At 56.7% G+C, this 56,002-nt stretch carries 54 protein-coding genes, 1 other RNA gene, 1 pseudogene and 1 other annotated feature (2 of these 57 cut by a window edge); of the genes and pseudogenes, 26 read left to right on the top strand and 30 right to left on the bottom strand.

Going from position 1 to position 56,002, the window contains the following annotated elements; all coding sequences use genetic code 11:
• The 4 genes and pseudogenes from ACWHWP_RS09515 to ACWHWP_RS09500 all read right to left on the bottom strand — a co-directional run.
• On the bottom strand, positions 1-290 hold the 5' end (the start) of the coding sequence (locus tag ACWHWP_RS09515) for a fimbrial protein (protein WP_063429796.1). 658 nt of this gene lie to the left of the window's left edge; only the first 290 of its 948 coding nucleotides appear in the window; its start codon is at positions 288-290; the stop codon falls past the left edge of the window.
• A gap of 1 nt (position 291) precedes the next feature.
• Positions 292-2,832, bottom strand: a pseudogene (locus ACWHWP_RS09510) (fimbria/pilus outer membrane usher protein).
• 44 nt (positions 2,833-2,876) lie between these two features.
• Positions 2,877-3,554 (bottom strand): fimbrial biogenesis chaperone, encoded by a 678-nt coding sequence (locus tag ACWHWP_RS09505; protein WP_063429802.1) that lies wholly within the window; start codon positions 3,552-3,554, stop codon positions 2,877-2,879.
• A gap of 55 nt (positions 3,555-3,609) precedes the next feature.
• Positions 3,610-4,140, bottom strand: coding sequence for a fimbrial protein (locus ACWHWP_RS09500; RefSeq protein ID WP_023292658.1), 531 nt, complete (start codon positions 4,138-4,140; stop codon positions 3,610-3,612).
• A gap of 444 nt (positions 4,141-4,584) precedes the next feature.
• On the opposite strand from ACWHWP_RS09500, the gene ACWHWP_RS09495 reads away from it, so the two are divergent.
• Both ACWHWP_RS09495 and ACWHWP_RS09490 read left to right on the top strand, forming a co-directional pair.
• Entirely contained in the window at positions 4,585-5,244 is a 660-nt protein-coding gene (locus ACWHWP_RS09495) for a winged helix-turn-helix transcriptional regulator (protein ID WP_023292659.1), read from the top strand.
• 69 nt (positions 5,245-5,313) lie between these two features.
• On the top strand, positions 5,314-5,943 hold the full coding sequence (locus ACWHWP_RS09490) for a helix-turn-helix domain-containing protein (protein ID WP_447855455.1): 630 nt from the start codon (positions 5,314-5,316) through the stop codon (positions 5,941-5,943).
• A 44-nt stretch (positions 5,944-5,987) separates the two neighbouring features.
• Here the strand turns inward: ACWHWP_RS09490 and ACWHWP_RS09485 are convergent, their stop codons facing one another.
• From ACWHWP_RS09485 to ydiJ, 3 genes are all read right to left on the bottom strand, one after another.
• Positions 5,988-6,182, bottom strand: coding sequence for a YdiH family protein (locus ACWHWP_RS09485; protein WP_003857766.1), 195 nt, complete (start codon positions 6,180-6,182; stop codon positions 5,988-5,990).
• A gap of 85 nt (positions 6,183-6,267) precedes the next feature.
• Positions 6,268-6,678 (bottom strand): 1,4-dihydroxy-2-naphthoyl-CoA hydrolase, encoded by a 411-nt coding sequence (gene menI / locus ACWHWP_RS09480; RefSeq protein WP_447855454.1) that lies wholly within the window; start codon positions 6,676-6,678, stop codon positions 6,268-6,270.
• Complete coding sequence (gene ydiJ / locus ACWHWP_RS09475; RefSeq protein WP_447855453.1) at positions 6,675-9,731, bottom strand: D-2-hydroxyglutarate dehydrogenase YdiJ; 3,057 nt, start codon at positions 9,729-9,731, stop codon at positions 6,675-6,677. The genes menI and ydiJ overlap by 4 nt, the downstream gene beginning before the upstream one ends.
• 199 nt (positions 9,732-9,930) lie before the next feature.
• Here ydiJ and ydiK point away from each other — a divergent pair, with 199 nt between their 5' ends.
• Positions 9,931-11,046: an AI-2E family transporter YdiK gene (ydiK, locus tag ACWHWP_RS09470; protein ID WP_047348843.1), complete on the top strand. Its 1,116-nt coding sequence runs from the start codon at positions 9,931-9,933 to the stop codon at positions 11,044-11,046.
• A 208-nt stretch (positions 11,047-11,254) separates the two neighbouring features.
• Positions 11,255-11,362, top strand: an RNA gene (rprA, locus tag ACWHWP_RS09465) — antisense sRNA RprA.
• A gap of 5 nt (positions 11,363-11,367) precedes the next feature.
• Here rprA and ACWHWP_RS09460 read toward each other — a convergent pair.
• The 3 genes from ACWHWP_RS09460 to ppsA all read right to left on the bottom strand — a co-directional run bounded on the left by ACWHWP_RS09460 (position 11,368) and on the right by ppsA (position 17,759).
• Complete coding sequence (locus ACWHWP_RS09460) at positions 11,368-13,743, bottom strand: glycoside hydrolase family 3 N-terminal domain-containing protein (protein ID WP_447855452.1); 2,376 nt, start codon at positions 13,741-13,743, stop codon at positions 11,368-11,370.
• Positions 13,744-13,746: 3 nt separating this feature from the next.
• Complete coding sequence (locus ACWHWP_RS09455) at positions 13,747-15,147, bottom strand: MFS transporter (RefSeq protein WP_059312299.1); 1,401 nt, start codon at positions 15,145-15,147, stop codon at positions 13,747-13,749.
• 233 nt (positions 15,148-15,380) lie between these two features.
• On the bottom strand, positions 15,381-17,759 hold the full coding sequence (gene ppsA / locus ACWHWP_RS09450; RefSeq protein WP_063429787.1) for a phosphoenolpyruvate synthase: 2,379 nt from the start codon (positions 17,757-17,759) through the stop codon (positions 15,381-15,383).
• 335 nt (positions 17,760-18,094) lie between these two features.
• Between ppsA and ppsR the strand changes: the two genes are divergently transcribed.
• The 8 genes from ppsR to ACWHWP_RS09410 all read left to right on the top strand — a co-directional run bounded on the left by ppsR (position 18,095) and on the right by ACWHWP_RS09410 (position 26,185).
• Positions 18,095-18,928, top strand: a complete 834-nt coding sequence (gene ppsR / locus ACWHWP_RS09445; RefSeq protein WP_059312298.1) for a posphoenolpyruvate synthetase regulatory kinase/phosphorylase PpsR — start codon at positions 18,095-18,097, stop codon at positions 18,926-18,928.
• 152 nt (positions 18,929-19,080) lie between these two features.
• Positions 19,081-20,127, top strand: a complete 1,047-nt coding sequence (aroH, locus tag ACWHWP_RS09440; RefSeq protein ID WP_447855451.1) for a 3-deoxy-7-phosphoheptulonate synthase AroH — start codon at positions 19,081-19,083, stop codon at positions 20,125-20,127.
• Between the two features lie 172 nt (positions 20,128-20,299).
• A complete protein-coding gene (gene hemP / locus ACWHWP_RS09435; RefSeq protein ID WP_059312296.1) occupies positions 20,300-20,482 on the top strand; it encodes a hemin uptake protein HemP in 183 nt (60 codons plus the stop codon).
• Positions 20,483-20,555: 73 nt separating this feature from the next.
• Entirely contained in the window at positions 20,556-22,538 is a 1,983-nt protein-coding gene (locus tag ACWHWP_RS09430) for a TonB-dependent hemoglobin/transferrin/lactoferrin family receptor (RefSeq protein WP_063429784.1), read from the top strand.
• A 36-nt stretch (positions 22,539-22,574) separates the two neighbouring features.
• Entirely contained in the window at positions 22,575-23,603 is a 1,029-nt protein-coding gene (gene chuS / locus ACWHWP_RS09425; protein WP_447855450.1) for a hematinate-forming heme oxygenase ChuS, read from the top strand.
• Positions 23,600-24,421 carry a heme/hemin ABC transporter substrate-binding protein gene (locus ACWHWP_RS09420; protein WP_059312293.1) on the top strand — a complete coding sequence of 274 codons (822 nt, stop codon included), beginning with the start codon at positions 23,600-23,602 and terminating at the stop codon, positions 24,419-24,421. Before chuS ends, ACWHWP_RS09420 begins: the two co-directional genes overlap by 4 nt.
• Positions 24,421-25,413, top strand: a complete 993-nt coding sequence (locus tag ACWHWP_RS09415; protein WP_447855448.1) for a FecCD family ABC transporter permease — start codon at positions 24,421-24,423, stop codon at positions 25,411-25,413. Before ACWHWP_RS09420 ends, ACWHWP_RS09415 begins: the two co-directional genes overlap by 1 nt.
• Positions 25,406-26,185 carry a heme ABC transporter ATP-binding protein gene (locus ACWHWP_RS09410; RefSeq protein WP_063955997.1) on the top strand — a complete coding sequence of 260 codons (780 nt, stop codon included), beginning with the start codon at positions 25,406-25,408 and terminating at the stop codon, positions 26,183-26,185. Before ACWHWP_RS09415 ends, ACWHWP_RS09410 begins: the two co-directional genes overlap by 8 nt.
• Here ACWHWP_RS09410 and ACWHWP_RS09405 read toward each other — a convergent pair.
• The gene (locus ACWHWP_RS09405) at positions 26,152-27,075 is read right to left on the bottom strand and encodes a LysR family transcriptional regulator (protein ID WP_063955995.1); all 924 of its coding nucleotides are present in this window, start codon (positions 27,073-27,075) and stop codon (positions 26,152-26,154) included. The two genes, ACWHWP_RS09410 and ACWHWP_RS09405, sit on opposite strands and share 34 nt — an antisense overlap.
• A gap of 140 nt (positions 27,076-27,215) precedes the next feature.
• Here ACWHWP_RS09405 and ACWHWP_RS09400 point away from each other — a divergent pair, with 140 nt between their 5' ends.
• The 5 genes from ACWHWP_RS09400 to ACWHWP_RS09380 are packed head-to-tail and all read left to right on the top strand — an operon-like array spanning position 27,216 to position 31,989.
• Positions 27,216-27,923, top strand: a complete 708-nt coding sequence (locus ACWHWP_RS09400; protein WP_447855447.1) for a CoA transferase subunit A — start codon at positions 27,216-27,218, stop codon at positions 27,921-27,923.
• A 2-nt stretch (positions 27,924-27,925) separates the two neighbouring features.
• Entirely contained in the window at positions 27,926-28,582 is a 657-nt protein-coding gene (locus tag ACWHWP_RS09395; RefSeq protein ID WP_059312288.1) for a CoA transferase subunit B, read from the top strand.
• Positions 28,583-28,591: 9 nt separating this feature from the next.
• On the top strand, positions 28,592-29,773 hold the full coding sequence (locus ACWHWP_RS09390; RefSeq protein WP_447855446.1) for an acetyl-CoA C-acetyltransferase: 1,182 nt from the start codon (positions 28,592-28,594) through the stop codon (positions 29,771-29,773).
• A 43-nt stretch (positions 29,774-29,816) separates the two neighbouring features.
• Positions 29,817-31,208 carry a GntP family permease gene (locus tag ACWHWP_RS09385; protein WP_063955991.1) on the top strand — a complete coding sequence of 464 codons (1,392 nt, stop codon included), beginning with the start codon at positions 29,817-29,819 and terminating at the stop codon, positions 31,206-31,208.
• Between the two features lie 10 nt (positions 31,209-31,218).
• Positions 31,219-31,989, top strand: coding sequence for a 3-hydroxybutyrate dehydrogenase (locus tag ACWHWP_RS09380; protein ID WP_447855445.1), 771 nt, complete (start codon positions 31,219-31,221; stop codon positions 31,987-31,989).
• A 42-nt stretch (positions 31,990-32,031) separates the two neighbouring features.
• On the opposite strand, the gene selO is transcribed toward ACWHWP_RS09380, so the two are convergent.
• From selO to thrS, 14 genes are all read right to left on the bottom strand, one after another.
• Positions 32,032-33,474 (bottom strand): protein adenylyltransferase SelO, encoded by a 1,443-nt coding sequence (gene selO, locus ACWHWP_RS09375; protein WP_447855444.1) that lies wholly within the window; start codon positions 33,472-33,474, stop codon positions 32,032-32,034.
• Between the two features lie 61 nt (positions 33,475-33,535).
• A complete protein-coding gene (locus ACWHWP_RS09370; protein ID WP_447855443.1) occupies positions 33,536-34,252 on the bottom strand; it encodes an EAL domain-containing protein in 717 nt (238 codons plus the stop codon).
• Positions 34,253-34,544: 292 nt separating this feature from the next.
• Positions 34,545-35,009 (bottom strand): NlpC/P60 family protein, encoded by a 465-nt coding sequence (locus tag ACWHWP_RS09365; protein ID WP_028017229.1) that lies wholly within the window; start codon positions 35,007-35,009, stop codon positions 34,545-34,547.
• 73 nt (positions 35,010-35,082) lie between these two features.
• The gene (gene btuD / locus ACWHWP_RS09360) at positions 35,083-35,838 is read right to left on the bottom strand and encodes a vitamin B12 ABC transporter ATP-binding protein BtuD (RefSeq protein WP_063955983.1); all 756 of its coding nucleotides are present in this window, start codon (positions 35,836-35,838) and stop codon (positions 35,083-35,085) included.
• On the bottom strand, positions 35,838-36,389 hold the full coding sequence (locus ACWHWP_RS09355) for a glutathione peroxidase (RefSeq protein ID WP_047348863.1): 552 nt from the start codon (positions 36,387-36,389) through the stop codon (positions 35,838-35,840). The genes btuD and ACWHWP_RS09355 overlap by 1 nt, the downstream gene beginning before the upstream one ends.
• Before the next feature lie 22 nt (positions 36,390-36,411).
• Complete coding sequence (gene btuC / locus ACWHWP_RS09350; RefSeq protein WP_063429769.1) at positions 36,412-37,392, bottom strand: vitamin B12 ABC transporter permease BtuC; 981 nt, start codon at positions 37,390-37,392, stop codon at positions 36,412-36,414.
• A gap of 104 nt (positions 37,393-37,496) precedes the next feature.
• Positions 37,497-37,796, bottom strand: coding sequence for an integration host factor subunit alpha (gene ihfA, locus ACWHWP_RS09345; protein WP_003857805.1), 300 nt, complete (start codon positions 37,794-37,796; stop codon positions 37,497-37,499).
• Between the two features lie 4 nt (positions 37,797-37,800).
• On the bottom strand, positions 37,801-40,188 hold the full coding sequence (pheT, locus tag ACWHWP_RS09340; protein ID WP_059312281.1) for a phenylalanine--tRNA ligase subunit beta: 2,388 nt from the start codon (positions 40,186-40,188) through the stop codon (positions 37,801-37,803).
• A 15-nt stretch (positions 40,189-40,203) separates the two neighbouring features.
• On the bottom strand, positions 40,204-41,187 hold the full coding sequence (gene pheS, locus ACWHWP_RS09335) for a phenylalanine--tRNA ligase subunit alpha (protein WP_010426091.1): 984 nt from the start codon (positions 41,185-41,187) through the stop codon (positions 40,204-40,206).
• Positions 41,188-41,249: 62 nt separating this feature from the next.
• Positions 41,250-41,374: a sequence feature (Phe leader region), on the bottom strand.
• Entirely contained in the window at positions 41,325-41,369 is a 45-nt protein-coding gene (gene pheM, locus ACWHWP_RS09330; RefSeq protein ID WP_001386830.1) for a pheST operon leader peptide PheM, read from the bottom strand. (Overlaps the previous feature by 45 nt.)
• 117 nt (positions 41,375-41,491) lie before the next feature.
• Complete coding sequence (gene rplT / locus ACWHWP_RS09325) at positions 41,492-41,848, bottom strand: 50S ribosomal protein L20 (protein WP_000124850.1); 357 nt, start codon at positions 41,846-41,848, stop codon at positions 41,492-41,494.
• 51 nt (positions 41,849-41,899) lie between these two features.
• On the bottom strand, positions 41,900-42,097 hold the full coding sequence (rpmI, locus tag ACWHWP_RS09320; RefSeq protein WP_003030583.1) for a 50S ribosomal protein L35: 198 nt from the start codon (positions 42,095-42,097) through the stop codon (positions 41,900-41,902).
• A gap of 97 nt (positions 42,098-42,194) precedes the next feature.
• The gene (gene infC / locus ACWHWP_RS09315) at positions 42,195-42,737 is read right to left on the bottom strand and encodes a translation initiation factor IF-3 (protein WP_014069901.1); all 543 of its coding nucleotides are present in this window, start codon (positions 42,735-42,737) and stop codon (positions 42,195-42,197) included.
• A 3-nt stretch (positions 42,738-42,740) separates the two neighbouring features.
• Positions 42,741-44,669 carry a threonine--tRNA ligase gene (thrS, locus tag ACWHWP_RS09310; protein ID WP_025757343.1) on the bottom strand — a complete coding sequence of 643 codons (1,929 nt, stop codon included), beginning with the start codon at positions 44,667-44,669 and terminating at the stop codon, positions 42,741-42,743.
• Positions 44,670-44,883: 214 nt separating this feature from the next.
• Between thrS and yncL the strand changes: the two genes are divergently transcribed.
• On the top strand, positions 44,884-45,084 hold the full coding sequence (gene yncL, locus ACWHWP_RS09305; protein ID WP_080471855.1) for a stress response membrane protein YncL: 201 nt from the start codon (positions 44,884-44,886) through the stop codon (positions 45,082-45,084).
• Between the two features lie 98 nt (positions 45,085-45,182).
• Positions 45,183-45,290 (top strand): small membrane protein YniD, encoded by a 108-nt coding sequence (gene yniD, locus ACWHWP_RS09300; RefSeq protein WP_008500658.1) that lies wholly within the window; start codon positions 45,183-45,185, stop codon positions 45,288-45,290.
• A 76-nt stretch (positions 45,291-45,366) separates the two neighbouring features.
• On the opposite strand, the gene ACWHWP_RS09295 is transcribed toward yniD, so the two are convergent.
• Complete coding sequence (locus ACWHWP_RS09295; RefSeq protein WP_047348868.1) at positions 45,367-46,125, bottom strand: DUF481 domain-containing protein; 759 nt, start codon at positions 46,123-46,125, stop codon at positions 45,367-45,369.
• A 295-nt stretch (positions 46,126-46,420) separates the two neighbouring features.
• Here ACWHWP_RS09295 and pfkB point away from each other — a divergent pair, with 295 nt between their 5' ends.
• The 3 genes from pfkB (at position 46,421) to ACWHWP_RS09280 (ending at position 48,716) form a co-directional block, all read left to right on the top strand.
• On the top strand, positions 46,421-47,353 hold the full coding sequence (gene pfkB, locus ACWHWP_RS09290; protein ID WP_063429764.1) for a 6-phosphofructokinase II: 933 nt from the start codon (positions 46,421-46,423) through the stop codon (positions 47,351-47,353).
• 106 nt (positions 47,354-47,459) lie between these two features.
• Positions 47,460-47,750, top strand: a complete 291-nt coding sequence (gene ghoS / locus ACWHWP_RS09285; RefSeq protein ID WP_059312279.1) for a type V toxin-antitoxin system endoribonuclease antitoxin GhoS — start codon at positions 47,460-47,462, stop codon at positions 47,748-47,750.
• A gap of 105 nt (positions 47,751-47,855) precedes the next feature.
• Positions 47,856-48,716, top strand: coding sequence for a fructosamine kinase family protein (locus ACWHWP_RS09280; protein WP_008500662.1), 861 nt, complete (start codon positions 47,856-47,858; stop codon positions 48,714-48,716).
• A 36-nt stretch (positions 48,717-48,752) separates the two neighbouring features.
• On the opposite strand, the gene ACWHWP_RS09275 is transcribed toward ACWHWP_RS09280, so the two are convergent.
• Positions 48,753-49,289, bottom strand: a complete 537-nt coding sequence (locus tag ACWHWP_RS09275) for a YniB family protein (protein ID WP_059312278.1) — start codon at positions 49,287-49,289, stop codon at positions 48,753-48,755.
• Between the two features lie 148 nt (positions 49,290-49,437).
• Here ACWHWP_RS09275 and hxpB point away from each other — a divergent pair, with 148 nt between their 5' ends.
• The 3 genes from hxpB to ACWHWP_RS09260 all read left to right on the top strand — a co-directional run bounded on the left by hxpB (position 49,438) and on the right by ACWHWP_RS09260 (position 52,320).
• Entirely contained in the window at positions 49,438-50,109 is a 672-nt protein-coding gene (gene hxpB, locus ACWHWP_RS09270) for a hexitol phosphatase HxpB (RefSeq protein ID WP_059312277.1), read from the top strand.
• A gap of 101 nt (positions 50,110-50,210) precedes the next feature.
• Positions 50,211-50,801 carry a metal-dependent hydrolase gene (locus ACWHWP_RS09265; RefSeq protein WP_447855442.1) on the top strand — a complete coding sequence of 197 codons (591 nt, stop codon included), beginning with the start codon at positions 50,211-50,213 and terminating at the stop codon, positions 50,799-50,801.
• A 127-nt stretch (positions 50,802-50,928) separates the two neighbouring features.
• Positions 50,929-52,320 (top strand): L-cystine transporter, encoded by a 1,392-nt coding sequence (locus ACWHWP_RS09260; RefSeq protein WP_059312276.1) that lies wholly within the window; start codon positions 50,929-50,931, stop codon positions 52,318-52,320.
• Positions 52,321-52,368: 48 nt separating this feature from the next.
• Here ACWHWP_RS09260 and cedA read toward each other — a convergent pair whose 3' ends face one another.
• Positions 52,369-52,644 (bottom strand): cell division activator CedA, encoded by a 276-nt coding sequence (gene cedA, locus ACWHWP_RS09255; protein WP_279657047.1) that lies wholly within the window; start codon positions 52,642-52,644, stop codon positions 52,369-52,371.
• Between the two features lie 167 nt (positions 52,645-52,811).
• Between cedA and katE the strand changes: the two genes are divergently transcribed.
• A complete protein-coding gene (gene katE / locus ACWHWP_RS09250) occupies positions 52,812-55,061 on the top strand; it encodes a catalase HPII (protein WP_059312275.1) in 2,250 nt (749 codons plus the stop codon).
• An 89-nt stretch (positions 55,062-55,150) separates the two neighbouring features.
• Here katE and chbG read toward each other — a convergent pair whose 3' ends face one another.
• Complete coding sequence (gene chbG / locus ACWHWP_RS09245; RefSeq protein WP_447855441.1) at positions 55,151-55,900, bottom strand: chitin disaccharide deacetylase; 750 nt, start codon at positions 55,898-55,900, stop codon at positions 55,151-55,153.
• A gap of 11 nt (positions 55,901-55,911) precedes the next feature.
• Positions 55,912-56,002: the 3' end of a 6-phospho-beta-glucosidase gene (locus ACWHWP_RS09240; protein WP_252000695.1), read on the bottom strand. Its footprint extends 1,265 nt past the window's final position; the window shows 91 of its 1,356 coding nt (coding positions 1,266-1,356); its start codon lies beyond the right edge, outside the window; the stop codon is at positions 55,912-55,914.

The raw sequence follows: 56,002 nt of genomic DNA, 5'->3' as shown, positions 1-56,002 counted from the left end.
CCGCTGATGTTGGTGTTATACACATGATTGCCGTAGCTGCTCAGCGTGGCGTTGTTATACCGCATGCTAAAACCCAGCATTAACGGATTGGTACATCCGGTAAGATAGGAGCTCGTATACGTTCCTGCGCCGGAAAAAATCACCGTGCCGACAGGTGCATCACGTTGAACATTAATTGTTCCCACCGACAGCGTCGACAGCTGCGGCACGATCGTCGTGCAGGTCCCGGCCCTGGCCTCTTGCCAGCCACACAGACAACACAGCAGTAAAATAACGTTGATTACCTTCATATTAATGCTCCTGGCGACACGTGGCGCTAATGTCAGCGATGCCACCATATTGAGATCCTTGCGGCAGATTAAAATCCGCCCGACACTGCTGGTGGGATTGCGTCCCCCATGTCGCCAGAACGGTGCCCTGTTCACGCAGGCCGGTTAAATACACCTGACCGCGATCGCCGACGATAAAACTGCTGCTGGCATCGCCCTCCAGCGTGACCACCGCGCCAAACGGCACAAAACGGTTATTGTCCGTTAAGGTCATCAACGCCCGACGCCCCACTTTGGAGAGATAATCCGCTTTCACGACCGCACCGCGTGTCGGCGTGACCGTGCGCGTGTTGATCTCCAGCTCCACATCATCAGGCATATTCTCAGGATCGAGGGCGAGATCGTTTTTCCGGTACACGGAGAGGTTATTTACCACCGTATAGCCCCGGTAATCCGTACGCACGCCAGCCTGATTGCGAATATTGACGCCATGCGCGCCAGGAGCTTTGATTAACGCGTTGGTTTCGCCCAGCGGCTGAGACAGCGTAATGCCGTCAGCATGCGCGAGGATGCCGCCCTGTAAACCATAATTCAGGCGCTCGCTACTGCTGTCGTAGCCTTAGCCCGCCGTGACCTCGCCGTATGTGCCTTTATAGTCGCCGTTCATATTGCCGGTATAACCCACGCCATCTGTGCCGTAACCCTGCTGGATATTCCAGTTCAGGGCGCTGTTTTCGAGAGCAACCCCGTTCATGCCGAGACTGTGCGTTGTGCCATTATTCTGACTGACGTTCAGGCCATAGTTGGCCCACGCCTGCGGCAGAAATGTGCCCAGCGGCACGCTGACGGTAAACGCCAGAAGCTGGTCGCGATCGTAGGCATTTGTACTTCCACCAGGGGAAGACGCCGGGGTACCATTTTTACTGTATGTCCAGGTCACGCCATAGCTGATGTTGTGCCAGTAGTTGTTGTAACCAACGCTCCAGGACGCCATTGATCTGGCAGCATTCCAGTAATCTTCCCGTGCGGCGCTAAGCGTCAGCGCGCCCAGGTCGCCACCCAGCGTCTGGCTCATCGTCAGCTCAACGCGATTGCGCCGTCTTTCCTGAAGCGCGCTGCTGTCCCCGAAAGAATCCAGCACTTCCTGCATCCCGTAATAGCCACGGGTTGAATACCGGTATCCTGCAATCGAAAAATTCGTGCCGGTATTCAGCAGGTTCTTGCTGTAACGCGCGCGCAAGGACTGCCCCTGCGTCTTTGCGGTACCCTCCGGTGACGACCAGGCCTGGGTGATATCTGCGGAAAGCGCACCGAAATCACCCATGTTTTTCCCTACCCCGAGCGCAAGCGACCGATACTTGCCGGAGCCCTGCACGCCGCCATAGAGCGTGATGCCATCCTGCAGGCCATAAATCGCGGCGATCTGCCCGAACGGGGTTTTCTCCACGCTGCTGTTATAAGAGCGATACTGTCCCGCGGAGAGGGCGTATTTCAGTCGCCCTTCGCGCTGCAATACCGGTACCGAGGCATACGGCAGCGTGAAATGCTGCTCGCTGCCATCCGCCTCTTTGATGGTCACGTCTAAGTCGCCCGCACCGCCGGTGGGGTACATATCGGTAATATCAAACGCGCCCGGTGCCACGTAGCTTTGGTAGATCTGGTAGCCATTCTGGCGAATCACCACCTGCGCATTGGTACGGGCAATCCCGCGAACCACAGGCGCATAGCCCTTCAGGGAATCCGGCAGCATGTCATAGTCCGACGCCAGCTGGACGCCGCGAAACGGCATGCTGTCAAAGACATCCGCCGGCGCGGAACTGTCCCCGACGGTCAGCTGCGCTTTCAGCGGGATCACGGCGCGTTGCAGGTAGCTGTAGACCGTGTCCCATCGATCTTTTTCGGAAGCATCCCGCGACCAGGTAGTGTAGTTGCGTAAACGCCATGGCCCGACATTGATCCCCGGACGCAGGTTCGCATATTGGCTATTGCTGCTGGCCCGCTCCCCCGTTTTCGCCCGGCTGGTCGCCCCGCTCAGGCTGTAATTAAGCATGGCTGCGGTTATCCCTTCATCCCACATCTGCGGCGGTACATAGCCTCTCGCCGGCAGATCGATGGCTGCCTGAGGGATGCTGAGCACCAGGCGCAGGGCGCTAAACTGGAAATCCGAACTGGCCTGCGGTATCGCCTGAAGATTGACACATTCGCCCTGTTCCGTGCTGAGTGCGGGAAATAATGCGGTTTTTACCCCCCACCGTTTTAATTGTTCAATACTCAGGCACGGCTGCAATATCTCATCGCCGTTCGCGTTTTTGCCCGCGGAAAAGCGAATATCCCCCGTCTCCACTAATGCGTCGTCAACGATAATATCGACATGGTAGTTTCCCGGCGCCTGAGAGCCTGATTCAAAAGCCGACAAATCGGCTTTATCCATGCCGGGATTGTCCAGCTCAATCAGATCCGTGTTAAATGCAACACTGGCACAGAGCGACGGAGAGGATCCGGCAAACGCCAGGGCGATAAAGGTCGCCAGGCGCGCAGGCCGCATCCTGTTTATTACTTTCATGACGAATTACCTGATGAATACGGGCGTTGCCGTTTGCTAAGACATTACAAACTGGCCTGATGTAAAACGCCGGGACTGCCATAGTCGTTAATGATTTTAAACGTGAGTGAATTTCCCCTGACCTCATTTGGTAATGCAAACCGGGCTGAAGCGCCGGGTAAAACATACGTCACGTCATCCAGTTTTTTTCCCGCCAGCGTAATTTCATTAAAATTAATGACGAATTGCGTAGGGTTTTTAACTTCGAGGTTATCCCCGATTCGTTGCCAGGTTAATTTACTGGCCTGTTCCTCTGGTGTTGACGCCCGGAGACCTTCCGGACGGTAAATCAATTTGATGCGGGTTTTCACTGCAATTTGCAGGGAGTTCGTCTGTTTTGATGCCGATGGGATCGCTTTAATATTCAGCCAGAACAGACTCTCCCGCTCCTGTGGCAGTGCGCCCGTCATCACTATTCGCTCAATGTTTTTTTGCCCGCCATCCAGTCTATATAATGGCGGTGTAATAATAAAAGGCGCTTTATCTGAGCTCCCTTCCTGCATATCTATCCATGACTGAATTAAATAAGGCGCACTGTCAGGGTTATTTATGCTTATTGACGCTTCCTTTTTAGCCCCATCGAATATGAGACGGGTGCCGCCAATAATGACACCGGCGCTGGCTGTGCTCAGCGTGAGCGCAGACATCGCCAGGGCCAATCCTGTTGTTGTGATAAAACGCATGATAAACCTCATACAACAAAGGGGCCGGGTTGGCCCCTTAATGATTCTGAAACTATTAGTTGTAGACCACTGAGAAGTTAGCGACAGAGTTTGCCGGGCCGGCGGTGACTGTCGCTGCGGTGGAAATATACTGGGCATAGAAACTCAGGGTATTATCCGCCGTGCTGCTCAACGCATAGCTATAGCTGTTGCTGCCATGAAGCGGGAGATCCGCTTTATCTGCCGTCATCAGGTTTATAGCCACCCCGATAGCCGCACCCGCCGCAGACGAATCAATCGCCAGCAGGCTGGCATTGGTGGCATCCGGCGTACCATCAAAACGCACTTTGGCGTTGGTAACCGTCACCGGGCAGTTTTTCAACACAATATTAAACTGCGTTGCTGCCGTTCTGGCCCCGGTAGTAGGGAATTCCGTTTTATAATAATCCCCTAATACCACTACCTGATTCTGAGAAGCGACATCCACATCGCAGGCGGAATCCAGAATATTACCGTTAAAATTAACGGTACCGGCGGCGGCAAAAGCGTGCGTTGTTGCCAGAGTGGAGCCGATTGCCAGCATTGCTATCATCATTTTATTTTTCATAAGTAAATCCTGTATCACTTTATTTATTACAGAAATCCAGACAAAGCGGTTTAATGGTGTTCACGCCCGCCTTACCTTGTCATCTATATACTGCCAGGGGCCCATTAAATAACATCGCTTCGCAGCTCAGGTTAAACATTCCGGGTTATGCCTGCTGACGATTAAAATTTATACAACTCTTTTTCAGCGCACAATCTATTTTGAGGTCTAGCTGTAGACTCGCCCTTAACAAAAATAAAACATTTCCCTAAGAAACACCTTATCCCTCCTACTTCAGGTCTATTTTTAGACCAGTAACACAATTACTTAAAATTCAGAAAATTAGGTTATAACAGCTTTCAGGTCTATTATTAGACCTGCCTAAATCATTCCCTGACATGCTGTTTTTTAAGATAATTCTCTATGCCGATCAAAAAATGATCGAATCAGTGAGTGAGGTATCTGATGAACACGCGAATGGCACCGGAATTAAGTAAAGAACGCTCAACCGTGTTGGGTGTAAAACCCTTTGAGCACATTGAAAAATTAATTGATAACATCCTTCCCTTTGCAGAAAGACGGATCGTGTTAAAAGGTGATATCGTCCATTATTATCAAAACGATATTCGCCAGTGTTTTTTACTTACCCAGGGCAGCGTGGCCTTACACCGCCGCGGCGACGGCATTGTGCTAAATTCTGAATCATCCCCCTTTATTCTCGGCGTGAGCAGTCAGTTTTCCTCCGAGCATCTTTATGTCAGGGTTCTGGAAACCGCCGAAATAGCAGCCGTTTCGCTGGAGTGCTTTAACCATGTGGTTGCACAGCAAAACTTATGGGAGCATTTTTCAAAGCTGCTGATTTATACGGCTTCACGCGTGTATGAACATTGCGCGCAAATATCGCAAATGTCGGCCTATGACATCATTCGTTTTCAGCTTGTTGAACTCATGCAGGAGCCGGACGCAATACGGCAAAATATTACTGCGGCGGCGTATATCAAAAGCCGAACGTATCTTTCACGAAGTGGGATCATGCGAATACTGGCGGAATTACGCACCGGGAAGTACATCACCATGGAGCGTGGAGTGCTGCTTGACGTTCACCATCTGCCGCGAAAATATTGATAGCCGGCGAGCCTGCTTCCAGGAGAAGCGCTATAATTAGCCAGGTTATTTTTAAGGTTGTCGGCTACCATGTCCCTTCCAGAAAAGTCTCACCGGGGTTCCCCCTACGCGCAAGAGCTTATTTCTCACCTGTTGCCTGATTGCGCAACGCGACGTACCGATCGCGGCGAGCGCCTGGACCTGCAAATCAATGGTCAGGGGATGTGCTATTTAATTCTTGAGGGGACGGTCGCCGTCTACCGAAGAAGCGATGATATGATGCTGTCTACGGCCCGCAGCCCCGCCGTCTTCGGCCTCGCTAACCTCACCGACATTTATTTTAATGACTACCTGAAGACCGTCAGCCCCTGTCTTATCGGAACGCTCACCACCGAACGGCTGAATGAGATTATCAAAGAAAAGGCGCTATGGGGGTTACTTTCTAAACAGCTCATGTTTGTTTATAGCCGTCTTTATAACAACGTGATGCCGCAGGGTGCGCCGACGGCGTATGAGATGATTCGCCAGCAGCTTATGAAGCTGATGGAGGAAGAAGAAAGCTATCGACTGGGCGTGACGGCGGAAAGGTATATCAGAGAGAAAACCCAGCTTTCCCGCAGCGGCGTGATGCGCATTCTGGCGGATTTAAAAACCGGCGGATTTATCGAAATGGAAGAAGGCAGGCTTATCAGAATCAACAAACTCCCCGCCCGATACTGAATTTCAGACACAAAAAAGGCCGCTGTCGCGGCCCTTTTATTCTCTCAATGGACGTGAACGCCCAACCGCCAGGCAAAGTAGATCTCTTCTTTCAGCTCATTCGAAGAGAGCGCCAGCAAATCTGTAAATTCCAGCTCAAGCTGTTTCAGCTTTTTCAGGTATTGCGCCGGAGACAGGTTGCTTTTATCGCGACGTAAATATTCAATTGCCAGCTGTGTTGGGGTTATTTCAGTATCCATGATGTCCTCGCTTATGTACAAAACCTGACCAGTATATCACAAGAGACTGACTAATTTTTGACCAAAGGCAAAACATCTGAAAACTTTACACAACCGCCGTCGTCAGCCGCGACGAGCAGCACAAGCGATCCTGCTCATCGAGAATATCTATCTGCCACACCTGATGGCGGCTACCGGCATGCAGGGCGCGACAAACGCCGCGCACGCGCCCGCTGCGCACCGAGCGAATATGGTTAGCGTTAACCTCAAGCCCGACAACCTTCTGCTCCCCTTCGGTGCACAGATACCCCGCCACCGAGCCCAGCGTTTCGGCGAGCACGACGGATGCCCCGCCGTGCATTAAACCAAACGGCTGATGGGTGCGATGGTCGACGGGCATGGTGGCCTCAATCTCATCGTCGCCAATGCGGATGAACTGGATATCCAGCAGCCCCACCATATTCCCCTCGCCCATGGCGTTCAGCGCCTGCAGCGTCACGGCACGTTTCCAGATCATCCAATTATCTCCAGTAAAGCCTGCAATGGGTGACGCACGCCGTTACCCTCTACCCGTTTTACCTGGCTACGACAGGAGTAGCCCGTCGCCAGGCAGCGGTTTCGCGGCAAACGCTGCATCGCCTGATGCCAGGACAGCTCATAGATGCCGAGCGAGTTGGCGTGGTTTTTCACTTCATGTCCGTAGGTGCCGGCCATGCCGCAGCAGCCCACGTTGACGCTCTCCAGCTTCGCGCCGAACCGGGCAAAGACGGACGCCCACTGGCCGGGTGCGCCCGGCAGCGCGGTCACTTCCGTGCAGTGGCCGAACAGATACCACGGTTCACCGCTGACATCCTGAACCGCTTTGTCGTCCAGGGCCATCGGCAGCCACTCGTGCACCAGCATCACGTTGAAATCGCCGCGCTTATCGCCCAGCGTCTGCCTGTATTCATCGCGATAGCAAAGCACCAGCGCCGGATCGACGCCGACCATCGGTATCCCCAGCTGCGCCACGCGATTTAAGAAGTCGGCCGTTTTCCGCGCGGTCTTCGCAAAGCGCGTCAGGAAGCCTTTGATGTGCTGCGCCTTGCCGTTCGGTGAGAACGGCAGAACCACCGGCTGATAGCCTAGCTTTTCCGACAGGCGGATGAAATCCGCAACCACCTGCGCATCGTAGTAGCTGGTAAACGGATCCTGCACCACCAGCACCACGTTCGCTTTTTGCTCAGGGGTAAGCGCCTCCAGCTGTTCCAGGGTCATGTTCGCCGAGCGATGCCCGACGAGCTGGCGCTGCAGAGACGGTACCGACAGCAGCGGGAGATCGACCATCCCGATGTGTTTTTCGGAGAGCTTGCGCACCAGCGGCTGGTTGATAAAGAAGTTAAAGGTCTTTGGCGCGCGCGCCATCAGCGGCGCGTAGCTCTCTACCGTCGCCACCAGATGGTCACGCACCGGACGCAGATAGCGCGTATGGTAAAGCTGCAGGAAGCGCGAGCGAAATTCCGGCACGTCGATTTTAATCGGGCACTGGGTGGAGCAGGCTTTACAGGCCAGACAGCCGGACATTGCCTCTTTCACCTCGTGGGAGAAATCGTACTCGCCCTTGTTGGCATGCCAGCTGTTGCGGGTGCGCTCAATCAGCGAGCGCAGGCTGGCCCGTTTTTCCGGCAGCTCCTGCTCCAGCTTGAGCGGATCAACCCCGCGGTCGGCCAGCAGACGCAGCCATTCGCGCACCAGCGTCGCCCGCCCTTTCGGAGAGTGAATACGGTTGCTGGTGATTTTCATCGACGGGCACATCGGGCTTTTGACATCAAAGTTAAAGCACAGGCCGTTGCCGTTGCACTCCATCGCGCCGCGCCAGGAGGAACGCACCGCAATCGGGATCTGTCTGTCGTACGTGCCGCGCTTAACGGCGTCCACCTGCAGCATCGGGGCATCGACCCCTTCCGGCGGGCAGATTTTACCCGGGTTAAGGCGGTTCTCCGGGTCGAACGCTGCCTTCACCTTGCGCAGCTCCGCGTAGAGCTGTTCGCCAAAAAATGCCGGGCTGTATTCCGCGCGGAACCCTTTCCCGTGCTCGCCCCAGAGCAGGCCGCCGTATTTAGCGGTTAAGGCCACCACATCGTCGGAGATCTGCTTCATCAGGATCTCCTGCTGCGGGTCGCACATATCCAGCGCCGGACGCACGTGCAGTACCCCGGCGTCAACGTGGCCGAACATGCCGTAGCTCAGACCGTGGCCGTCCAGCAGTGCGCGAAACTCAACAATATAATCCGCCAGATGCTCGGGCGGAACGCAGGTATCTTCGGCAAACGGAATCGGCTTCGCTGCGCCTTTCGCATTGCCGAGCAGGCCCACGGCTTTTTTACGCATCGCATAGATACGCTCAATACCGGCCAGGTCGTTACAGAGCTGCCAGCCGATTACGCCGCCTTCGCCCTGGGCAATCAGCTCATCCAGCCGCTGGCAGAGGGTGGTGACCTGGCGCTCAATCAGCGCCGCATCATCACCGGCAAATTCGACGATATTGAGGCCCAGCATCTCTTTATCCGGCACGTCGGTAATCAGCTCGCTTACGGAGTGCCAGACAATGTCTTCCCGGGCCAGATTGAGCACTTTAGAGTCGACGGTTTCCACCGACAGCGCCTGCACTTCCACCATAAACGGCGCATTGCGCAGCGCGGAGTCGAAGGAGTCATATTTGACGTTCACCAGGCGACGCACCTTCGGCAACCGGGTGATATCCAGCCGCGCCTCGGTGATAAACGCCAGCGTCCCTTCGGAGCCGGTGAGCACGCGGGTTAAATCAAACTGGGTCAGATCGTCGTTAAAGACGTGACGCAGATCGTACCCGGTCAGGAAGCGGTTCAGCCTGGGGAATTTGTCGAGGATCAACTGACGGTTGTCGCGGCAGCGCTCCAGCACGGTACGATAAATACGCCCGATGGCGGTGTTATCTTTGCCCAGCGTTTCCGCCAGCTCAACCGCCATCGGCTGGGTATCGAGGATATCGCCCCCCAGCAGAACCGCACGCACGCCCAGCACGTGATCGGAGGTTTTCCCGTAGACCAGCGAGCCCTGGCCGGAGGCATCCGTGTTGATCATCCCGCCTATGGTCGCGCGGTTACTGGTGGAGAGTTCGGGCGCGAAGAAGTAGCCGTAAGGCTTGAGATACTGATTAAGCTGATCTTTGATCACGCCCGCTTCGACCCGCACCCAGCCCTCTTCAGGGTTGATCTCAATGATGCGGTTCATATAGCGCGACATATCAATAATGATGCCCTGGTTCAGCGCCTGACCATTGGTCCCGGTGCCGCCGCCGCGCGGCGTAAAGACCAGCGAGGCGAAGCGCTCCTGCGTGGCCAGCCGGGCAATCAGCGCCACGTCGGCCGTTGAGCGAGGGAAAACGACGGCATCGGGAAGAAGCTGGTAGATACTGTTATCGGTCGCCATCGTCAGCCTGTCGGCATAGTTCGTGGCGGTATCACCTGTAAAACCCTGTTGCTCCAGTGCCTGCAAAAAATTAAGCACCAGCTGAACGACGCCAGGTGCCTGAGAAATCTGTGGGATCATCACTGTCGACCCTAATTAGAGTTGTATGAAATCGTTTGCGTGTATCTTAAAAGTTTTATCACATTTTTTTCTTATAATCTCTGCTGAATTACAGGCAGAATTCGCCTGTCAAAAACCGCTGAGATCATTAATGATTAGAGAGACGCGGTTTTCCGTTCCCGCCAGCCCCGCTGGCGTTCTGTTAAGGAAAGTTTCATTTATGGTCAATCTTCGCCAGCCCAGGGATGTTGCGCAAATTTTGCTGTCGGTGCTGTTCCTGGCCCTCATGATTATTGCGTGTCTGTGGATTGTTCAACCCTTTATTCTCGGCTTCGCCTGGGCTGCGACCGTTGTCGTTGCCACGTGGCCTTTGCTGCTGCGCTTGCAGAAGCTGCTGTTCGGCCGCCGCGGGTTAGCCGTGCTGGTCATGACGCTCCTGTTATTCCTGCTGTTTATTATTCCCATTGCTCTGCTGGTGAATAGCCTGGTGGATTCCAGCGGCCCGGTTATTCGCGCCATTACCAGCGGCGACCTGACGCTGCCGGATCTCGCCTGGCTGAACAGCATTCCGCTGGTGGGTGCCAAACTTTACAGCGGCTGGCATAGCCTGCTGGAGATGGGCGGCAGCGCGCTGATGGCAAAAGTCCGCCCGTATATTGGCACCACCACCACCTGGTTTGTGGGTCAGGCGGCGCATATCGGCCGCTTTATGATGCACTGTACCCTGATGCTGCTCTTCAGCGCCCTGCTCTACTGGCGCGGCGAGCAGGTGGCTTTAGGGGTTCGTCACTTTGCCACCCGCCTGGCGGGTAAACGCGGTGACGCCGCGGTACTGCTGGCGGCGCAGGCGGTGCGTGCGGTTGCGCTGGGCGTGGTGGTCACTGCGCTGGTGCAGGCGGTACTGGGCGGTATCGGTCTGGCCATTTCCGGCGTACCGTACGCCACCGTGTTTACCGTAGTCATGCTGATGACCTGTCTGGCGCAGCTGGGACCGCTGCTGGTGCTGGTCCCCAGCATTATCTGGCTCTACTGGACGGGTGATACCACGTGGGGAACGGTTTTGCTGGTCTGGAGCTGCGTGGTCGGCACCATGGATAACGTTATTCGTCCGATCCTCATCCGCATGGGGGCAGACCTGCCGCTCATTCTGATCCTCTCCGGGGTCATTGGCGGACTGATTGCCTTTGGCATGATCGGCCTGTTTATTGGCCCGGTGCTTCTCGCCGTCACCTGGCGCCTGTTCTCCGCCTGGGTGCATGAAATTCCGCCGCCGGCAACTGACCCGGACGTGATTTTGAGCGAACTGGAAGAGCTGGAAGAGAAAAACACACATTAAGTTTTTTGCCGGGTGGCGCTAACGCTTACCCGGCCTACATCCCCTCGCACAATACTTTAACACTGCTAAAGTATTTATTCGTTACTCACTGGTCAGACCCGCCGTTCCTGCACTAAACCTGCCTTTAACCTCAAGAAATCTTTACGTCTCTTTAACTATTGAGACGAATCCGATCGACGCTAAAAGATGACATGCCTACTATTAGCACACGGTTATAAATCAACACCTTGATTTATAAGCATGGAAATCCCCTGAGTGAAACAACGAATTGCTGTGTGTAGTCTTTGCCCATCTCCCACGATGGGCTTTTTTTTATCCTGATTACGCGCGCGCAACCTGACAGGTACTCAGCATCCGCCACGCCGCTGGCAGCACCCGCGTTTCCCCGGTCACATTCACCGTGACCACCTCACGGATATCCACCGACGATGCGCCAACCTGCAGCTCAAACTCTCCCGGTTCAACGATGCGTTTCCCGTCCCGACGGGTAAAGTTGAACATCTCAACCGGTAGCGTAAAGGTGAGCGTGGCGCTTTCGCCCGGCGAGAGCGTGACGCGCTGGAAGGCCTTCAGTTCCTGAAGCGGTCGAACCTGCGTGGCAACCTTATCTCTGACGTAAACCTGCACCACCTCGCTGCCGCTGCGCTCCCCGGTATTGGTGATATCCACGCTCAGCGTCACCTCACCGTCAACCGGTACGTCGGCTTCCGCCACCCTCGCGGCCCCCCAGCTAAACTGCGTCCAACCGAGGCCGAAGCCAAACGGGTAACGTGAACCGAAATGGAACGCAAACGGCGTACCGCCGCTTTTGAGCTTGTGATTGTAGTAGTACGGCATCGCGCCGGCGCTTTTCGGCACGCTCACCACCAGGCGCCCCTGCGGCTCGGTACGCCCCGTTAAGACGTCAGCAATGGCCCAGCCTCCTTCCTGCCCCGGCGCCCACGCCACTATCAGCGCCGCCACCTTATCCTCCAGCCCCTGAAGGTTGTACGGACGCCCACCTGTCATCACGACAATCACCGGTTTGCCCGTCGCCACCAGCGCCTCCAGCAGCTGTTGCTGTACGCCCGGCAGATTCAGGGAATCGGTATCGGAACCTTCCCCCACGGTGCCGCTCTGGAACAGCCCGGCGAGATCGCCCACGCAGGCCACCACCACATCACTCTCCTGCGCAGCCTTCACGGCCTCGGGGATAAGGGCGGTGCTTTGCGATACCGGCGACTGCTGCATCGGTTTGCCGCCGCTATCGCCCGGGAAGACCGGCGCACCCGCCATCCGTTTTTCGATGATGTGACACCCTTTGGCATAGCGGACCTGAGAGGCACCGAGATAGTGCTCCAGCGCCGCGCGCGGGGTCGTCACCTGCGAGGTCTCTTCCACCATATCGCTGATGATCAAATGCACCGGGAAGCTGTAGCCGCTGAGCAACGCCAGCGGGTCGTCCGCCGTCGGCCCCACCACCGCCACGCGGGGTTTGCCGCCGAGTGGCAAAATGCCGTTATTCACAAGCAGCGTTAACGATTTACTCGCCACGTCCCGCGCGACCTGGCGGGTCGTCTCATTTTGCAGATCGATACCGTTTTCATCGGCATACGGCTTTTCAAACAGGCCCAGGCGGAATTTTTCGGTCAGCACGCGGCTTACGATCTCATCCACTTTCGCCATGGAAATCAGCCCACGCTCAACGGCCTCGGCCAGGTGGCGCGCGCAGTCATCCTTCGGCAGCTCAACGTCCAGCCCGGCGTTGAACGCCAGCGCGGCAGATTCGGCCGCATCGTGTGAGACGCCATGGTGCTGGTGCAGAAGGCTGACGCCGCCGTAGTCGGCGACAACGATCCCGTCGAACCCCCACCGTTCGCGCAGAACGGTAGTCAGCAGGAAGCTGTCGCTGTGCCCCGGCTGATTGTCAATATCGTGGTAGGCCGGCATCACCGAACCGGCATCGGCCAGCTTCACCGCCATTTCAAACGGCAGCAGGAAGGTATCGTTAAGCTCGCTAAAGCCCAGGTGCACCGGGGCATGGTTGCGCGCCCCTTCGCTGAACGAGTGGCCCACGTAATGTTTCAGGGTCGCCAGCAGGTCGCGCTTGTCGCCCTGCAGCCCTTTCACATAGGCGGTGGCCATCACCCCCACCAGCCAGGGATCTTCCCCGAAGGTCTCTTCGGTTCGCCCCCAGCGCACGTCGCGGGACACGTCCAGCACTGGCGCCAGCCCCTGCTGACAGCCGACGGAGCGCGCCTCTTTGCCAATCTGTTCTGCCGCCCGCTGCACAAGCGCCGGGTCCCATGTTGAACCGTAGTTCAAAGACGACGGGAACAGCGTGGCCTCTTTGCACAACAGCCCCACCAGACACTCTTCATGGAACAGCGCCGGTATGCCGAGACGCGTCTCTTCCATCATCATCCGCTGCAGGCGGTTAGCCGCGCGCACGCCGGTTTTTGCATCAACGATATGGGTGCCCAGCGGTCGCGTAATCTGCCCGACGCCCAGCTTTAGCCGCTCGCTGAGCGCAGCCTGCTCGCTCACGCCGGCAAATTCATCGCTCAGGTCGCTTCGCTCGCGGTGGTTGCCGTTTTCATCGAGGATCAGCCAGTACGCGTGCATCTGGGCGAACTTCTCTTCCGGGATCATGCGCGCCAGTAGGTCGGCGACGCGCTCGTGCACGGGACGTCCCGCGTCCTTATAGATAGCTGTCATGTTTTACTCCTGTATTGCGGAAGGGGTTGCCGGGCTGAGCTGCCCCGCTTCGGGTCTGACTTCACGTTTGCCAGCCAGCTCCCGGGCAATGGAATCCACCAGCCGGCTGTTGAGCTTGTAGATGGCGAGCAGCGCGACCATGCAGAGGAACAGCGCGCAAGGGATGAGGGTAAACAGGGCGTTGATGGTCGAGAGAACGCTCGGCGCCTGGGTTGCCTGGCCGGGGGCGTAATCCACCATGCCAAGCACCCAGCCGACGACCGCCCCGCCCAGCGCCAGGCCAAACTTGATGGCAAACAGCGCGGTGGAGAACACCAGCCCATCCAGACGACGGCCGCTGCGGTGCTCTTCGTAGTCGACTACGTCGGAGAACATGGTCCACTGGAGCGGCGTGGTGAGGTTTTGCACAAAGCTGAAGACAATGTTGAGGCCAAAGATGAGCCAGACCTGCGAAGGCGGCAGGAAGAAAATCAGCGCGCCGAAAATGACGAAGGAAATAATGGTCCACTGATAGGCGCGCACGCGGTCAAATTTCCCCAGCAGCCGTTCAGATAATAATGCGCCGCTTAAGGAGGCCACCATTCCGGAAACAATAAAGGCAAAGACCAGATCCGGGCGCAACAGCACGTAGTTGACGTAATACATCGTGGCGGAACCGCGCGTTACCACCGCCGTTAACAGCAAAATATTAAACAGGAACACAATACGCCACTGGCTGTTTCCTGCCAGCAGTTTTAAATCGGTGAGCATGGAGCCGGAGGTATCATTGCGCGGAGAATAACGCTCGCGGGTCATCAGGAAACAGCAGAAGAACAGCACAATCCCCAGCAACCCCATCAGGCTCATGGCATAGAAATAGCCTTTCTGCACGTTGCCCTGGCCTAACAATGAGACCAGCGGCAGGGCAATAACCGTCACAATCAGCCCGCCGATAAACGACAGGCCAAACCGCCAGGACTGCAGAGAGTGACGCTCGCGCGGATCCAGCGTCAGCGCGCCGGGCATGGCGCAGTAAGGCACGTTAATGGCGGAGTAAATCAGGCTTAAGATTGCATAGGTCACGCAGGCATAAACGATTTTTCCCGTCGGCCCGGCGTCCGGGACATAGAAGGTGATCAGGCAGCTCACGCCAAACGGAATGGCAAACCACAGCAGCCAGGGGCGAAAACGACCGTGCCGCGTTTGCGTGCGGTCGACGAGCGCACCAATGCACGGGTCGACAAACGCATCGACCACGCGCACCACTAAAAACATGGTGCCCATTATCGCGGCGGGCAATCCAAAAACGTCGGTATAGAAGTAAGCAAGAAATAACGTTGCCGTTTGCCAGACCAGCGCGCTGGCCATATCACCTAAGCCATAGCCTATTTTATCTTTGGTACGCAATACAGAGGAGATTGTCATTGTTATTTGCCTTTTTATCAGGTTAAAACGTATTTCAACCAGTTGCGCATCATTGGTAGGGAATTGCGCAGTAAGGCTCAAGTATTAGCAACGCTTTGCGCGCTAACAATTGTCTAAATTAACAGGCAAATTATGATATTTGGTTTTTTACTTTATTTGTGATGGGGAGCATATTCGGGTGGAAATAAAAAAGGCGAGGAGATATCTCCTCGCCTTTATCCGTTTTTAAGCGGTTACTTGTTCAGTTCCGCCAGGCTCAGCCAGGTTTGCACCACGGTGTCCGGGTTCAGGGACAGGCTATCAATCCCCTCTTCCATCAGCCATGCGGCAAAGTCTTCATGGTCGGATGGACCCTGACCACAAATCCCGACGTATTTACCCTGCTTCTTCGCCGCGCGGATGGACATGGAGAGCAGCGCTTTCACCGCCTCGTTACGCTCGTCGAACAGCTCAGAGACCACGCCGGAGTCACGGTCCAGACCCAGCGTCAGCTGCGTCATGTCGTTCGAGCCGATAGAGAAGCCGTCGAAGTGCTCGAGGAACTGCTCGGCCAGCAGGGCGTTGGACGGAATTTCACACATCATGATGATCTTCAGCCCGTTCTCGCCGCGCTTCAGCCCCTGACGCGCCAGCTCGTCTACCACTGCTTTCGCCTGGTCCACGGTACGCACGAACGGGATCATAATCTCCACGTTGGTCAGCCCCATGTCGTTGCGCACGCGTTTCACCGCGTCACACTCCAGCGCGAAGCAGTCGCGGAAGCTGTCGGACACGTAGCGTCCGGCCCCGCGGAAGCCCAGCATCGGGTTCTCTTCTTCCGGCTCGTAGCGCTCGCCGCCCACCAGGTTAGCGTATTCATTAGACTTAAAGTCCGACAGGCGCACGATCACGCGTTTCGGATAGAAGGCGGCGCCCAGCGTCGCGATCCCTTCGGTCAGACGGCCGACGTAGAACTCTCTTGGAGAGTCGTAGCCTTTCATCATCTCGCGGATTTCGTTCTGCAGCTTCGGCTCCTGGTCGTCAAACTCCAGCAGCGCGCGCGGGTGAACGCCAATCATACGGTTGATGATGAATTCCAGACGCGCCAGGCCAACGCCTTCGTTCGGCAGGCAGGCGAAGTCAAAGGCGCGGTCCGGGTTACCGACGTTCATCATGATCTTCAGCGGCAGGTCCGGCATGGTATCTACGCTGGAGCTCTTCACGCTGAAGTCGAGGATATCGGCGTAGACGTAGCCGGTATCGCCTTCGGCACAGGAGACGGTTACGTTCTGCCCGTCCTTCATGCGCTCGGTGGCGTCACCGCAGCCGACAACTGCAGGAATACCCAGCTCGCGCGCGATGATGGCGGCGTGACAGGTACGGCCACCGCGGTTGGTGACGATAGCCGCGGCCTTCTTCATGATCGGTTCCCAGTCCGGGTCGGTCATGTCGGTTACCAGCACGTCGCCGGGCTCTATGCGGTTCATCTCGCTAATGTCGTGGATCACTTTCACCGGACCGGCACCGATGCGGTGACCGATGGCGCGACCTTCCGCCACGATTTTGCCCTGCGCGTGCAGCGTGTAACGCTCCATCACCTGACCACGTGAACGGACGGTTTCCGGACGCGCCTGCACGATGAACAGCTTGCCGGTGTTACCGTCTTTCGCCCATTCGATATCCATCGGACGGCCGTAGTGTTTTTCGATCTGCACCGCCTGCTTCGCCAGCTCTTCTACTTCGGCGTCGGTCAGGGAGAAGCGGTCGCGCTGCTCCTGCGGCACATCTTCAATTTTCACCTGCTTGCCATGCTCCTGGGTCGGGGCATAGATCATGCGGATTTTTTTCGAGCCCATGGTGCGACGCACCACCGCCGGGCGGTTAGCCGCAAGCGTAGGCTTGTGAACGTAGAATTCATCAGGGTTAACCGCACCCTGGACCACCATCTCACCCAGCCCCCACGCAGAGGTGATAAACACCACCTGGTCGAAGCCGGATTCGGTATCGATGGAGAACATCACGCCGGATGAGCCTACGTCCGAGCGAACCATACGCTGAACGCCAGCGGAAAGCGCGACGCCGCGATGGTCATAGCCCTGATGCACGCGATAGGAGATGGCGCGGTCGTTAAACAGGGACGCAAAGACGTGCTTCACCGCCACCAGCACGGCATCGTAACCCTGGACGTTCAGGAAGGTTTCCTGCTGTCCGGCAAACGAGGCGTCCGGCATATCTTCTGCGGTTGCAGAGGAGCGCACGGCAAAGGAGGCCTGCGCATCGTCAGCGGAGAGCTGGTTGTACGCGTCGTGAATGGCTTTTTCCAGTTCCGGCTGGAAAGGTGTGTCGATGATCCACTGGCGGATCTGCGCCCCGGCTTTTGCAAGCTCGGTGACGTCATCAATATCCGTTTTATCCAGCAGGTCGTAAATGCGCTGGTTAACACCGCTCTGGTCTAAAAACAGGTTAAAGGCATCGGCGGTGGTGGCAAACCCGTTCGGTACGGAGACACCCATACCCGACAGATTTGTAATCATTTCACCCAGGGAGGCATTTTTGCCCCCAACTCTGTCTACATCATTCATGCCGAGTTGGTTATACCAAAGCACCAGCGGTGACGAGCCATTGTTGGACATCGAAACAATCCTTTTGTGATATTTGATCGGAGTAAGAAACACCTGACTACGTATTTATACTGGCATAATTATTTCCGCTAAAAAAACGGTGAATCGTGTAAGCAATTTAAATTTTCAACTTTTCGGATACTTTCCCACCAGTCAATAACCCGATGATTCCTATATATTCAGGCAGAAACCACAAAAACAAAGTCGCTATTTGAAAAATGAAATCTGCTTTTCAGGAAAATCAAAAACACCGTTTCATTTATAATTAGGACAAGTTCTTTGCTGTGTAATTAACTTTTTTAATTTATGCTTTCAGACAATTAGGTCTGATATTCAGGGTGAGTAAAATGGATAGTGCTGTCGATCGCCACGTTTTTTATATTTCTGATGGTACGGCGATCACCGCCGAGGTGCTGGGCCACGCGGTGATGTCACAATTTCCCGTTTCGATTAACAGCATCACGCTGCCGTTTGTCGAAAATGAGAGCCGCGCCAGGGCGGTGAAGGACCAGATTGACGCTATCTTCCAGCAGACCGGCGTGCGCCCGCTGGTGTTCTACTCTATCGTCATCCCCGAGATTCGCTCCATCATCCTGCAAAGTGAAGGCTTCTGTCAGGATATCGTGCAGGCGCTGGTGGCGCCGCTGCAAAGCGAGCTTAAGCTCGACCCGACCCCTATCGCCCACCGTACCCACGGGCTTAACCCCGGCAACCTGATTAAGTACGATGCCCGTATCGCCGCCATTGACTACACCCTGGCGCACGACGACGGTATCTCAATGCGAAATCTCGACCAGGCGCAGGTGATTTTGCTTGGCGTATCGCGCTGCGGCAAAACCCCGACCAGCCTCTATCTGGCGATGCAGTTCGGCATTCGCGCCGCGAACTACCCGTTTATCGCTGACGACATGGATAACCTGGTGCTGCCCGCCGCCCTGAAGCCGCTGCAGCACAAGCTGTTCGGCCTGACGATCAACCCGGAACGCCTCGCCGCCATCCGCGAAGAGCGCCGCGAAAACAGCCGCTACGCCTCCATGCGCCAGTGCCGAATGGAGGTCTCCGAAGTGGAAGCCCTGTACCGCAAAAACCAGATCCCGTGGCTGAACAGCACCAACTATTCCGTTGAAGAGATTGCCACCAAAATTCTCGACATCATGGGGCTTAACCGCCGCATGTACTAATATGCTAGTACATTAACTCAGATTCAGGTATCATCATCGGCAACAACGGGGCGGTGTCGCCCCGAACTTGAAATCAGCAGGGATTGGTTTAAGGTGATGCCCATCACTTCCCGGTAGTCTGCCGATGAAGCAAAAATTTTCTGAGACATTCCATGAATAAAACCGATGAACTCCGCACTGCGCGCATTGACAGCCTGGTCACGCCGGCTGAACTGGCACAGCGGCATCCTGTTTCCGCCACCGTCGCGGAACATGTGACGGCCTCCCGCCGTCGTATTGAAAAAATCCTTAATGGTGAAGACAAGCGTCTTCTGGTGGTGATTGGGCCTTGCTCCATCCACGATCTGGATGCCGCGATGGATTATGCAAAACGGCTTCAGGGGCTGCGGGATAAGTACCAGCATCGCCTTGAGATTGTGATGCGGACCTACTTTGAAAAACCGCGGACCGTGGTGGGCTGGAAAGGGCTGATTTCCGACCCTGACCTCAACGGCAGCTATCGCGTGAATCACGGTATTGAGCTGGCGCGGAAACTGCTTTTACAGGTCAACGAGCTGGGCGTGCCGACGGCGACCGAGTTTCTCGATATGGTGACCGGACAGTTTATCGCCGATCTGATCAGCTGGGGCGCAATTGGCGCACGCACCACCGAAAGCCAGATCCACCGTGAGATGGCCTCCGCCCTCTCCTGTCCGGTCGGCTTTAAAAACGGGACCGATGGCAACACCCGTATCGCAGTTGATGCCATCCGCGCAGCCCGCGCCAGCCATATGTTCCTGTCGCCGGACAAGAGCGGTCATATGACCATCTACCAGACCAGCGGTAACCCGTACGGGCACATCATTATGCGCGGCGGGAAGAAACCCAATTACCATGCAGAAGATATTGCGGCGGCCTGTGAAACGCTGGCCGAGTTCGACCTGCCGGAGCATCTGGTGGTGGACTTCAGCCACGGTAACTGTCAGAAGCAGCATCGCCGCCAGCTGGACGTCTGCGATGAGGTTTGCCAGCAGATCCGCAGCGGTTCAAGCGCCATCGCGGGCATTATGGCCGAAAGTTTCATCAAGGAAGGGACGCAGAAAATCGTTGCCGGACAGCAGATGGTCTACGGCCAGTCGATCACCGACCCGTGCCTTAGCTGGGAAGACAGCGAACTGCTGCTGGATAAGCTGGCAGCTGCGGTTGATTCTCGCTTCTAAAATCCAGCCCTTCTCCCTCTCCCTGTGGGAGAGGGTCGGGGTGAGGGCATCTGACCGCACTTCACCCCCAAATTTGATCCCCTCACCCTTTTTTCACAAAAACGCTTGCCGTGAATTTGCAGTTTATTGATAATGATTATCATTGTTACATTGATTGTTATTTATAAACATTATGTCACGTACGGATAACAGCGCGGCAACGCCAGCAAAAACACACACAGCGCCAGCCCCCACCGAGCGTCGGATTGACAGTAAAGCCCTGCTCGGCGATGAGGGGCGGGTCATTATCGAGCATGACGGCCAGCGCTATCTTCTGCGCCAGACCCATGCCGGAAAACTGATCCTCACGAAATAAACCTAAAAAATACGCCAGCCACCCAGGTGACCCCCAGGCAGCCAGCGCTTTTCAATTCTTATGGAGAGTTGCTATGCCACACCTGCCTTCCGCGTCTTTACGCCCGTCACTTCTGGCGCTGTCGATTGTCAGCGCCCTGCCGGGCATCGCGTTTGCTGCCACAGACGATATTACCGTGACCGCCACGGGCAACGCCCGCAGCGCCTTTGAAGCCCCCATGATGGTGAACGTGATTGACGCCAGCGCGCCGGAGAAACAGACTGCCAGCTCGGCGGCCGACCTGCTGCGCAACGTCCCCGGCCTGACGCTGGACGGCACCGGGCGCACCAATGGCCAGGACGTGAACCTGCGCGGCTATGACCGTCGCGGCGTGCTGGTGCTGGTTGACGGCGTGCGCCAGGGAACCGATACCGGCCACCTGAACAGCACTTTCCTCGACCCGGCGCTGATTAAACGTATCGAAGTGGTGCGCGGCCCGTCGGCCCTGCTGTACGGCAGCGGCGCGCTGGGCGGCGTGATTTCGTATGACACCGTCGATGCAAAAGACCTGCTGGATCCGGGTAAAAACAGCGGTTACCGCGTGTTTGGTACCGGCGCGACGGGCGATCGTAGCCTCGGCATAGGGGCCAGCGCCTACGGCCGCACCGATACGCTGGACGGTCTGGTCTCCTGGTCCAGCCGGGATCGCGGTGATATCCGCCAGAGCGACGGTGCCTCCGCGCCTAACGACGAATCCATTAATAACATGCTGGCGAAAGGCAGCTGGAAGATTGACCCGGCCCAGACCCTGAGCGGCTCCCTGCGCTACTACAACAACGACGCCCAGGAGCCGAAAAACCCGCAAACCACCGGGGCGGACAGCAGTAATCCGATGACCGATCGCTCCACCATTCAGCGTGACGCGCAGCTGGGCTACGCCATCGCCCCGGCCGGAAACGACTGGCTGAACGCCGACGCGAAGGTCTACTGGTCCGAAGCGCGCATTAATGCCCAGAACATCGACGGCAGCGGTGAGTTTCGCAAGCAGACAACCAAAGGCGGTAAGGTGGAAAACCGCACCCGCCTGTTCACCGACACCTTTGCAGCACACCTTCTGACCTACGGCGGGGAATACTACCGTCAGGAACAACGCCCCGGCGGCGCGACCACCGGCTTCCCGGAGGCGAAGATCGACTTCAGCTCAGGCTGGCTGCAGGATGAAATTACCCTGCGCGACCTTCCCGTCACCCTTCTTGGCGGCACGCGCTACGACAACTATCGCGGCAGCAGCAACGGCTACGACGATGTGGATGCCGATAAGTGGTCATCCCGCGCCGGGTTAACCGTCAGCCCGACCGACTGGCTGATGCTGTTTGGCTCTTACGCGCAGGCGTTCCGCGCGCCCACCATGGGCGAGATGTATAACGATGCCAAGCACTTCTCCATCGGCAGCTTCTATACCAACTACTGGGTGCCAAACCCGAACCTGCGCCCGGAAACCAACGAAACGCAGGAGTTCGGTTTTGGCCTGCGCTTTGACGATCTGATGCTTGCCAACGATGCGCTGGAGTTCAAAGCCAGCTATTTCGACACCAAAGCCAAAGACTACATCTCCACCACCGTCGATTTTGCGGCGGCGACCACCATGTCCTATAACGTCCCGAACGCCAAAATCTGGGGCTGGGACATGATGGCGAAATACTCTGCCGACCTCTTCAACCTCGACCTGGCCTATAACCGCACGCGCGGGAAAGACACCGATACGGGCGAGTATATCTCCAGCATCAACCCGGATACCGTCACCAGCAAGCTGGACGTTCCGGTGGCGCAAAGCGGTTTTTCCGTCGGCTGGATTGGCACCTTTGTCGATCGCTCAACGCACATCAGCAGCAGCTACAGCAAGCAGCCGGGCTATGCGGTCAACGACTTCTACGTCAGCTATAAGGGCCAGGAGAAGCTGAAAGGCGTGACCACCACGCTGGTGCTCGGCAACGCCTTTGACAAAGAGTACTGGTCCCCTCAGGGCATTCCGCAGGACGGCCGTAACGGCAAGATTTTCGTAAGCTATCAGTGGTAATTCCCGTCGGGGCAACTATTCAGAAGGATGAAAACAATGAATCACTACACGCGCTGGCTTGAGCTAAAAGAAGACAATCCCGGTAAGTACGCGCGCGACATCGCCGGCTTAATGAACATCAGCGAAGCAGAGCTGGCCTTTGCCCGCGTGGGTCACGACGCCTGGCGACTGTGCGGCGACATCCGCGAGATCCTGAGCGCGCTGGAAGCGGTGGGCGAAACCAAATGTATCTGCCGCAACGAATACGCCGTGCACGAGCAGGTAGGGAGCTTCACCAACCAGCACCTGAACGGCCACGCCGGGCTGGTGCTGAACCCGCGCGCGCTGGATCTGCGCCTGTTCCTCAACCAGTGGGCAAGCGCGTTTCACATCAGTGAAGCCACCGCCCGCGGCGAGCGGCAGAGCATTCAGTTCTTCGACCACCAGGGCGATGCCCTGCTGAAGGTCTACGCCACGGATAATACCGACGTTTCCGCCTGGGGCGACGTGCTGACCCGCTTTATCTTTGCCGATAATCCACCGCTGGCGCTGAAGGTGGCCGATGTCCCGGCTCACGCAGAAAACGCGCAGGCCGCGATCGTGGACGCAGAGTGGCGCGCCATGACCGACGTCCACCAGTTCTTCGGCCTGCTGAAGCGCCACAATCTCAGCCGCCAGCAGGCGTTTCGCCTGGTGGGTGACGATCTGGCCTGCCGGGTCGATAACGCCGCACTGGAGCAGCTGCTGGAAGCGGCCCGCCGGGACGGAAACGAAATCATGGTCTTCGTCGGCAACCGCGGCTGCGTGCAGATCTTCACCGGCGCGGTGGAAAAGCTGGTGCCGATGAAAGGCTGGCTGAATATCTTTAACCCAACCTTTACCCTGCATCTGCTTGAAGGATCCATTGCGGAAACGTGGGTTACGCGCAAGCCGACGGCTGACGGGCACGTCACCAGCCTGGAGCTGTTTGCCGCCGACGGGACGCAAATCGCCCAGCTGTACGGCCAGCGTACCGAAGGCGAGCCGGAGCAGAGCCAGTGGCGCAGCCAGATTGACGCCTTAACGGCGAAAGGGCTGGCCGCATGAAGCGGTGGCTTGCCCTGCTCAGCGCCCTGCCCCTGCTGGCGTTTGCAGCGCCGCAGGAGAAAATCGTCACGCTCGGCGGCGACGTCACCGAGATTGTCTACGCCCTCGGCGCGGCGTCTTCGCTGGTGGCGCGCGACAGTACCAGCCAGTGGCCGCCGGCGGCGAACGCGCTGCCGGACGTAGGGTATCTGCGCCAGCTCAATGCGGAAGGGATCTTATCCATGCGCCCCACGCTGGTGCTGGCCAGCGCCCAGGCGCAGCCGTCTCTGGCGCTAAAGCAGGTTGAGCAAAGCCACGTCAGGGTGATCGCCATTCCCGCCGGAAACGACCTGAGCGTCATTGACGAAAAGGTGCGGATCGTCGCTGAAGCGACGCACCGCGAGGCCGAGGGGGAAGTTCTGCGCAACACGCTGCGTCAGGCGCTGTCGGCGCTTCCCGCGTCGCCGCTCAACAAGCGAGTGCTGTTTATTCTCAACCACGGCGGGATGACCGCCATGGCAGCTGGACAGCAGACCGGCGCGGATGCGGCCATCCGTGCGGCGGGCCTGCAGAACGCGATGCAGGGGTTCACCCGCTATCAGCCGCTGTCGCAGGAGGGCACGATCGCCAGCCGGCCTGACCTTGTGGTGATTTCGCAGGACGGAATCAACGCCCTGGGCGGTGAAGCGAATCTGTGGAAGCTGCCCGGCCTGGCGCAAACCCCGGCAGGACGGAACAGGCAGGTGCTGGCGATTGACGATATGGCGCTGCTGGGCTTTAGCGTGCGAACGCCACAGGCCATCCAGCAGCTGCGCAGCAAAGCGGAGCAGCTGCCCTGATGTCACGGCGGATTGCCTTATCGTTATGGATGCTGACCGCGATCCTGACCGTCATGACGCTCGCCGCGACCGGGGTTGGGGCATTACGCCTGCCGGCCAGCCTGCTGTGGGACGACAGCGACGAGGCGCTGCGTCAGATCTGGCTGACGATCCGCCTGCCTCGCGTGCTGCTGGCGCTGGCGATCGGCGGTTCACTGGCGCTGGCGGGCTGCGTGATGCAGGGGCTGTTCCGCAACCCGCTGGCTGACCCGGGCCTGCTGGGCATCAGCAGCGGCGCGGCACTTGCCGTCGCGCTGTGGGTGGTGCTTCCGCTCTCGCTGCCTGCGCTGGTGATGCTGTATGCCCCAATGCTGGCGGCGTTTCTCGGCGCGCTGGCCGCCACCCTCGTGATTTTCCTGCTCAGCCGGCAGCGTGACGCATCCCTGTCGCGCCTGCTGCTGGTCGGCATTGCCATCAACGCCCTGTGCGGCGCGGCCGTCGGCGTGCTGTCATGGCTCAGCAACGATGCCCAGCTTCGCCAGCTTTCGCTCTGGGGAATGGGCAGCCTCGGCCAGGCGCAGTGGTCAACGCTGCTGGCCGTCGCGTCGCTGATGGTGCCTGCCGCACTGGTTATCTGGCGTCTGGCAGGCGCCCTCAATTTGCTGCAGCTGGGCGAAGAAGAGGCGCACTACCTCGGCGTGGACGTCGCTACCGTGCAGCGGATCCTTTTACTGTGCAGCGCCCTGCTGGTGGCCGCCGCCGTGGCGGTCAGCGGCGTTATCGGCTTTGTCGGCCTGGTGGTGCCGCACCTGGTGCGCATGTGGCTGGGGGCTGACCACCGCGCCGCGATCCCCGGCTCGGTGCTGGCCGGCGCGTTGCTCCTGCTGGTTGCCGATACGCTGGCGCGCAGCCTGGTTGCCCCGGCGGAAATGCCGGTTGGCTTATTGACCAGCCTTCTCGGCGCGCCGGGTTTCCTGTGGCTTATCTTTCGTCGCGGAGGTGCGCATGGCTGAACGCTATGGTGCAGAAAACCTTGTTTTTCGCGCCGGGCAGCGGACGCTGATTAACGACGTGTCGCTGACCTTGTCTCAGGGCGAGCTGGTAGCGTTGATTGGCCCCAACGGCGCCGGGAAATCAACGCTATTGCGGCTGCTTACCGGCTATCTTAAACCGGCAGCGGGACGGTGCAGCCTGGCGGGCACGCCGCTTGCGGCCTGGCAGCCGGATGCGCTCTCCCGCTACCGGGCAGTGATGCGCCAGAACACGCAGCTCGGATTCGACTGGCCGGTTGAGGCGGTCGTCGGTATGGGTCGCGCGCCCTGGACCCGCACGCCTGAAGCGTCAATTATTGAGGAGGTCATGGCCGTTACCGGCTGTTTACCGCTGGCGGGCAGGCGGTTTGCGGCGCTTTCCGGCGGCGAGCAGCAGCGCATCCAGCTCGCCCGCGCGCTGGCTCAGCTCTGGTGCGACGGCGCGCCGCGCGGCTGGCTGTTCCTTGATGAACCCACCTCCGCGCTGGATCTCTACCACCAGCAGCATCTGCTGCGCCTGCTGAAATCCCTGACCCGTCGGGGACATCTGCACGTGTGCGCGGTGCTGCACGACCTTAATCTGGCGGCGCTGTGGGCGGATCGCATCCTGCTGCTGCACGGCGGGAAAATCGTGTCGCAGGGGGAACCGGACACCGTTTTACAGGCCGATACGCTGGCGCGCTGGTACGGGGCGCAGGTTTACGTCGGCAGACATCCGGCTCACGCCGCGCCGCAGGTGTTTCTCACCCCCTGACCGGGCTGGTAAAAATCCTTCAGCGTTTCCAGCAGGACATGGGCCGCTTTAGAGAGCTGCGTGTGCCCCGGGTGGATCACTCCGATACACTTTTCAATGGGCGGGCTGTCCAGCGGAATACAAACCGCCCCCAGCGACGCCATCTGGGTCTCGCACAGCGCCGGCACGGCGCTGCCGCCCAGCCCGCTTGCGACCATTCGCCCAACCGTCACCAGCTGATGGCTCTCCAGCGCGACGTCCAGCCTTCTGCCGCTTCGCGCCAGCTCCTCTTCCATCATCAGACGCACCGCCGAGGGGCGCTGCAGGGTAATAAAATCCAGCGTCAGCAGCTCTTCCCATGCCAGGCGCTTCTTGCCCGCAAGCGGGGAATCTTTTGGCACAACGGCAACAAACCTGTCGAGGCCCAGCGGGGTAAACAGCAGGTTGTGCGTTGGCGCAGGCTCAAACGCGATGCCCATCTCCACGCGCCCCTCCCGCACCATCTCGATGACCTGCTCGTTAATGACGTCATGCACGGTGACGTTGATCCCGGCGTGACGGTCGCGAAACGCTTTTAGCACCTCGGGTAAGACATTCGCGGCAAACGACGGCATGGCCGCAACCGAGATTTTGCCGCGCTGCAGGGTAAAGCACTGGTGCATCGCCTCTTCGACATTATCCCAGTCGGCAAGCAGCTGCCGCGCCATCGGCAAAAAGGTCTCGCCCTCCTGCGTCAGAGCGACCTTGCGCGTGCTGCGCTGCAGCAGCGGTCCGCCGAGAGCATCCTCCAGCGCTTTTATCGTCAGGCTGAGTGCCGGCTGAGAGAGATTCAGCCGTTCGCTCGCGTGCGCGAAGTTCAGAGTGTGAGCTACCGCTAAAAACGCGCGTAACTGTTTGACACTCATTCTCATTTTTCATCCCGTTAACTAATTGAAAAAATTTAGTTAACAGGAAATTAATAAAAAAACCAAATGAGTGGGTCACAAATTCAAAATTAACAAATGAGTCGCCACCCCTAATGATACCGGCACGGCTAACGGGAGGGGTAACTATGGCAGGACTGGATAAGCGCGTCGGCAGCTATACGCAGGCGCTGGATGGGCTGACGGACGGGATGACCTTGCTGGCGGGCGGCTTCGGCCTGTGCGGTATTCCTGAGAACCTGATTGCCGAGGTCAGACGCCGTCAGGTGCAGGGTCTGACGGTGGTCTCTAACAACTGCGGCGTGGATGGCTTCGGCCTCGGGATCCTGCTTGAGACCCGACAGGTCCGTAAGGTGGTGGCCTCTTACGTCGGCGAGAACGCGCTGTTCGAGCAGCAGGTGCTGAGCGGCGAGCTGGAGGTTGAACTCACGCCTCAGGGGACGCTGGCCGAAAAGGTGCGCGCGGGCGGCGCCGGGATCCCCGCCTTTTACACCGCAACCGGCTACGGCACGCCCGTGGCCGCGGGCAAAGAGGTGCGCCAGTTTGCGGGTAAACATTACGTCCTCGAAGAGGCCATTACGGGTGATTTTGCGCTCATCAAAGGCTGGAAGGCGGACTGGTACGGCAACGTTATCTATCGACATACCGCGCAAAACTTTAACCCGCTGATGGCAACGGCGGGCCGGATAACGGTTGTGGAAGTAGAAGAGATTGTTCCGCCGGGGGAGCTGCCCCCGTCGGCCATTCATACCCCGGGAATTTACGTCGACAGGCTGATCGTCGGCCAGTTTGAAAAACGCATTGAGCAGCGCACGCTGCGCGCGGAAGGAGTGTGACGATGTTAACCCGTGAACAGATGGCCATGCGCGTCGCCCGGGAGCTACGCGACGGTTACTACGTCAACCTGGGGATCGGCATCCCTACCCTGGTGGCGAATTATATTCCGCCAGGGATGGACGTGATGCTCCAGTCGGAAAACGGTCTGCTGGGGATGGGCGCGTTTCCCGATGAGCAGAGCCTCGACGCTGACATGATTAATGCCGGTAAACAGACCGTGACCGCCCGGACAGGCGCTGCCATTTTCGACTCGGCCCAGTCGTTTGCCATGATCCGCGGCGGCCATGTTGACCTGACCGTGCTCGGCGCCTTTGAAGTAGACGTCGAGGGCAGCATCGCGTCGTGGATGATCCCCGGAAAAATGGTGAAAGGGATGGGTGGCGCGATGGATCTCGTCGCCGGGGCGCAGAACATCATCGTGGTGATGACCCACGCCTCAAAAAGCGGTGAGTCAAAGCTGCTCCCGCGCTGCACGCTGCCGCTCACGGGCGTGGGCTGCATCCGCCGGGTGTTAACCGACCTGGCGCTGCTTGAGATCGAGGACGGCGCGTTCATCCTGCGAGAATACGCCCCCGGCGTCAGCATCGACGACATCGTGGCAAAAACGGCCGGGAAAATCATTGTGGCGGACGACGTTCGCGAAATGCGCTTCAGCTGAGGGCTCTGCATGAAACAGGTCATGATTGTCGGGGCAACGCGTACCCCTGTCGGCAGTTTTCGCGGATCGCTCGCGCCTCTCTCTGCGGCTGAGCTGGGTGCCGCAGCGGTCCGTCGCCTGCTTGAGAACAGCGGTCTTAGCGCTGAGAAGATTGACGAGGTGATTTTCGGTCAGGTGCTGACGGCGGGATGCGGGCAAAACCCGGCGCGCCAGACGGCTATCGCCGCCGGATTACCCGTCACCACGCCGGCGACAACGGTCAATCTGGTGTGCGGCGCGGGCTTAAAAGCGGTGCAGCTCGCCGCGCAGGCGATCCGCTGCGGTGACGCCGACGTGGTTATCGCAGGCGGTCAGGAGAGCATGAGCAACGCCCCCTATCTGCTGGACGGGGCGCGAGCAGGATTACGTTTTGGGCATACGGGCCTGCAGGACAGCATGATTACGGACGGTCTGTGGGACGCGTTCAACGATTACCACATGGGCATCACCGCTGAAAACGTTGCCCGACAGTACGGTATTTCTCGCGAGCAGCAGGACGCCTTCGCCGCCCGATCGCAGCAAAAAGCGGCGTCCGCCATTGAGTCCGGTCGGTTTGACACCGAGATAGCGCCGGTGACGGTGAAGCAGGGCAAAAAGCCGCCGCAGGTTGTCAGCTGTGATGAACAGCCCCGGCCAGGGACCACCGCCGGGCAGCTTGCGCAGCTGCGCCCCGCTTTTTTGCACGAGGAAGGCACGGTCACAGCAGGCAACGCCTCGACGCTCAACGACGGTGCCGCTGCGGTGCTGCTGATGAGCGAGGAACGCGCCCGGGAGAGCGGGCTGCCGATCCTCGGACGCATCGTGAGTTATGCCGTGACGGGCGTTGACCCGTCGGTGATGGGCATCGGTCCGGTCAGCGCCTGCCGGACGGCGCTGGCGCGGGCGGGCTGGGCGCTGGATGACGTGGACCTTATTGAAGCCAATGAAGCCTTTGCCGCACAGGCGCTGGCGGTGGGCCAGCAGCTCGGCTGGGATGAGCGCAAGGTGAATGTCAACGGCGGGGCAATCGCTCTCGGTCATCCGATTGGCGCATCCGGCTGCCGCATCCTCGTGACGCTGCTGCACGAAATGCAGCGCCGTGACGTCAAAAAAGGGCTCGTCACCCTGTGCGTAGGCGGCGGGCAAGGCATCGCCCTGACCGTCGAGCGTTAAACATCTCGTTAGTACCCGAATATAACAAGAGTAAGGAGTCGTAATGAGTGTGTTAATTGCCCTGGGGGCGCTGGCTCTGCTGATGCTGGCGGCCTATCGCGGATATAGCGTGATTTTGTTTGCGCCGATTGCGGCGCTCGGCGCCGTGCTGCTGACCGACCCGGGCGCCGTCGGCCCGACGTTCACCGGCCTGTTTATGGAAAAAATGGTGGGCTTCGTCAAGCTCTACTTCCCGGTATTCCTGCTGGGCGCAGTGTTTGGCAAGCTGATTGAACTCTCCGGTTTCTCACGGTCCATCGTCGCCGCGGCGATTCAGATCCTCGGCCGTCGCCACGCGATCCCGGTGATTGTCCTCGTGTGCGCGCTGTTAACCTACGGCGGCGTGTCGCTGTTTGTGGTGGCGTTTGCGGTGTATCCGTTTGCCGCCGAGCTATTCCGTCAGAGCGGCATCCCTAAACGGCTGATCCCGGCCACCGTGGCGCTCGGAGCATTCTCGTTTACCATGGACGCCCTGCCCGGCACGCCGCAGATCCAGAACATTATCCCCACCAGCTTCTTCGGCACTAACGCCTGGGCCGCGCCGTGGCTGGGGCTCATCGGCTCGCTGTTTATTATCTGTTTTGGCCTGCTGTGGCTCGAGCGCCAGCGTCGTAAGGCGCTCAATAACAACGAGGGTTACGGCACGGATCTGAAAAATGAACCGGAAACGCCGGACAACATTAACCTCCCTCACCCGCTGATTGCCATCTCCCCTCTGCTGCTGGTGGGGATCCTCAACCTGCTGTTTACCCGCTGGATCCCCGGCTGGTACGGCACAAGCCACGAGCTTACCCTGCCCGGACTGGCGAAGCCGATTGTGACCGAGGTGAGCAAGATCACCGCCATCTGGGCGGTGGAAGCGGCGCTGATCTCCGGTATCGTGCTGGTGCTGATTTTTGGCTTTCGCAATATCCGCGGACGCCTGGCAGAAGGCAGCCGCACGGCGGTCAGCGGTGCCATTCTGGCCGCAATGAACACCGCTTCGGAATACGGTTTTGGCGCGGTTATCGCCGCCTTGCCCGGTTTTCTGGTGTTATCCAAAGCGCTGGCGGCAATCCCGAATCCGCTGCTTAATGAGGCCATCAGCGTGACCGTTCTGGCGGGGATCACCGGCTCGGCGTCCGGCGGGATGAGCATTGCCCTGGCGGCCATGGCCGACACGTTTGTCGCTGCCGCCCACGCAGCCAATATCCCTCTTGAGGTGCTGCACCGCGTGGCCTCCATGGCAAGCGGGGGGATGGATACCCTTCCCCATAACGGCGCGGTGATTACCCTGCTGGCGATCACCGGCCTGAGCCATCGTCAGGCCTACGGCGGCATTTTCGCTATCACAATCATTAAAAGTCTGGCAGTGCTTTTTGTCATTGCCGTGTTCTATCTGACCGGCATTGTGTAAGGAGAAAAAAATGAATCTGAACGGTAAAACCGCACTGGTAACCGGCTCAACGAGCGGTATTGGCCTGGGGATCGCCCGCGTGCTGGCGAAAGCCGGGGCACAGGTGATCCTTAACGGTTTCGGCGACAGCGAATCGGCGCGCGCTGAGATTGCGCAACTGGGCAAAAAGCCGGGCTATCACGATGCGGATCTGCGCGATGTCCTGCAGATTGAAGCCCTGATGCGCTACGCCGATACGCAGTTCGGCGGCGTGGACATCCTGGTCAACAACGCGGGCATACAGCACGTGGCCCCGGTTGATGCATTTCCGGTAGAGAAGTGGAACGACATTATCGCCATTAACCTTTCAGCGGTATTTCACACCAGCCGGCTGGCGCTGCATGCCATGCGGGAGAAAAACTGGGGCCGCATCATTAATATCGCCTCGGTTCACGGGCTGGTGGCCTCAAAAGAGAAGTCAGCTTACGTGGCCGCCAAGCATGGCGTGGTGGGCTTTACCAAGTCGCTGGCGCTGGAAACCGCCCGCACCGGTATTACCGCAAATGCGCTCTGCCCCGGCTGGGTACTGACGCCGCTGGTGCAACAGCAAATCGACAAACGCATTGCGGATGGCGTCGCGCCGGATCTGGCGCGCGACCAGCTTCTGGGGGAGAAACAGCCTTCCGGGGAATTTGTCACCCCGGAACAGCTGGGCGAACTGACGCTGTTTTTGTGCAGCAACAGCGCCGTGAACGTACGCGGCGCCGCGTGGAATATGGACGGCGGCTGGGTTGCGCAGTGATTTGTCGGCCGGGTAAGCGAAGCCGTCGCCCGGCAAACAGGGTTAGCTCGAGCAACTGACCTCCAGCCGCTTGCCCCAGTCAGGCGGGCGGCTGACGTAGTCATCATCCCGGTCGGCAAACGGCGTGCGTAACGCCACGTGCAGGCGGTGCAATTCGTCGTATTCGCCCTGCTCTGCCTGCTCAATCGCCCGCTGCGCCAGCCAGTTGCGCAATACCATCGCCGGGTTAGTGGCGTTCATCTGCGTCTGGCGGGTAGCGTCATCCACCTGCTCCTGCTGCAGCCGCGCGCGGTACTGAGCAAACCAGTCGTCAAACGCCTGCCTGTCAATAAACTCGTCGCGCAGCGGCGAGGCCGCGCTGTGCTGCTCCGTCTGGCCCAGCATTCGGAAGGTTCGGGTGTAATCGCTGCCCTCACTCGCCATCAGAGCAAACAGGCCGTTGAGGATATCGTTATCGCCCCTCTCATGCGTCACCAGCCCGAGCTTGTTACGCATCAGCGTGCCATATTCCCGCAGCAAAATGTCCTGATAGCTGTCGAGGGCATCGTTCAGGGCATCCACGTCGATAGACAGCGACAGGGTTTGCGCAAGTCGCTGCAGGTTCCACAGGCCGACCGCTGGCTGGTTGTCAAAGCTGTAACGCCCCTGGTAGTCGGAGTGGTTGCAGATGTACCCAGGCTGATAATCATCGAGGAAGCCAAACGGACCGTAGTCAAAGGTCAGCCCGAGGATCGACATATTGTCCGTATTCATGACGCCATGGGCAAAGCCTACCGTTTGCCAGCGGGCAATCAGGGTGGCGGTACGGGCCACTACGTCCCTGAACCAGAGAACGTATTTATCCGCCTCGTCTTGCAAATGTGCCCAGTGGTGACGAATGGCAAAGTCCGCAAGCTGGCGAACCTTGTCCGGCTCGCGGCGATAGTAAAAGTGCTCGAAATGACCGAAGCGCAAATGGCTTTGCGCAATGCGCATCAGCATTGCCCCTTTTTCCATCGTTTCACGCGCAACCGGCGTATCGCTGGTAACAATCGACAGCGCGCGGGTGGTGGGAATACCCAGCGCATGCATCGCTTCAGATCCCAGGCATTCGCGAATGGTTGAACGCAGTACCGCACGCCCGTCACCCATTCGCGAATAGGGGGTAAGACCTGCGCCTTTCAGGTGCCAGTCAACCGTCTCCCCGTTGGAAAGCTGCTGTTCGCCGAGCAGGATCCCCCTGCCGTCGCCCAGTTGCCCCGCCCAGACGCCAAACTGATGTCCGCTATAGACCTGCGCCAGAGGTTGCATACCGGCGAGCAGCGTTTCGCCTCCCCAGACGCCTGCGCCCGCTGAAGGCTGAAACAGCTCAGGCGGAATAGCCAGCTCATCTGCCAGCCGGTCGTTATGCCAGATAAGGCGTGAATTTTGTAACGGTGTTGGTTTGAGTGCGGTGTAAAAGCCAGGCAACTCGTCATGCCAGTGAGCAGTAAAAGACAGGGTCATAAGTCCTCCTGCTTTTAGTGTAGAGGGTTTACCCGGACTTAAACACGGGCGAAAGCAAGGGTTATCGCTGCTGAACCAGCGTAGTGACGTGTTCGGCAGAGACGGCAGGCCAGAGCGCCCCCTGCATTGCGCCAAAATTGAAGGACAGGACGCGCTGCAACAGGCTGTGGTCGTCAATGCCGGAGACGATCACCGACTGGCAGTGCGGCGTGATTTGCCAGAGGATGGCGCGCATAAATGGCTCAAAAGAGAGCTCCGGGGCACGCTGCTGAATGAAACCTTTATCGAGAATGACCCGTTTAAATAATCCGTCATAGACCGCTTTGAGCGATGCAGCGCCTGCGCCAAAGTTTGCCAGAACCAACGGGAAATGGATCGCCATTCTCGCCAGCTGCAGATCGTCCTTTCCGTTATTTAAACCTGGATAGTTCTCATTAACAGTAAACTCAAGAAACGGATAACGCTCAAGGATTGAAACAGCGTTCCCATTACTTAATAAAAACTCAACAATTACGGGTGTAATATTGATCCATGCAATTAACTGATGCTGAATAAAAAACAGTTTGCAGGTATCAAGCAATTGCAGTTTTTCGTTAAACAGTTCTAACTCTTCGGCTGCTGAAAGCCTTGGGATAACGAGCTCAGTGGGGATCCTCACATCGCTGCCGACGCCAGTAAAGTTAACCAGAATTTCTAAACCTTTAAGCTCACCTGCACTATTACGGGCAGGCAGAAGCAGCAGTTCAGACTGGTAAGCATTATCTAGCGTAATAATCATTGCACTCGCCCCGCATTAAAAATGAGAGAGGACATCCTGGAGCAATTGCCGACACAATTCCACTGTCTTGATTTTAATAAGATTAATTTCATTAGTTCCGTATTAATTTTCAGATTTATCCCTGAATCTAAAATAGATCTTATCCTGGTTACAGAATAATAGCCAGTTTTAGATAAAACAGTCACATGTGGACTTCGCTAATTTAGGTAAATTTAACTTTAATCATCTTATTTGAGAAAACGGCATGATTTATTAGTTACCATGCCGTCATAAGAGATGTGTCCGACGCAGACTATATACGTCGTGCCTGCCAGAAATTTTTACGCCAGTAAACATTATCAAGAGAAGAGCGCATCACGCCGCGGCTGGTTGAGGCATGAATAAACTGATTATCTGTATCATATATCCCCACATGAAGACCGCTTTCACCCGATCCGGTTTTAAAGAAAACCAGGTCCCCTGGCAGAAGTTCGTCTTTATCAATTTCAGTGCCGATTTCAGCCTGCTTGCGCGTTTCGCGCGGAAGCTGTAAATCAAACTTGTCGCGAAATGTCATCAGAACAAAGCCGGAGCAATCCACACCACCCCGGCTCATGCCGCCGTAGCGATAGGGCGTACCGCGCCAGTTGCTCAGCTGATCGTTCAGGCTGGCGATGACGGTGATCGAATCTGAAAGCCGTGGGTTAGGCGGCGGGGCACGATGGCTGCTGCATCCCGCAAGAAAGAGTGCTGCCATCAGGAGAAACCAGAATCGCATTTCAGACGAATCCTCTGCTTTTTTTGTTCTTTTCGTAATTTAGCGTGCAATCGCGCTCACAGGCAAGAAACGGTTACTCTTGGCCGGTAGAAATCAGCATCTTATGTCCCTCTATATCCAGCCTGCGGAACGACATATTGTACGCGCGGGCAAGATTGGGCGGCGTAAGAACCCGATCCCGCGTGCCGCTGGCGATCATCTTTCCACGCGAAAGTAGCCACACCCGGTGAGCATGACGCAAGGTATGATTGAGGTCATGACTGCTCATCACCACCGCGATGCCTTTTCGGCTCAGGGCGCTTAACAGCGTATCCAGCGCCGCCTGCTGCGCCACGTCCAGGCCGCTCATGGGTTCATCGAGAAGCAGCAGCCGCCCGTGAGGGTTACCGGCCGGGTGGATCTGAACGATGACTGCCGCCAGACGCACCCGCTGCCACTCTCCCCCGGAAAGCTGGCTGACATGCCGGGACAGTTTATCTTCCAGCCCCAGGGCCGCAGCCACGTCCGTCAGCAGTGCCGTATGTTGTTTGTCGTGCAAATGCAGCATCAGATAGTGCCAGACAGGCATGGCAAAGGGAGGCACCTGCTGCTGCACGAGGTAACTGCGCCGATGCGCCAGCGAGACCGGCGACCAGTCAGCAAGCGTATGCTCCAGCAACGTTATCTTCCCTGCTCCGCCGGTCAGGCCTGCCATCCGAGCAAGCAGCGTGCTTTTCCCTGCGCCGTTCGGCCCGACAAGATGCAGGATTTCTCCCGCATTGAGGGTACCGGTTATCGGCTCCAGACGTCCCTTCTCGGCAACGTCCGTGAGCTGCATCAGCAACGACATTATTTCGCCAGCGCCAGCTTGATAGATTCCATGACGATCGGATCTTCAGGCGTCATATCCGGGGAAAAACGCTGTACGACCTGGCCATCACGACCAATCAGGAATTTTTCGAAGTTCCACAGAATATCGTCCGGATAGAGCGGCGCGCGGCCTTTGCTTGCCATGCGTTCATAAAAACCGCTTCCTTCCGGCGCAACGGCTTTCGGTGCGGCAGCGATGAGCTTCGCATACAGCGGGTGGCGATCGTCACCGTTGACATCAATTTTGCTGAACAGCGGGAACGTGACGCCGTAGGTGGTGCTACAGAACGTTTTGATCTCCTCTTCGCTGCCCGGCTCCTGGCCCAGGAACTGGTTGCACGGGAAACCCAGCACGGTGAAACCGTCTTTCTCCCAGGCCTTCTGAATGTTTTCCAGCTGCTCGTACTGCGGCGTCAGGCCACATTTGGATGCCACGTTGACGATGAGCAGCACGTTGCCTTTGTAGCCTTCAAGCGTGGTGTTATCGCCATCAATGGTGGTCACTTTCGTATTCAGGATATCTGACTGCATAGTATTTCCTCAGATTGTCGATTTAACGTCCAGCTTTTAATAGTAGCCAGATAAAGACCGGCGCGCCCAGCGTGGCGGTCACTACGCCAATGGGCAGCTCGGCGGCTGTCAGGGCAAGCCGGGCGATGATATCGGCCACCAGCAGCGTGACGGCACCGGCAACAGCCGAGGCCGGAAGTAAGGTTCGATGGTCCGTGAGGCCACACAGACGCAGCATGTGCGGAATAACCAGCCCGATAAAGCCAATCGCCCCCGCCAGAGCGACGCTGACGCCGACCAGCCAGCCAATGGCGATGACCAGCACATTACGCCAGAACCCTATCGGCATGCCGAGCTGGCGGGCAGAGGTTTCACCCAACGCGAGCATATTCAGCGGCTGCGCCTGCAGGGTAGCCCACGCGATAACCGGCACCAGCAGCGCCATTAGCCAGCCCTGGTGCCAGTCAACGCCGCCAAAGCCGCCCATCATCCAGTACATGAGCTGGCGCAAGTCAAAGGAGGTCGAGAAGTAGACCGCCCAGGTCATCAGCGCGCTGCAGATAATCCCAAGCGCCACGCCCGCAAGGAGCAGACGGCTGGTGGATAAGTGCCGTCTGGCGAAGCGAAGAAGGATCGCGGTTATCAGCAATGCGCCAAGAATTGCGCTCAGGCTAATTCCCCATCCGGAGAGTTCTCCCCCACCCAGCATCACCGCCGCAATTAGCCCCACGCCTGCGCCATTCGACACGCCGAGTAGCCCGGGCTCCGCCAGCGGGTTATCAAACAACGCCTGCATAATGGTGCCGCACAGCGCCAGCGCGGCGCCTACCAGAATCACCGCGACGGTGCGCGGCAGACGAATTTGCCACACGAAGAGCTGCCCGTCAGGCCCCCACCAGCTTTCTGGCCCTATCCATCTGTCGCCGGCGCAGAGGCTCACACCCGCGGCGACAATGAGCAACAGCACCAGCAAAAGCAGGCGACGTCGATCGGAACGGTGCTGGTGATGGGCATAATCAAGCATGTGTATGGTTATTAGTAGCGTGAGATGTAATTGATTTTACGGCGGGTTTGCCAGAGAGCGCAAAGAAAAAAGGCCGCGTGGGCGGCCTTTTTGGTTAGTTCATATTACTCTGCTTTGGGCGTTGCGTTTTCGACACGGCTTTTTAACTTCTGGCCGGGTCTGAAGGTCACCACGCGGCGGGCTGTAATGGGAATATCTTCCCCCGTCTTCGGGTTACGGCCCGGACGTTGGTTTTTGTCTCGCAAATCAAAATTACCAAAACCGGAGAGTTTTACCTGCTCACCATTTTCCAGAGCACGACGGATCTCTTCGAAAAACAGCTCTACCAGCTCTTTGGCATCCCGTTTGCTAAGCCCAAGCTTATCAAACAGATATTCTGACATTTCAGCTTTTGTAAGCGCCATAGGTTCAATCCCTCAATGATGCCTGGAATCGCTCTTTTAATGCCTCTACACATTTGGCGACGGTAGCGGCAATCTCCTCTTCTTCGAGTGTACGGCTGGTATCCTGAAGGATAAGGCTAATAGCGAGGCTCTTGAAACCTTCTGCTACGCCCTTGCCGCGGTACACGTCAAATAAGTTTACGCCAACTACCTGATTTACGCCAACTTTCTTACATTCGGCCAAAATATCTGCTGCGGGCACATTTTCCGCGACCACAACTGCGATATCACGGCGGTTTGCCGGGAAGCGGGAGACGTCCTGAGCCTGAGGAATCACGCGGTCTGCCACCAGATTCCATTCCAGCTCGAACACGATGGTACGGCCGTTCAGGTCTAGTTTACGCTCCAGCTCAGGGTGAACAACCCCAATGAAACCAACGCGTTTGCCGTCTAAATAGATGGCCGCGCTCTGGCCCGGATGCAGGGCCGGGATGGCTTCCGCGCGGAATTCAATTTCAGATAATTTACCGGTCAGATCCAGAATCGCTTCCAGATCGCCCTTCATATCGTAGAAATCAACCGTGCCTTTTGCCAGGTCCCAGTGCTCTTCGTAGCGGTTACCGCTGATGGCGCCAGCCAGCATGAGATCCTGACGGATGCCTAAATTTGCCTGATTATCCGGCACAAAGCGCAAACCGCTTTCGAAAATTCGCACGCGGTTTTGCTGGCGATTCTGGTTATAAACGATAGTGCCCAGCAGGCCCGTCCACAGGGACAGACGCATTGCAGACATTTCGCTGGAGATTGGGCTTGGCAGGATCAGCGCTTCCTCGCCCGGGTGGATCAGCTGCTGCAGTTTTGGATCAACAAAGCTGTAGGTGATCACTTCCTGGTAGCCTTTGTCGTTCAGCATGGTTTTCACACGCTTCAGGGACAGGTCGGCTTCACGGTGGGAACCCATCACCAGACCGGCCTGGACAGGCTCGTCAGGGATGTTGTTGTAGCCGTATACGCGGGCCACTTCTTCCACCAGATCTTCTTCGATTTCCATGTCGAAACGCCAGGATGGCGCAACGGCTTTCCACTCGTCCTGGCCTTCGGTCACGTCGCAGCCCAGACGCTTCAGGATATCGGTCACCTGCGCATCGGCAACGTGGTGGCCAATCAGACGATCCAGCTTGCTGCGACGCAGGGTGATGGTCGCGCGCTTCGGCAGAGTCTCTTCACTGGTGACGTCAATAACCGGGCCCGCTTCGCCGCCGCAGATGTCGATCAGCAGACGGGTGGCACGCTCCATCGCTTTATACTGCAGAGCCGGGTCAACGCCGCGCTCGTAGCGGTGAGAGGCATCGGTGTGCAGGCCGTGACGACGTGCGCGACCGGTGATGGAAAGCGGGCTGAAGAACGCACATTCCAGCAGCACGTTTTGCGTCTCATCGTTCACGCCTGAGTGTTCACCGCCGAAGATACCGCCCATTGCCAGCGCTTTGCTGTGGTCGGCAATCACCAGCGTGTCAGCGTTCAGTTTCGCTTCGCTGCCGTCCAGCAGAACCAGGGTTTCGCCCTCTTTCGCCATACGCACCACAATACCGCCTTCGATACGATCTTTGTCGAACGCGTGCATTGGCTGGCCCAGCTCCAGCAGGACGTAGTTAGTCACGTCAACTACCGCATCGATAGAACGGATACCGCAACGACGCAGCTTCTCTTTCATCCACAGCGGGGTTGGCGCTTTAACGTTGATCCCTTTCACCACGCGACCAAGGTAGCGAGGACATGCATCCGCAGCGTCAACCTGAATAGGCAGTACGTCGCTGATGGTCGCTTCAACCGGCGCGATCTCCGGCGCGTTCAGCTCGGTCTGGTTCAGCACGGCAACGTCGCGCGCTACGCCGATGATACCTAAGCAGTCAGCGCGGTTTGGCGTGACGCTGATTTCGATGGTGTTGTCATCAAGCTTCAGATATTCGCGGATATCGGTACCGATTGGCGCATCCAGCGGCAGCTCAATGATGCCGTTGTGATCGTCGGAAATACCCAGCTCGGAGAACGAGCACAGCATGCCTTCAGACGGCTCGCCGCGAAGCTTAGCGGCTTTAATTTTGAAATCGCCCGGCAGCACCGCTCCCACGGTCGCCACGGCCACTTTCAGGCCCTGGCGGCAGTTTGGCGCACCGCAGACGATATCCAGCAGACGGTCACCGCCTACGTTCACTTTTGTCACGCGCAGTTTGTCAGCGTTAGGGTGCTGGCCGCACTCTACCACTTCGCCGACGACCACGCCGGTGAAGGCACCCGAAACCGGCTCAACGCCGTCCACTTCCAGACCCGCCATGGTGATCTGGTTAGAAAGCGCGTCGCTGTCCAGCGTGGTGTTCACCCATTCGCGTAACCACAGTTCACTGAATTTCATTGTTCTGTCCTGCCCTTATTTAAACTGTTTGAGGAAACGCAGATCGTTTTCGAAGAATGCACGTAAGTCGGTCACGCCGTAGCGCAGCATGGTCAGACGTTCCATGCCCATACCGAACGCAAAGCCGGAGTACACTTCCGGATCGATACCCACGTTGCGCAGCACGTTTGGATGCACCATCCCGCAGCCCAGCACTTCCAGCCATTTGCCGTTCTTACCCATCACGTCAACTTCCGCGGACGGTTCAGTGAACGGGAAGTAGGACGGACGGAAACGAACCTGCAGATCTTCCTCAAAGAAGTTGTTCAGGAAATCATGCAGCGTGCCCTTCAGATTGGTGAAGCTGATGTTTTTATCAACGATCAGACCTTCCATCTGGTGGAACATTGGGGTGTGGGTCTGATCGTAGTCGTTACGATAGACGCGGCCCGGCGCGATAATGCGGATTGGCGGTTCCTGATCCTTCATGGTGCGGATCTGAACGCCTGAAGTCTGGGTACGCAGCAGACGCGTAGCGTCGAACCAGAAAGTGTCGTGGTCAGCGCGTGCCGGATGATGGCCAGGAATGTTCAGGGCATCGAAGTTGTGGTAATCATCTTCGATTTCCGGGCCAGTCGCCACGGTAAAGCCGAGCTCACCGAAGAAACTTTCGATGCGGTCAATCGTACGGGTGACCGGATGCAGACCGCCGTTTTCAATACGACGGCCCGGCAGAGAAACATCAATCGTCTCTGCGGCCAGACGCGCATTCAGCACCGCGCTTTCCAGCTCGGCTTTACGCGCGTTCAGCGCCTGCTGAACCTGCTCTTTGGCCTCGTTAATCACCGCACCCGCTGCCGGGCGTTCCTCTGGCGGCAGTTCACGCAGGGTTGTCATTTGAAGGGTCAGATGCCCTTTTTTACCAAGATATTCGACGCGGACATTGTCTAACGCGGCAACATCTGAGGCCTGATTAATGGCGGCTGTTGCACTGGCAACCAGCTCTGCGAGATGTGACATGATTTTCCTCATTATGTCGGTGCAGACACCGATTTGGTGGAGTTATTCTCTCAAATTCAGGCACAAAAAAAGCCTCCATCGGGAGGCTTATCTGGCGCTGTTTTTCGTTTCATCTTTCACGCGCTAGCCTCCTGAATTCAGGTGCTAAAGTAAAAGAAGAAGCGGAAAATAGCAGCATTCATGCTTGCGTTACCTTGTAGGGTAAAAACCGTTAAGACCTTATTGAAAAGCCTGGACGGGTAAAAGTCAATGTTCTGATGATGTTAAAACAAAAGAGGGAGCAAAGCTCCCTCTCTCAACTGGCTTATGCCAGTGCTGCTTTCGCTTTTTCGACCAGAGCGGTGAACGCTACTTTGTCGAATACTGCGATGTCAGCCAGGATCTTACGGTCGATTTCAACAGAGGCTTTTTTCAGGCCGTTGATGAATTTGCTGTAAGAAATACCGTTCTGACGTGCTGCTGCGTTGATACGCGCAATCCACAGTTGACGGAACTGACGCTTACGCTGACGACGGTCACGGTAAGCGTACTGACCTGCTTTGATAACAGCCTGGAAGGCAACGCGGTAAACGCGTGAACGCGCACCGTAGTAGCCTTTAGCTTGTTTCAAAATTTTCTTGTGACGTGCACGTGCAATTACACCACGTTTTACGCGAGCCATATGTGCTCTCCTGTATCTATATTCTTAGTAAAAAAATTAAACGTTAACGGCTTATGCGTACGGCAGGCACGCGATAACCAGACCCAGATCGCCTTTAGAAACAAGGCCTTTTGGACGCAGGTGACGTTTACGCTTAGTAGATTTTTTGGTCAGAATATGACGCAGGTTTGCGTGCTTACGCTTAAATCCACCACCACCGGTTTTTTTGAAGCGCTTAGCAGCACCGCGTACGGTCTTAATTTTTGGCATCTTAATAACTTCCACTTCGCATTGTTAAATAAACGAAACATAGGCGAACAAAACCTATGAAACCCGAAGGCTCCACAGATTTTGCTGCTTGAAGGCCTTACTGTTTCTTCTTAGGAGCGAGCACCATGATCATCTGGCGGCCTTCGATCTTCGTAGGGAAGGATTCGACTACTGCCAGTTCACTCAGATCGTCACGGACGCGGTTAAGCACTTCCATACCGATCTGTTGGTGGGCCATCTCACGACCGCGGAAACGCAGTGTGATCTTGGCCTTATCGCCATCTTCCAGAAAGCGAATCAGGCTGCGGAGTTTTACCTGATAATCGCCATCGTCGGTACCAGGACGGAATTTAATTTCCTTAACCTGGATAACTTTTTGCTTCTTCTTCTGTTCCTTAGAAGACTTACTCTTTTCATAAAGGAACTTGCCGTAGTCCATGATACGACAAACTGGCGGTTCGGCGTTAGGGCTGATTTCAACTAAATCTACTCCAGCTTCTTCAGCTTTTTCGATCGCTTCTCTCAGACTCACAATCCCCAGTGGTTCACCTTCAAGATCTGTTAAGCGAACTTCCTGGGCGCGAATCTCGCCATTGATACGATTCGGACGTGCCGTTTGAACTCGTTTTCCGCCTTTAATACCTTATTCCTCCAGTTGTTGAAGACTGCGGCTGCGAATCTCTTGTTGCAGCTTCTCAATCACTTCACTTACGTCCAGGCTGCCCAGGTCTTTACCACGGCGGGTGCGAACGGCAACTTTGCCTGCTTCCACCTCTTTATCACCACAGACCAACATATATGGGACACGACGTAAAGTGTGCTCGCGGATTTTAAAGCCAATCTTCTCATTTCTCAAGTCTGCTTTTACGCGAATGCCCGCATTTTGTAGTTTCTGCGTCAATTCTTTAACGTAATCTGCCTGAGAATCGGTAATGTTCATCACCACGACCTGCACTGGCGCAAGCCAGGTTGGGAAGAAGCCTGCAAACTCTTCGGTCAGGATGCCGATGAAGCGCTCCAGAGAACCGAGAATTGCGCGGTGAATCATTACCGGCACCTGACGCTCGTTGTCTTCGCCAACATAAGAGGCGCTAAGACGCTGAGGCAGGGAGAAGTCCAGCTGTACAGTACCGCACTGCCATGCGCGATCGAGGCAGTCATACAGGGTAAATTCAATTTTCGGACCGTAGAATGCGCCCTCACCCAGCTGATATTCGAACGGAATACCGTTCTCTTCCAGCGCGACGGCGAGATCCGCTTCTGCACGATCCCAGGTCTCATCGCTACCGATACGTTTTTCCGGACGCGTTGAGAGTTTGACCACGATCTTCTCGAAGCCAAAGGTGCTGTACATATCGTAGACCATACGAATACAGGCGTTAACTTCATCACGTACCTGATCTTCCGTACAGAAGATATGCGCATCATCCTGAGTAAAGCCACGAACGCGCATCAGACCGTGTAAGGCACCTGATGGCTCGTTACGGTGGCAGCTACCAAACTCCGCCATACGCAGCGGCAGGTCGCGGTAGGATTTCAGACCCTGGTTGAAGATCTGAACGTGACCCGGGCAGTTCATTGGCTTAATGCAGTATTCACGGTTCTCAGAAGAGGTGGTGAACATCGCATCTTTGTAGTTGTCCCAGTGGCCGGTTTTTTCCCACAGCACACGGTCCATCATGAACGGACCTTTCACTTCCTGATACTGGTACTCTTTCAGCTTGGAGCGTACGAAGGTTTCCAGTTCACGGAAGATGGTCCAGCCATCGTTATGCCAGAACACCATACCCGGCGCTTCTTCCTGCATGTGGTACAGGTCAAGCTGCTTACCGATTTTACGGTGGTCACGCTTCGCGGCCTCTTCCAGGCGCAGCAGGTACGCGTTCAGGGCTTTTTTATCGGCCCACGCGGTACCATAAATACGCTGCAACATCTTGTTGTTGCTGTCGCCACGCCAGTAGGCGCCCGCGATCTTCATCAGCTTAAAGTGATGACAGAAGCGCATGTTCGGCACGTGCGGTCCACGGCACATGTCGACGTATTCTTCGTGATGGTACAAGCCAGGCTTGTCATCATGGGAAATATTTTCGTCAAGAATAGAGACCTTATAGCTCTCGCCGCGCTTCACGAAGGTTTCACGCGCTTCGTGCCAGCTGACTTTCTTCTTGATGACGTCATAGTTCGTTTCGGCGAGCTCGTGCATACGTTTTTCGAGCGCGTCGATATCTTCCTGAGTCAGGGTGTGGTCAAGGTCAACGTCGTAGTAGAAACCGTTGTCAATAACCGGACCGATCGCCATTTTGGTGTTTGGCCACAGCTGTTTGATGGCATGGCCTAGCAGATGCGCGCAGGAGTGACGAATGATCTCCAGACCTTCTTCGTCTTTCGCGGTGATGATTGCAAGCGTCGCATCATTTTCGATGAGATCGGAAGCATCCACCAGCTCACCGTTAACACGGCCGGCGATAGTCGCCTTCGCAAGACCAGGACCGATGTCCAGGGCAACATCCATTGGGCTAACAGCGTGGTCAAAATGGCGTTGGCTGCCATCAGGAAGAGTAATTACAGGCATTTTATATCCTTATTTGCAGTGATGCCCCACACATAAGAGCATATACAAAGAAAATAATCGTGATTTGACAATAGATTACGACACCATCTGACCAACAATCGTCAAATTGGTTCGTCATCATTCACCTGCTGAAATCAGACAACGTCGGATTTACAGTAAGCCTTGCAATGTTAACACTAACAAAAGGGAGATTGCACCCTCTGCCGGCAGATTGATGCGCTGGCACTTTCGCATGAATTTGCAGGTTGCATATTCCCGGTGCTCGCATTCCAGAAATGCTGGGCTACTCTTGAACAGGTCTTTAAACCCAAAGGTGCATACCATGAACGTATCAAGTAGAACGGTTGTGATATTGAACATCCTTTCAGCCACAGGTTTATTGTTGATTCTCGCCGAACGATTCCACTGGTTCTGAGCCTGACCCTACGCTGGCATAACCCAATCGATCCTGAGAAGGGGCATATTTCGTCCCTGTTTGGTAGACTGTGGGTATCAATGAACAAGGATTAGGTTATGCCAACAAAACGATTTGCCGTAAAACACTGGAAAATGGTGCTGGTGCTGATTGCCATCTGCGGCGCAATGCTGCTACTTCGTTGGGCGGCAATGATTTGGGGCTAGAAGTGGATATCGGTAATCAGATGAAACATCAAAAGGTCAGGAGAAACGGGCCGACATCATCATCGGCCCGCCATCATTACATTTTATAACCCAGTGAAATCGTGGTTCTGCGATCGGTATGATCCGGCGCAGTTTCTGGTGGTGAAGAGTTCCAGGTCACGTTGTAGGCTACTTTCAGACCAAAGTGTTCGTTGATAGCCACGTTCAGCGCCGTCTCAGAGTTCAGCGTCGTATCGTCGGCACCAAATACAGAAACACCCTGGGTGAATTTGGTGTTGTCAGTCATCTGCCAGGCATAGGTACCGGAAGCGTAACCGAGCGGTTGGGTTTTGGTATCGCCATCGGTGTACTCGTCATAACGCACACCCGGACCGAATTCAAAGCGGAAGCTGTGCACCGGACCGTTCAGGAACTGGCGTCCATAACCGGCGGTAAACACATCGCGCTGACGATAGCCGTTGTAACGGTCGGTTAACCAGCTTGCCTGACCAAACAGGTAGTCATAGTCAGTCATGTTGTAACGGCTACGTCCGCCTACCGCATATTTCTCGGAAGAGCGTTCGTCATTGGCGGACGTATTGCTGGCATTACCCCACAGAGACCAGGCGGTGGTGTTACCGTACCAGGTGAGCGTACTGTCCGCCGTCAGAGAGGAGCTTTTTGTGTTACCGGATTGTGCCAGATACCCTGCGTTCAGGTTACCTTCAAAAGGTTTTTTCGCGGTGGTGGGATCGTCCATGACAGTAAAAACGGTATCATCGGCGGCTGCGTTCATAGCTGCAAACACGCCACCCGCCAGCATCAGTGCAGCGGGAACTGTCTTTAAAAGCTTCATTTTATTAAGGAGTCCGTACAACAAAAAAAGAGACCACACGGTCCCGGAATCTTTCTTGAGGATCAATGACAAGGCGTCCAGAGAAAGGTAACAAATTATAAAAAGCCGCAAATAACATAGCAATGATTTCTTATTTCATTTTTTGAATAAGAACGATCCCAAAAAGCGTTTTATTTTATATAAGCCGCACCGCATTTTTCGTCATTATTCATATTTAAAATCATACTGTTATTTACATTGCCTTCCTGCTAAATGGTGCCAGGCTATTAAGAACCCATGCTAAAAGGAGGTAATGATGGTTTCTATCTACACCCTGACGCTCTCCCCTTCCCTTGATTCCGCAACCCTGACGCCGCAGATTTACCCGGAAGGTAAATTGCGCTGTAGCGCCCCGGTCTTTGAGCCCGGCGGCGGTGGTATCAACGTGGCGCGCGCCATTACGCACCTCGGCGGCAAAGCGACGGCAATCTTCCCCGTCGGCGGAGCCACTGGCGAACACCTGGTCTCTCTGCTGGCAGATGAACAGGTGGCCGCAGAGACCGTCGAGGCCAAAGACTGGACGCGGCAAAACCTGCATGTCCACGTGGAATCAAGCGGCGAACAGTACCGTTTTGTCATGCCAGGCGCGAAACTCAGTGACGATGAGTTTCGCCAGCTTGAAGAGAAAGTGCTGACGATAGAAAGCGGCGCGCTGCTGGTCGTAAGCGGCAGCCTGCCGCCCGGCGTCAGCACGGAAAAATTAACCGCATTAATTCAGGCCGCGCAGCAGCGCGGGATCCGCTGCATTGTCGACAGCAGCGGCGAGGCCCTGCAGGCGGCCCTGGTGCCGGGCAATCTTGAGCTGGTCAAACCCAACCAGAAAGAGCTAAGCGCACTGGTCAACCGCGAGCTGACGCAGCCTGACGATGTTCGCACCGCCGCGCAGGAGCTGGTACGCAGCGGCAAAGCACGACGCGTCGTGGTTTCCCTTGGCCCTCAGGGGGCGCTGGCCGTCGATGAAACGTCGTCCGTTCAGGTTGTCCCGCCGCCGATGAAAAGTCAGAGCACGGTAGGCGCTGGGGATAGCATGGTGGGCGCCATGACGCTGAAACTGGCGCAGGGCGCGTCGCTGCTGGAAATGACGCGTTACGGCGTGGCGGCAGGTAGTGCCGCAACCATCAACAAAGGCACGCGTCTTTGTTCGCTGTCCGATACGCAAAAAATTGTCGATTACCTGTCCCAAAATTAACCCCTGTTCCCCTTCATCGTTATGAAGGGGAATGTCATCCCCGAGTCGCCAAACGCAAACTATCGACTATGCTAAGAAAACTTCCATGATAACAATGAGGTGAATTATGAGCAGTGGTGACATCACCCGCTACGTCGTGACCATCAACCTTCATGCAGCATCGCTGACCGAGCTGAATGAGCTCAACAATGCCTTCACCCGGGCTAATTTTCTCCTCACGCTCACGGATGACGAGGGCAATGTTCATGATTTAGGCACGCTGACATTCGGCCTGATCAGCCCACTGAGCCAGGAAGAGGTTCATGCGCTGAGCGCCAGTCTGGTGGAAAGCGTGACCGACAAGCCAGCCGAAATTGACGTGGAAACCTGGGAAAGCTGGCATAAAAAAGAACAATAAGTGCCCTGCATGAATTTAAACCGCTCAGGTGTGCGTTAGTTCGTATTTTTTTACCGCAATTATGCGCTAACTTTATGATCTGGCAGACAACATGGGAGAGACAACATGTGGCAGGCTATCAGTCATCTTTTAAGTGAGCAACTGGGTGAAGGTGAAATCGAACTGCGTAACGAACTGCCAGGCGGAGAGATCCATGCCGCGTGGCATTTACGCTACGCAGGACGCGATCTTTTCGTTAAATGCGACGAGCGAGAGCTGCTCCCGATATTTACCGCCGAAGCCGATCAGCTGGAGCTATTGTCGCGCAGTAAAACGGTGACCGTCCCGCAGGTCCTGGCCGTGGGTAGCGACCGCGACTACAGTTTCCTGGTCATGGAATATCTCCCTGCCCGTCCGCTGGATGCCCACAATGCTTTCATTCTTGGTCAACAGCTCGCGCGCCTGCATCAATGGAGCGACCAGCCGCAGTTTGGCCTCGATTTTGACAACGACCTCTCCACCACGCCCCAGCCCAACGCCTGGCAGCGCCGCTGGTCGACGTTTTTTGCCGAGCAGCGCATTGGCTGGCAGCTTGAGCTGGCCGCTGAGAAAGGGCTGGAATTTGGCAATATCGATGCCATCGTTGAGCACGTTCAACAGCGTCTGGCATCCCACCAGCCTCAGGCGTCTCTGCTTCACGGGGATTTGTGGTCCGATAACTGCGCGCTGGGTCCCAACGGCCCCTACATCTTCGACCCGGCCTGCTACTGGGGTGACAGAGAGTGCGATCTTGCCATGCTGCCGCTGCACCCTGAACAGCCGCCGCAAATTTACGACGGGTACCAGTCTGTTTCCCCTCTGCCGCCCGGTTTTCTCGATCGTCAGCCTGTGTATCAGCTTTATACGCTGATGAACCGTGCCATTCTTTTTGGTGGTGAACACCTCGTTAACGCACAGCGCGCGCTCGAACGCATGCTTGCCGCCTGAGAAGATAACGGGTGGCCTTACCGCCACCCTTATCGGTTACAGAAAGCCGAGCAGTGAGAAGAAGAAATACCCCGCCACAATGATGAGCACGGGAAGGATATAGAGCGGGAAAATCTGCAGGAAAATGGTATGACGCGGAACAACAATGCGGGATTCAATCTGCTCCCGACTCATCCCTTCCGGGCCTTTGGCCTGCTCCAGAATAAGCTGGTCCTCAACGCCTTCGCGTAAAAAGCGCGTCTGGCGGCTCATTCGCGCGCCAGAGGCCTGCAGGGCCAGGGCGACGAAGATCAGGGCGTAGATTATCCAGAAGCCGATATTCAGCTGATGCTGAAAATCCGGAGTGGGCGAGTTGAACCAGAAGACATTCAAAAATGGCGTATTAAAACGCATCATCTCAATCATGACATGAGCGAAATCAAGCATTACCGCATTGATACCCGGCTGTTTTTCGCTGTGATCGTACATAAATTTGAGCACGGAGATCAGCGTAGAAATGACGGCGGGAATAAAAATCACCCAACCCGCAATACGTTTTAAGACCGCGATGCGTCCAGCTTGTTGATACGTCATCAGTTCCTCTTCATAAAGACGCGTTATTTGTGCCTAAGTCTACCTGCTGGTCATCAATTTCGCCCGCTCTTTAAAAGCAATATGCTAAATTGCAGAGTGTGCTTAGCACTTATCGTCTGTCGAACACCCTGGATAAGGAGACGTTGTGATGTCGACACCGCGCCAAATACTTGCCGCAATTTTTGACATGGATGGATTACTGATCGATTCCGAACCGTTGTGGGATCGCGCCGAACTGGACGTCATGGCTAGCCTTGGCGTTGATATCAACCGCCGTAATGAACTCCCTGATACGCTGGGGCTACGCATCGATATGGTGGTTGATCTGTGGTTTGCCCAACAGCCGTGGATTGGACCCGATCGCGATGAAGTGACCGCACGCATAATCAGCCGCGCCATTTCGCTGGTCGAAGAGAACAGGCCGCTGCTGCCCGGCGTGCGTGACGCCGTCGCGCTGTGTAAAGCTCAGGGGCTGAAGGTCGGTCTGGCATCGGCTTCACCGCTGCATATGCTGGAAAAAGTGCTCACCATGTTTGAGCTGCGTGACAGCTTCGACGCCCTGGCGTCCGCTGAAAAGCTGCCTTACAGCAAACCACACCCGCAGGTTTATCTGGACTGTGCCGCTAAGCTGGGACTTGATCCCCTCAACTGCGTTGCGCTGGAAGATTCCGTTAACGGTATGGTGGCGTCGAAGGCCGCGCGGATGCGCTCCATTGTGGTGCCAGCTGAAGAAGGCCGCCACGACCCCCGGTTTGCCCTTGCCGATGTGAAGCTCACTTCACTGACAGAGCTCACCGCACGGCACCTGCAGGGCGGTTAACGCTTCCCGCCGGTTTGTGACAAACAGTTACACCGTCACCTCTTCCGCCTACTGTATAAAAACCCTATACTGTATGAATTGACAGTTTCGTGGGTTTTATCATGACGGCGGAAGGCCACCTGCTTTTTTCAATTGCGTGCGCAGTATTTGCCAAAAACGCTGAACTCACTCCCGTGCTGGCGCAGGGGGACTGGTGGCATATTGTCCCTTCCGCCGTACTGACCTGTCTGCTGCCCGATATTGACCACCCGAAATCCTTCCTCGGGCAGCGCCTGAAGTGGGTGTCGAAACCCATCGCCCGCGCGTTCGGCCACCGGGGGTTTACGCACAGCCTGCTGGCCGTGTTTGGCCTGCTGACGCTTTTCTATTTAAAAGTGCCCGAAAGCTGGATTGTCCCTGCCGATGCCATTCAGGGGATGGTGCTGGGTTATTTAAGCCATATCCTCGCCGATATGCTTACGCCTGCGGGCGTGCCGCTGCTGTGGCCCTGCCGCTGGCGCTTTCGTTTTCCCATCCTTACCCCGCAGAAAGGTAACCAGCTAGAGCGCGCCCTGTGCATGGCGCTGTTTGCTTACGCGGTCTGGATGCCGCAAACATTGCCCGAAAACAGTGCAGTCCGCTGGTCTTCCCAAATGATTAATTCGCTGCAATTTCAGTTCAATCGCTTTATTCATCACCAGATTGAACAGTAAACCAACAAAATCATTCCGTTTGTCATAAACCATTCCATTTGGATATAAGCGCTACATCACACTTCTGCTAACCTTCCGCCAACAGGATCGGTAAAAACCGACCCGATAATAAATCAGGAGAACGGGGATGAATTTTCCACTCATCGCGAACGTCGTTGTGTTCGTTGTATTGCTATTGCTTCTCGCGCAGGCGCGCCACAAACAGTGGAGCCTGGCGAAAAAGGTGCTGGTTGGTCTGGCCATGGGTGTCGTATTTGGTCTGGCACTACAGGCGATTTATGGCTCCGATAATCCAGTTCTGAAAGATTCTATTCAGTGGTTCAACATTGTCGGTAACGGCTATGTCCAGCTGCTGCAGATGATCGTTATGCCGCTGGTATTCGCCTCTATTCTGAGCGCCGTTGCGCGCCTGCATAACGCAACCCAGTTGGGCAAGATCAGCTTCCTGACCATTGGTACCCTGCTGTTTACCACGCTGATTGCCGCGCTGGTGGGTGTGCTGGTGACCAACCTGTTTGGCCTGACCGCCGAAGGTCTGGTTCAGGGTAGCGCTGAAACGGCGCGTCTGACCGCGATTCAAACCAACTACGTGGGTAAAGTGGCTGACCTGACCGTGCCGCAGATGGTGCTCTCCTTCATTCCGAAGAACCCGTTTGCTGACCTGACCGGCGCGAGCCCAACCTCCATCATCAGCGTGGTCATTTTCGCCGCGTTCCTCGGCGTGGCGGCGCTGAAGCTGCTGAAAGACGACGCGCCAAAAGGCGAGCGCGTGCTGGTTGCTATTGATACCCTGCAAAGCTGGGTGATGAAGCTGGTTCGTCTGGTGATGCAGTTAACCCCTTACGGCGTTCTGGCGCTGATGACCAAAGTGGTTGCCGGCTCTAACCTGCAGGACATCATTAAGCTGGGTAGCTTCGTTATCGCCTCTTATCTGGGTCTGGGCATTATGTTCGTGGTGCACGGTATCCTGCTGGGCGTGAACGGCGTCAGCCCGCTGAAGTACTTCCGTAAAGTCTGGCCGGTGCTGACCTTTGCCTTCACCAGCCGCTCCAGCGCCGCGTCTATTCCGCTGAACGTTGAAGCGCAAACCCGTCGTCTGGGCGTGCCTGAATCCATCGCCAGCTTCTCCGCCTCCTTCGGTGCGACTATTGGTCAGAACGGCTGTGCGGGTCTTTACCCGGCCATGCTGGCGGTGATGGTTGCCCCGACGGTGGGTATCAACCCGCTGGATCCGGTGTGGATCGCTACGCTGGTCGGGATTGTTACCGTGAGTTCCGCAGGCGTTGCGGGCGTTGGCGGCGGTGCAACCTTCGCCGCGCTGATTGTTCTGCCTGCGCTGGGTCTGCCGGTCACGCTGGTCGCCCTGCTGATCTCCGTTGAACCACTGATCGACATGGGCCGTACCGCGCTGAACGTCAGCGGCTCCATGACCGCCGGTACGCTGACCAGCCAGTGGCTGAAGCAGACTGACAAAGCGATTCTGGAAAGTGAAGACGACGCCGAGCTGGCGCACCGTTAATCACTGTAGAAATAAAAAAACCGCCTGATGGCGGTTTTTTTATGGCTGTTATTCTTCAACCTCTTCATCCTGGCGGACCTGCATCGCCCACCGCTGCGCTGACTCCGGCACCGTAAACGTGGGAGAGCGACGGAAATGTTCGCCGATCAGCACAAAGGCCACGTATTTACCCCTCAGTTGCCAGACATCACGGTACCCCTCCACTTTCAGGGCATGGTCAGGCGGCGCGGGCTCAACGCGGGGCACATAGCTAATAACCTGGCGGTTTTGTTGACGAAGAGGTTTCATAAGCGACGGGTTCACTAAAGCAAATTCTTGAAGCAGGAAAATTCTATGATAGCCGATTCTGCTACCTTCCGTCGCGCCCCGCGTGGGCGAGAAGGCTCCTTTCGTTAATGGCGGCATGTGAAAACTCTTAGTTAGCGAGCCATTTCACGACATTGTTCTATCCTTAATAGGGTTTTTAGCAATGAATCAAGGAGAATCGTGCAATGTCGAACAAAGATAAAACACATCAGTCACCCATTCATGGCACTGAAGAATCTCAACCGGGCATGGACTCTCTCGCCCCTTCTGACGGCTCTCACCGCCCCTCCCCTGGCCCTTCTGCCCCAGGCGAACAGCCTACCGCACCGGGCAGTATGAAATCCCCGGACACCGGGAACGAGAAGCTGAAATCGCTTGAGCCACACCGGAAAGGCGGCGAAGGTTTTGCGCTGACAACCAATCAGGGCGTACGCATCGCCGATGACCAGAACTCCCTGCGCGCCGGGACGCGCGGGCCAACCCTGCTGGAAGACTTTATTCTGCGGGAAAAAATCACCCATTTTGACCACGAACGGATACCGGAACGCATCGTCCACGCGCGCGGTTCCGCTGCGCACGGCTACTTCCAGCCTTATAAGAGCCTGAAAGCGATCACCAAAGCGGATTTCCTCTCCGACCCAGATAAGATCACCCCGGTGTTCGTGCGCTTCTCCACCGTGCAGGGTGGCGCGGGGTCGGCCGACACGGTGCGCGATATCCGCGGCTTTGCCACCAAGTTTTATACCGAAGAGGGTATTTTCGATCTGGTCGGCAACAACACCCCGGTGTTTTTCATTCAGGATGCGCATAAATTTCCTGACTTTGTCCATGCGGTAAAACCTGAGCCCCACTGGGCCATACCGCAGGGCCAAAGCGCGCACGACACCTTCTGGGACTATGTCTCCCTGCAGCCTGAAACCTTGCACAACGTGATGTGGGCGATGTCAGACCGGGGTATTCCGCGCAGTTATCGCACGATGGAGGGATTCGGTATTCATACCTTCCGTCTGATCAACGCCGAGGGAAAAGCCACGTTTGTCCGTTTCCACTGGAAGCCGGTTGCGGGTAAAGCCTCCCTGGTGTGGGATGAGGCGCAGAAGCTGACCGGGCGCGATCCGGATTTCCATCGCCGCGAGCTGTGGGAGTCCATTGAAGCGGGTGACTTCCCGGAGTATGAACTGGGCCTGCAGCTCATTCCGGAGGAGGACGAATTTAAGTTCGATTTCGATCTCCTTGACCCAACCAAGCTGATCCCGGAAGAGCTGGTCCCGGTTCAACTGGTGGGTAAAATGGTGCTCAACCGCAACCCGGATAACTTCTTTGCCGAAAACGAGCAGGCCGCGTTCCATCCGGGGCATATCGTGCCGGGGCTGGACTTCACCAACGACCCGCTGTTACAGGGACGTTTGTTCTCATATACCGATACCCAGATCAGCCGCCTTGGCGGGCCGAACTTCCACGAAATTCCGATTAACCGGCCAACCTGCCCGTACCACAATTTCCAGCGCGACGGGATGCACCGTCAGGATATTGATACCAACCCGGCCAACTATGAACCGAACTCCATCAACGATAACTGGCCGCGTGAAACCCCTCCCGCGCCGAAACGCGGTGGATTCGAATCGTATCAGGAGCGTATCGATGGCAACAAAATTCGCGAGCGCAGCCCGTCGTTCGGCGAGTATTACGCCCACCCGCGCCTGTTCTGGAACAGCCAGACGCCGATTGAGCAGCAGCACATTATCGGCGGCTTCAGCTTTGAGCTCAGCAAAGTGGTGCGCACCTACATCCGCGAGCGTGTGGTCGATCAGCTAGCGCATATTGATATTCAGCTTGCCCAGAGCGTGGCGGATAACCTGGGCATCACCCTGACCGACGAGCAGCGCAACCTGGCGCCGCCAAAAGAGGTTAACGGCGTGAAGAAAGATCCGTCGCTGAGCCTGTATGCGGTGCCGGGCGGCTCGATTAAAGGCCGCGTGGTCGCCATCCTGCTGAACGACAAAACCCGCGCCAGCGACGTGCTGGGGATCATGCAGGCGCTGAAAACCCAGGGCGTGCACGCCAAACTGCTCTATTCGCGCATGGGTGAAGTGACCGCCGATGACGGCTCCGTGCTGCCGGTGGCAGCGACCTTTGCCGGTGCGCCGTCGCTAACCGTCGATGCGGTGATTGTGCCGTGCGGGGATATTGCCAGCCTGCTGAACAACGGTGATGCCGTTTATTACCTGCTGGAAGCCTATAAGCACCTTAAGCCGATCGCGCTGTCCGGCGATGCGCGACAGTTTAAAGCGCAGCTGAAGGTGTCCGAGCAAGGTGAGGACGGCATTGTTGAAGGCGATAACGTTGACGACGCGTTTATGACGAAGCTGTTTGATCTGCTTGCCGCGCACAGGGTGTGGTCGCGCAGCAGCAAGATTGACCAGATACCGGCGTAAAAAAAGCCGGGTGGCGCTTGCGCTTCCCCGGCCTACATTTCGACTGGTTTTGTAGGCCCGGTAAGGCGAAGCCGCCACCGGGCTTTGTCTTAAAGATCCCTGAACGTCCCCAACCGATACCCGCGCTCGGCAATCGCGTATTTCAGCGAAGCCGACGTCAGCACGTCCAGCTCCGCCAGACGCGGCCAGCAGTAGGCACTCTTACGCACGGTATGATCGACAAACGCCGGGTGCGCCATCACTTCCACCGACGTTTCACCGCGGGCAGCGGAATCATCCAGCACCTTCAGGAACAGCGCTTCGTCGATCTCCTCGCCATAAAACGCGCTGCTGAACCCCTGCGTTGTGGCAACAGTGACCTCCGGCAAGCCGGGCACCTCGCGATCCACGCGCATCGCGACGCCCTTGCGCCGGGCAAACGCTGCGACAATCGGGAAAATCGCCGGGATCATATGCACGTGGTGATGGCTGTCGATGTGCGTCGGCGCCTGACCAAACACGTCAACAAAGCGGTTGAACTGACACTCCAGCTCGCGGGTAATCTCTTCAAGCGGCAGCGCGCCCTGCTCCGCCAGTTCCCAAATCCACTTGCCCAGCTGTCCGTCGCGCGTAAGGCCAGGCATCGGCGAAAGCGGCATTCCGAGCGTCAGCACAAAATGCATGCCGACGCCCAGCGCTGGCACTTCGCGGCTCAGCTGCGCCGCGTGTTCCACCGCTTCACCATTGACCATCGCCGTTGTCGAGGTCACAACGCCCCCGCGACAGGCTTCAATAATGCCGTAGTTCTGACCTTTCGAGAGGCCAAAGTCATCAGCATTAACGATCAGCAGGTTTTCCATTGTGCATCCTCTTATTGCTGTTTGAACTTCAGCTTCTCGATCGTGGCGGCAAAGTTTGGCAACCATTTCTCATGCGCCAGAATCATCTCGCTGGCCAGCTGC

The organism is Enterobacter sp. WI-ESBL-E8 (assembly GCF_053364895.1).
The sequence above is the reverse complement of the archived record's forward strand: the minus strand, read 5'-3'. Positions and strand labels throughout refer to the sequence as shown.

What these genes read in the sequence shown, in the direction of transcription:
- ACWHWP_RS09505 (WP_063429802.1), bottom strand. Translation starts at nt 3,554, where the DNA reads ATGCGTTTTATCACAACAACAGGATTGGCCCTGGCGATGTCTGCGCTC.
- ACWHWP_RS09500 (WP_023292658.1), bottom strand. Translation starts at nt 4,140, where the DNA reads ATGAAAAATAAAATGATGATAGCAATGCTGGCAATCGGCTCCACTCTG.
- ACWHWP_RS09495 (WP_023292659.1), top strand. Translation starts at nt 4,585, where the DNA reads ATGAACACGCGAATGGCACCGGAATTAAGTAAAGAACGCTCAACCGTG.
- ACWHWP_RS09490 (WP_447855455.1), top strand. Translation starts at nt 5,314, where the DNA reads ATGTCCCTTCCAGAAAAGTCTCACCGGGGTTCCCCCTACGCGCAAGAG.
- ACWHWP_RS09485 (WP_003857766.1), bottom strand. Translation starts at nt 6,182, where the DNA reads ATGGATACTGAAATAACCCCAACACAGCTGGCAATTGAATATTTACGT.
- menI (WP_447855454.1), bottom strand. Translation starts at nt 6,678, where the DNA reads ATGATCTGGAAACGTGCCGTGACGCTGCAGGCGCTGAACGCCATGGGC.
- ydiJ (WP_447855453.1), bottom strand. Translation starts at nt 9,731, where the DNA reads ATGATCCCACAGATTTCTCAGGCACCTGGCGTCGTTCAGCTGGTGCTT.
- ydiK (WP_047348843.1), top strand. Translation starts at nt 9,931, where the DNA reads ATGGTCAATCTTCGCCAGCCCAGGGATGTTGCGCAAATTTTGCTGTCG.
- ACWHWP_RS09460 (WP_447855452.1), bottom strand. Translation starts at nt 13,743, where the DNA reads ATGACAGCTATCTATAAGGACGCGGGACGTCCCGTGCACGAGCGCGTC.
- ACWHWP_RS09455 (WP_059312299.1), bottom strand. Translation starts at nt 15,147, where the DNA reads ATGACAATCTCCTCTGTATTGCGTACCAAAGATAAAATAGGCTATGGC.
- ppsA (WP_063429787.1), bottom strand. Translation starts at nt 17,759, where the DNA reads ATGTCCAACAATGGCTCGTCACCGCTGGTGCTTTGGTATAACCAACTC.
- ppsR (WP_059312298.1), top strand. Translation starts at nt 18,095, where the DNA reads ATGGATAGTGCTGTCGATCGCCACGTTTTTTATATTTCTGATGGTACG.
- aroH (WP_447855451.1), top strand. Translation starts at nt 19,081, where the DNA reads ATGAATAAAACCGATGAACTCCGCACTGCGCGCATTGACAGCCTGGTC.
- hemP (WP_059312296.1), top strand. Translation starts at nt 20,300, where the DNA reads ATGTCACGTACGGATAACAGCGCGGCAACGCCAGCAAAAACACACACA.
- ACWHWP_RS09430 (WP_063429784.1), top strand. Translation starts at nt 20,556, where the DNA reads ATGCCACACCTGCCTTCCGCGTCTTTACGCCCGTCACTTCTGGCGCTG.
- chuS (WP_447855450.1), top strand. Translation starts at nt 22,575, where the DNA reads ATGAATCACTACACGCGCTGGCTTGAGCTAAAAGAAGACAATCCCGGT.
- ACWHWP_RS09420 (WP_059312293.1), top strand. Translation starts at nt 23,600, where the DNA reads ATGAAGCGGTGGCTTGCCCTGCTCAGCGCCCTGCCCCTGCTGGCGTTT.
- ACWHWP_RS09415 (WP_447855448.1), top strand. Translation starts at nt 24,421, where the DNA reads ATGTCACGGCGGATTGCCTTATCGTTATGGATGCTGACCGCGATCCTG.
- ACWHWP_RS09410 (WP_063955997.1), top strand. Translation starts at nt 25,406, where the DNA reads ATGGCTGAACGCTATGGTGCAGAAAACCTTGTTTTTCGCGCCGGGCAG.
- ACWHWP_RS09405 (WP_063955995.1), bottom strand. Translation starts at nt 27,075, where the DNA reads ATGAGAATGAGTGTCAAACAGTTACGCGCGTTTTTAGCGGTAGCTCAC.
- ACWHWP_RS09400 (WP_447855447.1), top strand. Translation starts at nt 27,216, where the DNA reads ATGGCAGGACTGGATAAGCGCGTCGGCAGCTATACGCAGGCGCTGGAT.
- ACWHWP_RS09395 (WP_059312288.1), top strand. Translation starts at nt 27,926, where the DNA reads ATGTTAACCCGTGAACAGATGGCCATGCGCGTCGCCCGGGAGCTACGC.
- ACWHWP_RS09390 (WP_447855446.1), top strand. Translation starts at nt 28,592, where the DNA reads ATGAAACAGGTCATGATTGTCGGGGCAACGCGTACCCCTGTCGGCAGT.
- ACWHWP_RS09385 (WP_063955991.1), top strand. Translation starts at nt 29,817, where the DNA reads ATGAGTGTGTTAATTGCCCTGGGGGCGCTGGCTCTGCTGATGCTGGCG.
- ACWHWP_RS09380 (WP_447855445.1), top strand. Translation starts at nt 31,219, where the DNA reads ATGAATCTGAACGGTAAAACCGCACTGGTAACCGGCTCAACGAGCGGT.
- selO (WP_447855444.1), bottom strand. Translation starts at nt 33,474, where the DNA reads ATGACCCTGTCTTTTACTGCTCACTGGCATGACGAGTTGCCTGGCTTT.
- ACWHWP_RS09370 (WP_447855443.1), bottom strand. Translation starts at nt 34,252, where the DNA reads ATGATTATTACGCTAGATAATGCTTACCAGTCTGAACTGCTGCTTCTG.
- ACWHWP_RS09365 (WP_028017229.1), bottom strand. Translation starts at nt 35,009, where the DNA reads ATGCGATTCTGGTTTCTCCTGATGGCAGCACTCTTTCTTGCGGGATGC.
- btuD (WP_063955983.1), bottom strand. Translation starts at nt 35,838, where the DNA reads ATGTCGTTGCTGATGCAGCTCACGGACGTTGCCGAGAAGGGACGTCTG.
- ACWHWP_RS09355 (WP_047348863.1), bottom strand. Translation starts at nt 36,389, where the DNA reads ATGCAGTCAGATATCCTGAATACGAAAGTGACCACCATTGATGGCGAT.
- btuC (WP_063429769.1), bottom strand. Translation starts at nt 37,392, where the DNA reads ATGCTTGATTATGCCCATCACCAGCACCGTTCCGATCGACGTCGCCTG.
- ihfA (WP_003857805.1), bottom strand. Translation starts at nt 37,796, where the DNA reads ATGGCGCTTACAAAAGCTGAAATGTCAGAATATCTGTTTGATAAGCTT.
- pheT (WP_059312281.1), bottom strand. Translation starts at nt 40,188, where the DNA reads ATGAAATTCAGTGAACTGTGGTTACGCGAATGGGTGAACACCACGCTG.
- pheS (WP_010426091.1), bottom strand. Translation starts at nt 41,187, where the DNA reads ATGTCACATCTCGCAGAGCTGGTTGCCAGTGCAACAGCCGCCATTAAT.
- rplT (WP_000124850.1), bottom strand. Translation starts at nt 41,848, where the DNA reads ATGGCTCGCGTAAAACGTGGTGTAATTGCACGTGCACGTCACAAGAAA.
- rpmI (WP_003030583.1), bottom strand. Translation starts at nt 42,097, where the DNA reads ATGCCAAAAATTAAGACCGTACGCGGTGCTGCTAAGCGCTTCAAAAAA.
- thrS (WP_025757343.1), bottom strand. Translation starts at nt 44,669, where the DNA reads ATGCCTGTAATTACTCTTCCTGATGGCAGCCAACGCCATTTTGACCAC.
- yncL (WP_080471855.1), top strand. Translation starts at nt 44,884, where the DNA reads ATGCGCTGGCACTTTCGCATGAATTTGCAGGTTGCATATTCCCGGTGC.
- yniD (WP_008500658.1), top strand. Translation starts at nt 45,183, where the DNA reads ATGCCAACAAAACGATTTGCCGTAAAACACTGGAAAATGGTGCTGGTG.
- ACWHWP_RS09295 (WP_047348868.1), bottom strand. Translation starts at nt 46,125, where the DNA reads ATGAAGCTTTTAAAGACAGTTCCCGCTGCACTGATGCTGGCGGGTGGC.
- pfkB (WP_063429764.1), top strand. Translation starts at nt 46,421, where the DNA reads ATGGTTTCTATCTACACCCTGACGCTCTCCCCTTCCCTTGATTCCGCA.
- ghoS (WP_059312279.1), top strand. Translation starts at nt 47,460, where the DNA reads ATGAGCAGTGGTGACATCACCCGCTACGTCGTGACCATCAACCTTCAT.
- ACWHWP_RS09280 (WP_008500662.1), top strand. Translation starts at nt 47,856, where the DNA reads ATGTGGCAGGCTATCAGTCATCTTTTAAGTGAGCAACTGGGTGAAGGT.
- ACWHWP_RS09275 (WP_059312278.1), bottom strand. Translation starts at nt 49,289, where the DNA reads ATGACGTATCAACAAGCTGGACGCATCGCGGTCTTAAAACGTATTGCG.
- hxpB (WP_059312277.1), top strand. Translation starts at nt 49,438, where the DNA reads ATGTCGACACCGCGCCAAATACTTGCCGCAATTTTTGACATGGATGGA.
- ACWHWP_RS09265 (WP_447855442.1), top strand. Translation starts at nt 50,211, where the DNA reads ATGACGGCGGAAGGCCACCTGCTTTTTTCAATTGCGTGCGCAGTATTT.
- ACWHWP_RS09260 (WP_059312276.1), top strand. Translation starts at nt 50,929, where the DNA reads ATGAATTTTCCACTCATCGCGAACGTCGTTGTGTTCGTTGTATTGCTA.
- katE (WP_059312275.1), top strand. Translation starts at nt 52,812, where the DNA reads ATGTCGAACAAAGATAAAACACATCAGTCACCCATTCATGGCACTGAA.
- chbG (WP_447855441.1), bottom strand. Translation starts at nt 55,900, where the DNA reads ATGGAAAACCTGCTGATCGTTAATGCTGATGACTTTGGCCTCTCGAAA.